General features: G+C 40.3%; 78 protein-coding genes and 3 pseudogenes (1 of these 81 only partly in view). 15 read left to right on the forward strand and 66 right to left on the reverse strand.

The window, feature by feature from the left end; genetic code table 11:
- Positions 1-101 precede the first annotated feature (101 nt).
- The 5 genes and pseudogenes from P343_RS26400 to P343_RS26420 form a co-directional block, all read right to left on the reverse strand.
- A complete protein-coding gene (locus P343_RS26400; RefSeq protein WP_023509783.1) occupies positions 102-902 on the reverse strand; it encodes an arsenite methyltransferase in 801 nt (266 codons plus the stop codon).
- 16 nt (positions 903-918) lie between these two features.
- Positions 919-1,347 carry an arsenate reductase (thioredoxin) gene (gene arsC, locus P343_RS26405; protein ID WP_023509784.1) on the reverse strand — a complete coding sequence of 143 codons (429 nt, stop codon included), beginning with the start codon at positions 1,345-1,347 and terminating at the stop codon, positions 919-921.
- Between the two features lies 1 nt (position 1,348).
- Positions 1,349-1,672 (reverse strand): annotated as a pseudogene (locus P343_RS26410) (arsenic resistance protein); the annotation flags it as partial.
- A gap of 18 nt (positions 1,673-1,690) precedes the next feature.
- Positions 1,691-2,032 carry an ArsR/SmtB family transcription factor gene (locus tag P343_RS26415; RefSeq protein ID WP_023509786.1) on the reverse strand — a complete coding sequence of 114 codons (342 nt, stop codon included), beginning with the start codon at positions 2,030-2,032 and terminating at the stop codon, positions 1,691-1,693.
- An 851-nt stretch (positions 2,033-2,883) separates the two neighbouring features.
- Positions 2,884-3,360, reverse strand: a complete 477-nt coding sequence (locus tag P343_RS26420) for an SRPBCC family protein (RefSeq protein WP_168371025.1) — start codon at positions 3,358-3,360, stop codon at positions 2,884-2,886.
- A gap of 170 nt (positions 3,361-3,530) precedes the next feature.
- Here P343_RS26420 and xerS point away from each other — a divergent pair, with 170 nt between their 5' ends.
- Positions 3,531-4,625 (forward strand): tyrosine recombinase XerS, encoded by a 1,095-nt coding sequence (gene xerS, locus P343_RS26425; RefSeq protein WP_023509788.1) that lies wholly within the window; start codon positions 3,531-3,533, stop codon positions 4,623-4,625.
- Between the two features lie 77 nt (positions 4,626-4,702).
- Here the strand turns inward: xerS and P343_RS26430 are convergent, their stop codons facing one another.
- Positions 4,703-5,401 carry a YjjG family noncanonical pyrimidine nucleotidase gene (locus tag P343_RS26430; protein WP_023509789.1) on the reverse strand — a complete coding sequence of 233 codons (699 nt, stop codon included), beginning with the start codon at positions 5,399-5,401 and terminating at the stop codon, positions 4,703-4,705.
- A 25-nt stretch (positions 5,402-5,426) separates the two neighbouring features.
- On the reverse strand, positions 5,427-6,002 hold the full coding sequence (locus tag P343_RS26435) for a xanthine phosphoribosyltransferase (RefSeq protein WP_023509790.1): 576 nt from the start codon (positions 6,000-6,002) through the stop codon (positions 5,427-5,429).
- 181 nt (positions 6,003-6,183) lie between these two features.
- Here P343_RS26435 and P343_RS26440 point away from each other — a divergent pair, with 181 nt between their 5' ends.
- On the forward strand, positions 6,184-7,494 hold the full coding sequence (locus P343_RS26440) for a hypothetical protein (RefSeq protein WP_023509791.1): 1,311 nt from the start codon (positions 6,184-6,186) through the stop codon (positions 7,492-7,494).
- Here the strand turns inward: P343_RS26440 and corA are convergent.
- Together corA and P343_RS26450 are read right to left on the reverse strand one after the other, a co-directional pair.
- Positions 7,451-8,407: a magnesium/cobalt transporter CorA gene (corA, locus tag P343_RS26445; RefSeq protein WP_023509792.1), complete on the reverse strand. Its 957-nt coding sequence runs from the start codon at positions 8,405-8,407 to the stop codon at positions 7,451-7,453. The genes P343_RS26440 and corA overlap by 44 nt on opposite strands.
- Positions 8,408-8,462: 55 nt before the next feature.
- Complete coding sequence (locus tag P343_RS26450; RefSeq protein WP_023509793.1) at positions 8,463-9,005, reverse strand: EXLDI protein; 543 nt, start codon at positions 9,003-9,005, stop codon at positions 8,463-8,465.
- 187 nt (positions 9,006-9,192) lie between these two features.
- Between P343_RS26450 and P343_RS0118680 the strand changes: the two genes are divergently transcribed.
- Together P343_RS0118680 and P343_RS26455 are read left to right on the forward strand one after the other, a co-directional pair.
- Positions 9,193-9,960: a Cof-type HAD-IIB family hydrolase gene (locus tag P343_RS0118680; RefSeq protein WP_031263820.1), complete on the forward strand. Its 768-nt coding sequence runs from the start codon at positions 9,193-9,195 to the stop codon at positions 9,958-9,960.
- Between the two features lie 223 nt (positions 9,961-10,183).
- On the forward strand, positions 10,184-10,447 hold the full coding sequence (locus tag P343_RS26455; protein ID WP_023509794.1) for a hypothetical protein: 264 nt from the start codon (positions 10,184-10,186) through the stop codon (positions 10,445-10,447).
- Positions 10,448-10,535: 88 nt separating this feature from the next.
- On the opposite strand, the gene P343_RS0118685 is transcribed toward P343_RS26455, so the two are convergent.
- Positions 10,536-11,330, reverse strand: coding sequence for a polysaccharide deacetylase family protein (locus P343_RS0118685; protein WP_023509795.1), 795 nt, complete (start codon positions 11,328-11,330; stop codon positions 10,536-10,538).
- 818 nt (positions 11,331-12,148) lie between these two features.
- On the opposite strand from P343_RS0118685, the gene P343_RS36695 reads away from it, so the two are divergent.
- From P343_RS36695 to P343_RS26460, 3 genes are all read left to right on the forward strand, one after another.
- On the forward strand, positions 12,149-12,274 hold the full coding sequence (locus tag P343_RS36695; protein ID WP_023509796.1) for a YjcZ family sporulation protein: 126 nt from the start codon (positions 12,149-12,151) through the stop codon (positions 12,272-12,274).
- Positions 12,275-12,528: 254 nt separating this feature from the next.
- Positions 12,529-12,600, forward strand: a complete 72-nt coding sequence (locus P343_RS37315) for a YjcZ family sporulation protein (protein WP_201767670.1) — start codon at positions 12,529-12,531, stop codon at positions 12,598-12,600.
- Positions 12,601-12,768: 168 nt separating this feature from the next.
- Positions 12,769-13,143, forward strand: coding sequence for a YmaF family protein (locus tag P343_RS26460; RefSeq protein WP_023509798.1), 375 nt, complete (start codon positions 12,769-12,771; stop codon positions 13,141-13,143).
- Positions 13,144-13,839: 696 nt separating this feature from the next.
- Here P343_RS26460 and P343_RS26465 read toward each other — a convergent pair.
- From P343_RS26465 to P343_RS26565, 22 genes and pseudogenes are all read right to left on the reverse strand, one after another.
- Positions 13,840-14,061 (reverse strand): phage holin family protein, encoded by a 222-nt coding sequence (locus P343_RS26465; protein WP_023509799.1) that lies wholly within the window; start codon positions 14,059-14,061, stop codon positions 13,840-13,842.
- A gap of 1,011 nt (positions 14,062-15,072) precedes the next feature.
- A complete protein-coding gene (locus tag P343_RS37115) occupies positions 15,073-15,216 on the reverse strand; it encodes a hypothetical protein (protein ID WP_023509802.1) in 144 nt (47 codons plus the stop codon).
- Positions 15,206-15,604 (reverse strand): hypothetical protein, encoded by a 399-nt coding sequence (locus tag P343_RS26475; RefSeq protein ID WP_152525270.1) that lies wholly within the window; start codon positions 15,602-15,604, stop codon positions 15,206-15,208. Before P343_RS26475 ends, P343_RS37115 begins: the two co-directional genes overlap by 11 nt.
- Positions 15,588-15,776 carry a hypothetical protein gene (locus P343_RS26480; RefSeq protein ID WP_023509804.1) on the reverse strand — a complete coding sequence of 63 codons (189 nt, stop codon included), beginning with the start codon at positions 15,774-15,776 and terminating at the stop codon, positions 15,588-15,590. Before P343_RS26480 ends, P343_RS26475 begins: the two co-directional genes overlap by 17 nt.
- Complete coding sequence (locus P343_RS26485) at positions 15,766-16,167, reverse strand: hypothetical protein (RefSeq protein ID WP_023509805.1); 402 nt, start codon at positions 16,165-16,167, stop codon at positions 15,766-15,768. Before P343_RS26485 ends, P343_RS26480 begins: the two co-directional genes overlap by 11 nt.
- Before the next feature lie 57 nt (positions 16,168-16,224).
- Positions 16,225-16,521, reverse strand: coding sequence for a hypothetical protein (locus P343_RS26490; protein ID WP_152525271.1), 297 nt, complete (start codon positions 16,519-16,521; stop codon positions 16,225-16,227).
- An 11-nt stretch (positions 16,522-16,532) separates the two neighbouring features.
- Positions 16,533-16,775 carry a hypothetical protein gene (locus tag P343_RS26495; RefSeq protein WP_023509807.1) on the reverse strand — a complete coding sequence of 81 codons (243 nt, stop codon included), beginning with the start codon at positions 16,773-16,775 and terminating at the stop codon, positions 16,533-16,535.
- Positions 16,756-18,140: pseudogene (locus P343_RS26500) on the reverse strand (phage portal protein). The gene P343_RS26495 and the pseudogene P343_RS26500 overlap by 20 nt, the downstream one beginning before the upstream one ends.
- A pseudogene (locus P343_RS37780) lies at positions 18,124-19,293 on the reverse strand (PBSX family phage terminase large subunit). Before P343_RS37780 ends, P343_RS26500 begins: the two co-directional pseudogenes overlap by 17 nt.
- Complete coding sequence (locus P343_RS37675; RefSeq protein ID WP_201767666.1) at positions 19,290-19,667, reverse strand: hypothetical protein; 378 nt, start codon at positions 19,665-19,667, stop codon at positions 19,290-19,292. Before P343_RS37675 ends, P343_RS37780 begins: the two are co-directional and overlap by 4 nt.
- Before the next feature lie 3 nt (positions 19,668-19,670).
- Positions 19,671-20,024 (reverse strand): phage terminase small subunit, encoded by a 354-nt coding sequence (terS, locus tag P343_RS37680; RefSeq protein WP_201767667.1) that lies wholly within the window; start codon positions 20,022-20,024, stop codon positions 19,671-19,673.
- 111 nt (positions 20,025-20,135) lie between these two features.
- Positions 20,136-20,333 carry a hypothetical protein gene (locus P343_RS26515; RefSeq protein WP_023509808.1) on the reverse strand — a complete coding sequence of 66 codons (198 nt, stop codon included), beginning with the start codon at positions 20,331-20,333 and terminating at the stop codon, positions 20,136-20,138.
- Positions 20,333-20,578, reverse strand: a complete 246-nt coding sequence (locus P343_RS26520; protein WP_023509809.1) for a hypothetical protein — start codon at positions 20,576-20,578, stop codon at positions 20,333-20,335. Before P343_RS26520 ends, P343_RS26515 begins: the two co-directional genes overlap by 1 nt.
- Before the next feature lie 55 nt (positions 20,579-20,633).
- Positions 20,634-21,116 (reverse strand): hypothetical protein, encoded by a 483-nt coding sequence (locus P343_RS26525; RefSeq protein WP_023509810.1) that lies wholly within the window; start codon positions 21,114-21,116, stop codon positions 20,634-20,636.
- A gap of 239 nt (positions 21,117-21,355) precedes the next feature.
- Positions 21,356-21,565: a hypothetical protein gene (locus P343_RS26530; RefSeq protein WP_023509811.1), complete on the reverse strand. Its 210-nt coding sequence runs from the start codon at positions 21,563-21,565 to the stop codon at positions 21,356-21,358.
- Positions 21,566-22,040: 475 nt separating this feature from the next.
- A complete protein-coding gene (locus tag P343_RS26535) occupies positions 22,041-22,220 on the reverse strand; it encodes a hypothetical protein (RefSeq protein ID WP_023509812.1) in 180 nt (59 codons plus the stop codon).
- Positions 22,221-22,292: 72 nt separating this feature from the next.
- Positions 22,293-22,610 (reverse strand): hypothetical protein, encoded by a 318-nt coding sequence (locus tag P343_RS26540; protein WP_023509813.1) that lies wholly within the window; start codon positions 22,608-22,610, stop codon positions 22,293-22,295.
- Positions 22,611-22,612: 2 nt separating this feature from the next.
- A complete protein-coding gene (locus P343_RS37120) occupies positions 22,613-22,783 on the reverse strand; it encodes a hypothetical protein (RefSeq protein ID WP_168371024.1) in 171 nt (56 codons plus the stop codon).
- Between the two features lie 91 nt (positions 22,784-22,874).
- Complete coding sequence (locus tag P343_RS26550) at positions 22,875-23,369, reverse strand: hypothetical protein (protein WP_023509815.1); 495 nt, start codon at positions 23,367-23,369, stop codon at positions 22,875-22,877.
- 7 nt (positions 23,370-23,376) lie between these two features.
- On the reverse strand, positions 23,377-23,574 hold the full coding sequence (locus P343_RS26555; protein ID WP_023509816.1) for an XtrA/YqaO family protein: 198 nt from the start codon (positions 23,572-23,574) through the stop codon (positions 23,377-23,379).
- Between the two features lie 273 nt (positions 23,575-23,847).
- On the reverse strand, positions 23,848-24,099 hold the full coding sequence (locus P343_RS26560; protein ID WP_023509818.1) for a hypothetical protein: 252 nt from the start codon (positions 24,097-24,099) through the stop codon (positions 23,848-23,850).
- Positions 24,100-24,145: 46 nt separating this feature from the next.
- Complete coding sequence (locus P343_RS26565) at positions 24,146-24,343, reverse strand: hypothetical protein (protein WP_023509819.1); 198 nt, start codon at positions 24,341-24,343, stop codon at positions 24,146-24,148.
- A gap of 341 nt (positions 24,344-24,684) precedes the next feature.
- Here P343_RS26565 and P343_RS26570 point away from each other — a divergent pair, with 341 nt between their 5' ends.
- Positions 24,685-24,912: a hypothetical protein gene (locus P343_RS26570; RefSeq protein WP_023509821.1), complete on the forward strand. Its 228-nt coding sequence runs from the start codon at positions 24,685-24,687 to the stop codon at positions 24,910-24,912.
- Between the two features lie 460 nt (positions 24,913-25,372).
- On the opposite strand, the gene P343_RS26575 is transcribed toward P343_RS26570, so the two are convergent.
- The 3 genes from P343_RS26575 to P343_RS37610 form a co-directional block, all read right to left on the reverse strand.
- Complete coding sequence (locus P343_RS26575; protein WP_152525272.1) at positions 25,373-25,630, reverse strand: hypothetical protein; 258 nt, start codon at positions 25,628-25,630, stop codon at positions 25,373-25,375.
- A gap of 696 nt (positions 25,631-26,326) precedes the next feature.
- Positions 26,327-26,482, reverse strand: a complete 156-nt coding sequence (locus tag P343_RS37125) for a hypothetical protein (protein WP_023509828.1) — start codon at positions 26,480-26,482, stop codon at positions 26,327-26,329.
- A gap of 134 nt (positions 26,483-26,616) precedes the next feature.
- Positions 26,617-26,748 (reverse strand): hypothetical protein, encoded by a 132-nt coding sequence (locus P343_RS37610; RefSeq protein ID WP_023509829.1) that lies wholly within the window; start codon positions 26,746-26,748, stop codon positions 26,617-26,619.
- Positions 26,749-27,059: 311 nt separating this feature from the next.
- Here P343_RS37610 and P343_RS26580 point away from each other — a divergent pair, with 311 nt between their 5' ends.
- The 3 genes from P343_RS26580 to P343_RS26590 all read left to right on the forward strand — a co-directional run bounded on the left by P343_RS26580 (position 27,060) and on the right by P343_RS26590 (position 28,767).
- Positions 27,060-27,386, forward strand: coding sequence for a hypothetical protein (locus tag P343_RS26580; RefSeq protein ID WP_023509830.1), 327 nt, complete (start codon positions 27,060-27,062; stop codon positions 27,384-27,386).
- A gap of 255 nt (positions 27,387-27,641) precedes the next feature.
- Positions 27,642-27,857, forward strand: a complete 216-nt coding sequence (locus P343_RS26585) for a hypothetical protein (RefSeq protein WP_152525273.1) — start codon at positions 27,642-27,644, stop codon at positions 27,855-27,857.
- 649 nt (positions 27,858-28,506) lie between these two features.
- Positions 28,507-28,767, forward strand: a complete 261-nt coding sequence (locus P343_RS26590) for a hypothetical protein (protein ID WP_023509832.1) — start codon at positions 28,507-28,509, stop codon at positions 28,765-28,767.
- 351 nt (positions 28,768-29,118) lie between these two features.
- Here P343_RS26590 and P343_RS26600 read toward each other — a convergent pair whose 3' ends face one another.
- Positions 29,119-29,319, reverse strand: a complete 201-nt coding sequence (locus P343_RS26600; protein WP_023509834.1) for a LexA family protein — start codon at positions 29,317-29,319, stop codon at positions 29,119-29,121.
- A gap of 95 nt (positions 29,320-29,414) precedes the next feature.
- On the opposite strand from P343_RS26600, the gene P343_RS26605 reads away from it, so the two are divergent.
- Complete coding sequence (locus P343_RS26605) at positions 29,415-29,789, forward strand: YhjD family protein (RefSeq protein ID WP_023509835.1); 375 nt, start codon at positions 29,415-29,417, stop codon at positions 29,787-29,789.
- 31 nt (positions 29,790-29,820) lie between these two features.
- On the opposite strand, the gene P343_RS36705 is transcribed toward P343_RS26605, so the two are convergent.
- A complete protein-coding gene (locus tag P343_RS36705; RefSeq protein ID WP_023509836.1) occupies positions 29,821-29,946 on the reverse strand; it encodes an FbpB family small basic protein in 126 nt (41 codons plus the stop codon).
- A 197-nt stretch (positions 29,947-30,143) separates the two neighbouring features.
- Complete coding sequence (locus tag P343_RS26610) at positions 30,144-31,106, reverse strand: ATP-dependent DNA ligase (protein ID WP_023509837.1); 963 nt, start codon at positions 31,104-31,106, stop codon at positions 30,144-30,146.
- Positions 31,107-31,638: 532 nt separating this feature from the next.
- Here P343_RS26610 and P343_RS26615 point away from each other — a divergent pair.
- The 3 genes from P343_RS26615 (at position 31,639) to P343_RS26625 (ending at position 34,584) form a co-directional block, all read left to right on the forward strand.
- Positions 31,639-33,501 (forward strand): T7SS effector LXG polymorphic toxin, encoded by a 1,863-nt coding sequence (locus tag P343_RS26615; protein ID WP_023509838.1) that lies wholly within the window; start codon positions 31,639-31,641, stop codon positions 33,499-33,501.
- Positions 33,502-33,519: 18 nt separating this feature from the next.
- Entirely contained in the window at positions 33,520-33,888 is a 369-nt protein-coding gene (cdiI, locus tag P343_RS26620; protein ID WP_023509839.1) for a ribonuclease toxin immunity protein CdiI, read from the forward strand.
- Positions 33,889-34,155: 267 nt separating this feature from the next.
- Positions 34,156-34,584: a YrhA family protein gene (locus P343_RS26625; protein WP_152525274.1), complete on the forward strand. Its 429-nt coding sequence runs from the start codon at positions 34,156-34,158 to the stop codon at positions 34,582-34,584.
- Between the two features lie 37 nt (positions 34,585-34,621).
- On the opposite strand, the gene P343_RS26630 is transcribed toward P343_RS26625, so the two are convergent.
- The 28 genes from P343_RS26630 to P343_RS26740 all read right to left on the reverse strand — a co-directional run.
- Positions 34,622-35,026: a hypothetical protein gene (locus P343_RS26630; RefSeq protein ID WP_023509841.1), complete on the reverse strand. Its 405-nt coding sequence runs from the start codon at positions 35,024-35,026 to the stop codon at positions 34,622-34,624.
- A gap of 13 nt (positions 35,027-35,039) precedes the next feature.
- Positions 35,040-36,131: a GH25 family lysozyme gene (locus P343_RS37685; protein ID WP_023509842.1), complete on the reverse strand. Its 1,092-nt coding sequence runs from the start codon at positions 36,129-36,131 to the stop codon at positions 35,040-35,042.
- Entirely contained in the window at positions 36,128-36,532 is a 405-nt protein-coding gene (locus P343_RS26635) for a phage holin family protein (protein WP_023509843.1), read from the reverse strand. Before P343_RS26635 ends, P343_RS37685 begins: the two co-directional genes overlap by 4 nt.
- A gap of 172 nt (positions 36,533-36,704) precedes the next feature.
- The gene (locus P343_RS26640; protein WP_023509844.1) at positions 36,705-37,202 is read right to left on the reverse strand and encodes a hypothetical protein; all 498 of its coding nucleotides are present in this window, start codon (positions 37,200-37,202) and stop codon (positions 36,705-36,707) included.
- Positions 37,203-37,248: 46 nt separating this feature from the next.
- Positions 37,249-37,386 (reverse strand): XkdX family protein, encoded by a 138-nt coding sequence (locus tag P343_RS36710; protein ID WP_023509845.1) that lies wholly within the window; start codon positions 37,384-37,386, stop codon positions 37,249-37,251.
- Positions 37,386-37,751, reverse strand: coding sequence for a hypothetical protein (locus P343_RS26645; RefSeq protein WP_023509846.1), 366 nt, complete (start codon positions 37,749-37,751; stop codon positions 37,386-37,388). The genes P343_RS36710 and P343_RS26645 overlap by 1 nt, the downstream gene beginning before the upstream one ends.
- Positions 37,752-37,793: 42 nt before the next feature.
- Positions 37,794-38,627: a gp53-like domain-containing protein gene (locus P343_RS26650; protein WP_023509847.1), complete on the reverse strand. Its 834-nt coding sequence runs from the start codon at positions 38,625-38,627 to the stop codon at positions 37,794-37,796.
- Positions 38,628-38,640: 13 nt separating this feature from the next.
- A complete protein-coding gene (locus tag P343_RS26655; protein ID WP_023509848.1) occupies positions 38,641-39,285 on the reverse strand; it encodes a hypothetical protein in 645 nt (214 codons plus the stop codon).
- Entirely contained in the window at positions 39,282-40,457 is a 1,176-nt protein-coding gene (locus P343_RS26660) for a baseplate J/gp47 family protein (RefSeq protein WP_023509849.1), read from the reverse strand. The genes P343_RS26655 and P343_RS26660 overlap by 4 nt, the downstream gene beginning before the upstream one ends.
- A gap of 11 nt (positions 40,458-40,468) precedes the next feature.
- Entirely contained in the window at positions 40,469-40,831 is a 363-nt protein-coding gene (locus P343_RS26665; RefSeq protein ID WP_023509850.1) for a DUF2634 domain-containing protein, read from the reverse strand.
- Positions 40,828-41,172: a Gp138 family membrane-puncturing spike protein gene (locus P343_RS26670; protein WP_023509851.1), complete on the reverse strand. Its 345-nt coding sequence runs from the start codon at positions 41,170-41,172 to the stop codon at positions 40,828-40,830. Before P343_RS26670 ends, P343_RS26665 begins: the two co-directional genes overlap by 4 nt.
- Positions 41,172-42,191: a phage protein gene (locus tag P343_RS26675; protein WP_031263826.1), complete on the reverse strand. Its 1,020-nt coding sequence runs from the start codon at positions 42,189-42,191 to the stop codon at positions 41,172-41,174. Before P343_RS26675 ends, P343_RS26670 begins: the two co-directional genes overlap by 1 nt.
- Complete coding sequence (locus tag P343_RS26680; protein WP_023509853.1) at positions 42,172-42,585, reverse strand: phage baseplate plug family protein; 414 nt, start codon at positions 42,583-42,585, stop codon at positions 42,172-42,174. The genes P343_RS26675 and P343_RS26680 overlap by 20 nt, the downstream gene beginning before the upstream one ends.
- Before the next feature lie 10 nt (positions 42,586-42,595).
- Positions 42,596-43,162, reverse strand: coding sequence for a LysM peptidoglycan-binding domain-containing protein (locus P343_RS26685; protein WP_023509854.1), 567 nt, complete (start codon positions 43,160-43,162; stop codon positions 42,596-42,598).
- On the reverse strand, positions 43,162-46,827 hold the full coding sequence (locus tag P343_RS36360) for a phage tail tape measure protein (protein ID WP_023509855.1): 3,666 nt from the start codon (positions 46,825-46,827) through the stop codon (positions 43,162-43,164). Before P343_RS36360 ends, P343_RS26685 begins: the two co-directional genes overlap by 1 nt.
- Before the next feature lie 242 nt (positions 46,828-47,069).
- Positions 47,070-47,324 (reverse strand): hypothetical protein, encoded by a 255-nt coding sequence (locus P343_RS0118720; RefSeq protein WP_031263830.1) that lies wholly within the window; start codon positions 47,322-47,324, stop codon positions 47,070-47,072.
- An 83-nt stretch (positions 47,325-47,407) separates the two neighbouring features.
- Positions 47,408-47,818 carry a phage structural protein gene (locus P343_RS26690; RefSeq protein WP_023509856.1) on the reverse strand — a complete coding sequence of 137 codons (411 nt, stop codon included), beginning with the start codon at positions 47,816-47,818 and terminating at the stop codon, positions 47,408-47,410.
- 16 nt (positions 47,819-47,834) lie between these two features.
- Positions 47,835-48,851 carry a DUF3383 family protein gene (locus P343_RS26695; RefSeq protein ID WP_023509857.1) on the reverse strand — a complete coding sequence of 339 codons (1,017 nt, stop codon included), beginning with the start codon at positions 48,849-48,851 and terminating at the stop codon, positions 47,835-47,837.
- A gap of 12 nt (positions 48,852-48,863) precedes the next feature.
- Positions 48,864-49,340 carry a phage neck terminator protein gene (locus P343_RS26700; RefSeq protein WP_023509858.1) on the reverse strand — a complete coding sequence of 159 codons (477 nt, stop codon included), beginning with the start codon at positions 49,338-49,340 and terminating at the stop codon, positions 48,864-48,866.
- On the reverse strand, positions 49,337-49,699 hold the full coding sequence (locus P343_RS26705) for a hypothetical protein (protein ID WP_023509859.1): 363 nt from the start codon (positions 49,697-49,699) through the stop codon (positions 49,337-49,339). Before P343_RS26705 ends, P343_RS26700 begins: the two co-directional genes overlap by 4 nt.
- 1 nt (position 49,700) lies before the next feature.
- Positions 49,701-50,225 (reverse strand): hypothetical protein, encoded by a 525-nt coding sequence (locus P343_RS26710; protein WP_023509860.1) that lies wholly within the window; start codon positions 50,223-50,225, stop codon positions 49,701-49,703.
- Entirely contained in the window at positions 50,225-50,578 is a 354-nt protein-coding gene (locus P343_RS26715) for a phage head-tail connector protein (RefSeq protein WP_023509861.1), read from the reverse strand. The genes P343_RS26710 and P343_RS26715 overlap by 1 nt, the downstream gene beginning before the upstream one ends.
- The gene (locus P343_RS36365) at positions 50,571-51,515 is read right to left on the reverse strand and encodes a minor head structural component GP7 (RefSeq protein WP_023509862.1); all 945 of its coding nucleotides are present in this window, start codon (positions 51,513-51,515) and stop codon (positions 50,571-50,573) included. Before P343_RS36365 ends, P343_RS26715 begins: the two co-directional genes overlap by 8 nt.
- 15 nt (positions 51,516-51,530) lie before the next feature.
- Positions 51,531-51,818, reverse strand: coding sequence for a hypothetical protein (locus P343_RS26720; RefSeq protein WP_023509863.1), 288 nt, complete (start codon positions 51,816-51,818; stop codon positions 51,531-51,533).
- A gap of 27 nt (positions 51,819-51,845) precedes the next feature.
- Positions 51,846-52,712: a phage major capsid protein gene (locus P343_RS26725; RefSeq protein WP_023509864.1), complete on the reverse strand. Its 867-nt coding sequence runs from the start codon at positions 52,710-52,712 to the stop codon at positions 51,846-51,848.
- Positions 52,713-52,728: 16 nt separating this feature from the next.
- A complete protein-coding gene (locus P343_RS36370) occupies positions 52,729-53,418 on the reverse strand; it encodes a DUF4355 domain-containing protein (RefSeq protein WP_023509865.1) in 690 nt (229 codons plus the stop codon).
- Between the two features lie 115 nt (positions 53,419-53,533).
- Entirely contained in the window at positions 53,534-53,713 is a 180-nt protein-coding gene (locus P343_RS26735; protein ID WP_023509866.1) for a hypothetical protein, read from the reverse strand.
- Positions 53,673-54,099: the final stretch of a phage portal protein gene (locus P343_RS26740; RefSeq protein WP_023509867.1), read on the reverse strand. It continues 1,031 nt past the right edge of the window; the window shows 427 of its 1,458 coding nt (coding positions 1,032-1,458); its start codon lies beyond the right edge, outside the window; the stop codon is at positions 53,673-53,675. The genes P343_RS26735 and P343_RS26740 overlap by 41 nt, the downstream gene beginning before the upstream one ends.

Here is a 54,099-nt window from a genome sequence, read left to right on the forward strand (position 1 = left end):
AGTGAAGGCCAGCGCCTTGAGACGCTGGTCGGTAGCAAAAGGCTTATAGCCTTAGAGCAAACCACCCTTTTGAAGGGTGGTTTTGATTTATTGCATTATGGTTACTTAACAGCCTGAATCGTTGATGAAACAATATACTTCTCAATATTTGCTCCAGGAATCCATTCTTTAATGAACGCTTTCGATTCATCTTTTGGTTTAATTTCAATTTGTGTAAATCCATTTTGTTCAAGCATATTTTGGAGATCAGCGATTGAAGAAGCTCCTGAAATACAGCCCGAATAGGAAACCTCCAAGTCATTCTTTATTTCAGCAGGCAATTCAGCAGTGAGCACAACATCTGAAATCGCAAGCCGTCCGCCTTCTTTTAGTACACGAAAAGCTTCTTTAAAAACTTGAGTTTTATCCGGTGAAAGATTAATCACGCAATTCGAGAGAATGACATCAGTGGACTGATCGGCCACTGGCAAATGTTCAATTTCTCCCAAACGAAAATCAACATTAGTGAAATTTCCTTTTTCAGCGTTTTGACGTGCTCTGCTGACCATTTCGGGAGTCATATCAACGCCAACAACCTGACCTGTTTCACCTACCTGACGAGCAGCAAGAAAACAGTCGAATCCTCCACCACTCCCAAGGTCCAATACACTTTCACCAGACTTTAAAGAGGCTATTGCCTGTGGGTTACCGCAACCTAAGCCTAAATTAGCTCCTTCAGGTACTGATTTTAATTCTTCAGCAGAATAGCCGAGTTGTTCCGAGACACTATTACGATCAGCTTGAGTATCACAGCAGCCCACTTCAGAGGAACAGCCACAGGACGAAGCTGAAACATCCTGAAGAGCGATCCTCTTGTACCGGTTCCGAACGTTTTGCCTGATTTTGTCATTCGAAATTGTCACTTTTACCGACTCCTTTTTATTTAATCAATTGTTCTTCCTCTGCAAACTGTTTAATTCGCTTTTTAATACCATCACGGACACGCTGAAACACAGCCCATTTTTCAGCTTCTGTACCTTGTGCTTTTGCCGGATCATCGAATCCCCAGTGTTCCCGTCTAACCTTTGGAGGTGTCATCGGGCACCGTTCTTCAGCATCCCCACAAAGAGTGACGACAAGGTAAGCCTGCTTCAACAGATCCATATCAATGAGTTTGGATTTTTGCTGTGAAATATCAATGCCAACTTCTTTCATGGCTTTAACTGCATTCGGGTTTAATCCATGAGCTTCAATACCGGCCGAACGCACATCAAATTTGTCCCCCAGATATTTTTTTCCAAAGCCTTCAGCCATTTGGCTGCGGCAGGAATTTCCTGTGCAGAGAAAGTAAACGATTTTTCTATCCATTTTAAATGTCGTCCTTTACGCTGGTATTTGATGTTTTATAGCTCAATCTTTTTCTAAAGAATAGTGCGACGTTGACCAAACCAATCATGACTGGAACTTCCACAAGCGGACCAATGACGGCGGCAAAAGCTTCTCCGGATTGAATTCCGAATATCCCTACAGCAGTTGCTATGGCAAGTTCAAAGTTATTACTTGCTGCCGTAAAGCTTAGAGCCGACGTTTTACCATAATCTGCTCCAACTCTCCGGGAGAGAAAAAAGGAGACGAAAAACATGATGATGAAATAAATCATGAGCGGTATGGCTACTCGGACCACATCAAGAGGCGAGAAAAGACAACTTATTCATTTCGATGACTCCAACTGAACTAAATTTTCGCTTGTTTGACAATTACAATTCTTAGTTTTTAATGTGGGGAGCGTCTTAATAAGATTTGAAATATAGACTGGAAGATCCGGACTTAAACGATAATATACCCACGTCCCCAGTTTACGTTCACAAATGACACCTGCAGTACGTAATTTCTTTAAATGCTGACTAATCGCTGGTTGAGACAGATCAAACACATCAACAAATTCACAAACACACATTTCACCATTCTTTAAATAAGCAAGCATTGTTAATCTTGTCTTGTCACTGATAATCTTCAACAAAAAGGACATGTCGTCTAGATTAATGCCATCCATATAATCACTCCCTTATATAATTGCAAATAAATATTAACATTAGATTATATATAGTTCAAATTTCAAGCTCAGTGGTTTTACATACTTTGATGTTATACAGAAGGAGAGGGGGGAATCAAAAAATGACTTTGCACCGCAAATGAAAAGTGGCCATTGTAAAAGAATTTGGGTATGTTTTGGATATTGTTTCTGGTGTACAAGCTCTGGAAGGTTATTGGGAATAAGAATACTATATAAAAAACTTAAAAATTTGTGTTCATTTGTGGTGATAATAGGTTTAATACAGTTGCAATAGAGGAAAATACTTTAGAGAAAATCTTACTTTTTGTTCAATCTGTATTGAAAAAGAATACCACAGTTTTTTTCATCAAATAAAGCTATTTAACAGATGTGGCTACCAGAGCATTAAAATAACGTGCTATTCAAAACCTTGATAAATTAAATCGGTCTCAGATTCACTGCACAAAATACCAAGTTTTAAATTAGTCCCAGGTTTTGCGTCGCTAGACAGATTTGCAATCGGGAGAGGACCAAAATCAACATCGTTTAATTACTACGTAAAATATAATTTTGACGAAGTAATATCAATATTTAATTTTAGATACATCTCTTTTTACAGTTTATTAGCTTTTTCGGTGACCTGTTTTTATCATTCTTTTTTTGGTTCTTTTTAAAACGTACTCATCAACAATTTACGATTTATTTATTGATATAAAATTACGGAGCTTCATTTGTCACTCCGCAATAGATTAGAGAAAAAAATATGGACAATGTCACATTTATTATCGAACAGATAATTTTAATTGGACAAGCCCACAGATATTTGGCAAAAATATATATTTTTGCCGTAATCAACTTTCTAGATGTTTTTTTACATTCACAAGCATAGCTGTTTCCAGCTGCATTTGTTTGTTTATCATTGGATCCATGAGCTTAGCCAATCCACTTGGTTTGTATGATAAGCTAAACGTTACTTGAGTTTCGTCTCCGTCATTTTCAAAAACGTAATTGCCTGACGGTCTCGCTGGTCCGGAGATGACTTTAAAAGAAATCTTTTTATCTGTTTCAGAGCTGCTAATCTCGTAATCTCCACTGATGCTTTTTCCGAAAGGTCCCTTCATGGTCTGTGAAAACTTTGTTCCGAAACCTATATCTCCTGCAGTTTCTTTTTTTACTGCAAAGACAGAGGGTCTCCAGATTTTATTGTTTTCTCCATTTAATATAAAGTTAAAAATCTCGTGAACCGGTTTTCGAATTGAAACGGAATATTCCGCGAATGCCATAGTCAATCCCCCATTTTTTACCATTAATAGCTCAATAATATCCATCATTTTGTTTCAAAGTCAATAATTAGAATTGAGAACATGACAAAATCGTGATCTTCTTAAATTCACGCTAGATTACTACGTAAAACATTGACTTCTTCCTATATGCATGATAAGATAAACTTGTGATATTCTATATATTTACATTTTATTATCACATTGGAGGGTTATTAATGGTTGACGAACGCGCTCCACATCTCTACGACCGTATTGATGAAAAAACGGCACAACTTCCATGGTATGTTGATGAGTATGTGAACAAAAAGATGCGTGTCATGTCACCGAGATCGCTGTTAAACTATTGTCACGATTATCTTATCTTCTTTGACTGGTTGCTTGCTGAGGGTTATTACCAGGGAAAACGAACCGACATTTCGCTTGAATGCTTGGAGAAGTTGACTCCTCAATCGATCGAAAATTTTCTTTCGTATCTCCAGTTTCGTCTACAGAACGACAAATTCACGATCAATCGCAAACTTTCCTCATTGAAATCTTTATTCAATTATTTGCAGAATGTAGCTGAAACGAACGATCTTAAACCCTACATTGTCCGAAATGTGATGGCGAAAATCGCTTTTAACAAAATTACAGAAGATCAGGAAACCGTTGCTCAAAAGATGGCCGGTAAAATACTATGGGATGATGAGTATGAGGCGTTCCGTCAATTTGTCGCCGATGGTTATCGGGAAATCGTCAAGGAGAATCAAAAGCTGCTCAATTTTCACGCGCAGAATGCTGAACGCGACACAGCTATTGTCTCATTAATCCTCGGATCAGGCTTGCGTCTTTCCGAAGTGGTCGGCTTGGATATTAACGATGTTGACTTTCAGAAACGAATGGTGCGCGTGATTCGCAAAGGAAACAAAGAGCAATATGTATTCTTCAGTGAGCAAGCTGGCCTCGACCTAGAGGACTATTTGACTGTACGCAGCAAAAAATATAAAATCCCAACAACAAACCAGGCACTTTTCGTATCTGCAGCCATGGGCCCCAAAGACACTACGCGCCGTCTGAGCGCGCGCGCCATCGAAAATTTGGTAAAAAAATATGCAAAAACATTTGGCAAACCCTCCCTCTCGGTTCACAAGTTACGCCACTCTTTTGCTACGCGCTATCAGGCTGAGAACAATGATATTCCAAAGCTGCGTCGCCAACTTGGCCACTCTGCAATACAAACGACCATGATCTATACACATCTCTCGAATGATGAACTCAAGCGAGCTGTCGATCATATGGATGATCATTTCAAGAAAACTGAAGATAATTAAAACAATTGGTTTACATAAATATTTTACTGTATATAAAATAACCTCATCACCTGTTCAACAAGTAATGAGGTTATTTGTTATTTAACAGCAACATTTAGGATTGAATATAATTGCTTGAGTTGATGAATTTCATAGGTTGGCTGCTCATTAAGTTTATTGATTTTGTTGCCAGCATTGAACCAGCATGTATCAAGTCCTGCCTGGTTTCCACCATGGATATCAGAGATCAATGAATCCCCAATAATTAAACTTTCACGTTTTTCAAAATGAGGAACCCGTGCAAATACATAGTCAAAGAATTCTTTATCCGGTTTATGATAACCGGTATCCTCCGACACAAAAACATCTCTGAAATAAGGAGCTAAACCAGCGTCATGGAGCCTTTTTCTTTGCGTCTCCGCTACCCCGTTGGTCACAATATAGAGATCAAATTTATTACTTAATGCATCAATCAATGGATAAGCACCATGAACAAGCTGATGCCCTTCACGTAGGAAGCGGCGATAATTTCTCTCCATCGCAACGCCGTCCACCTCTTTGCCAAATGCTTTGAATAGTTTTGAAAAACGTGTGTTCACGAGTTCATCACGTGCTATTTTTCCATTTTCAAAGTCATTCCATAATCCTTTATTCATCTTTTTATAGTAACTTTCTATTTCTGTTGTTAAAGGCAGATTTTGATCTTCAAAAAGCAAATTGAGTGCCAGATCCTCGGCTGCACCGAAATCCAACAACGTATCATCGACATCAAAAAATAGAGATTTGTATTGGCTCATATGCTCTCCTCTCCAATGTTCTTGCTCATTCATCAAGAAAGCTGACCCGATTGTTCGCTAATGATGAAATCCTAGCTAATGAGAATACAGAATACCCTGCCTGATCAAGTTTTGAACGCCCATCCTGGAAGGACTTCTCGATTACAATACCGATTCCGGCGACCGTTGCTCCAGCCATTTCGATTAATCGCGTAAGTCCTAATGACGCTTCGCCATTGGCCAGAAAGTCATCAATAATTAAGACACGATCTTGATCAAGAATCATGTTCTCTTCCAAGTAAACCGGATTATGTATTTCCTTTGTATAGGAATAGATTTTCGTCGTTAAGGTACCTTTGTTAAGAGTTAAAGGTTTTTTCTTTCGAGCAAAAATAACCGGCACATTCAATTGTAATCCTGTCATTAGTGCAGGCGCGATCCCGGAGGATTCAAGTGTTAGTACCTTAGTGACACCTGCTTCGGCAAATGCCATCGCAAATTGTTCTCCAACCTGTTTCATCAATTGCGGATCAATTTGATGATTCAAGAACCGGTCAACTTTTAAAATATCAGAATTGATAACAATACCATCTTCAACGATTCGTCTTTTTAACTCCTCCATTACGATCCAGCTCGTCCCCTCTTATTCATTTATTTCAAAACTTATCATGTTAAAAAGTATACACTGGAATAACCATCAGGACTAGTGATTGAATAATTTTCAAGTCTGAAATAGGATGTTTCACTTCGAAAAAAAGCTATAATAAAGAGTAATTGTTGAGATCGGGTTTGGAGGTATTGGTGTGAAAACGTCAGTCTTAGAATGTATTGCAAAGGATTATATACAAGATTCGGAGTCCGTCTATCATACATGGTTTTTGAATAATGATGATCGGCTGAAGGCTTTCCGGACAATCAAGAAAGGTTTAAATGATGTCATCGACGACATTGAAAGTCGAACCTTTGGTAATGATTTTAAAGGGTCAAGTCTTGAGGCAGTTGTCACAGCGATATCTGAACAGAAACAAGTTTTCGAAGGTGCGGCACATGCATTTTTCTGGAAACCGAAACTGAGAATACCAGATATCTATGAAAATCCTGAAAATCAACTTGCTTTTGGCAGATTTCTTGCAGATTGCCTGCAAGCTAAGAATGAAGAACAGATATTCAATGCAATTGTTAACCTTGATCACCTGAAAATTAAAGGTCTAGGACCGGCTGTTGCGAATATCATTTACTTTCTGCATCCTACACTTTATCCTCCCTTCAACACAGCGATTGTAAAAGGATACAATACACTTTTCAAGCAAAAGATTAAACTAGGGTCCTGGTCCTCGTATCTTGAAATGCGTGAAGGCATCCTTGCAGCAAATGAGTGCTTGCACCTTTCTAAAGATCTCGGCGCAATTGCAGGACTTCTGTTTGAAATCGGAAGCAACCGGCTTGTCATACCGGAGAATGCAGATGAAGCGTTGATCGATGAACAGCAAAAAAGAAAAAAATTGATGGAGAAAAGGCATAATCAAGTGCTTCAAGATCAGTTAGAGGATAAAACACACAGTGAAATTCAATCTCATCTGGCCCGGCTTGGTCAAGCGCTTGGTTACAAAGTATGGATTGCACAGAACGATCACCAAAGAGATTGGCAAGGAAAGAAACTTGGTGATTATTCACTGAAACGACAGGACTTACACTTGCCGGATTCACCTGTTGCCACAACAATTGCGCTCATTGACGTTTTATGGCTCGATGATAACGGCATGATTATCAGTGGTTTTGAAGTCGAGAAAAGCACATCCATTTATTCTGGCATTCTAAGGCTTCAAGATTTGGCTTTATCCATTAAATCACAAAACTGCCGGCTTTATCTTGTCGCTCCGGATAGCCGCGAAAAAGAAATTAAAGCACAATTACTTCGTCCATCGTTTCAAAAAGAGAAAACACTTGGATCCGCAATGTCCTATATCCTGTTCTCCGATTTAACCTGTGACTGTGATGCGATGTGTAAATTCGGGACAGATGTACGTGTTTTGAATCCGATTTCACGAACCGTTTCGGCAAATGATTTATCTACTTATCAAACCAGCCCTTTTTCCGGAACCAGTAATACATAATAATCGCGATCAAAAACATTACGCCAAGAACGATAAAATACCCGTAGCGCCAGGTTAGTTCCGGCATATAGGCGAAATTCATGCCGTAAATGCCGACGATAAACGTCAAAGGCATAAAAATCGTCGTAATGACCGTTAGTGTCTGCATAATACGATTCGTCCGATAGGTTGTCAGTGACAGATAACTATCACGGATATCCGATGTAATTTCCAGGTTAGACTCAATCATATGCGTCAAGCGGTTGAGATTTTCATTGAGATTACGCAAAAATAGTTCATGTTCTTCAGTCGTCTCAATATAAGCAGAACCAATCATCCGGTTAAAAATATCCATCAGCGGTGTAATCACTCGGCGAAAACTCAGTAATTCACTGCGCAATTGGAAGACACGTCGGTTTAACTTGTGTATCGGCTCGCGTTTGGCGTTCAAATCCAAGTCTTCAATTTTATCTTCAAGATCGTTCGCAACCATCATATACTGATCAATCATCCGGTTAAGCAGCCTGCGAAGCACTTCATCAGGCCCAACTTCCCTGGAAAGTTTCTCATCCGTACGGCACTCATGCCAAATATCATTGACCGCCTTCAGATTCTGATCATGAAATGAAATAATCGATCGTTTTCCTACATATAAATACAATTCATGAGTTTTCAGCGTATTTGGACTGATCACCTGAAGTAACACATAGTAGTAATCTTTAAAAAGCTTGAGCTGCGGCCGATGCGAATGGTGATGGGTATCTTTAGTTTGGCGGTGAAACAATGGGAAGAATTGTTTTAATTGTTTCACCTCTTCATCATTAGGCTCGCTTAAATCAGCCCAGTACCAACGTGAATTCAGTACTTGAAGCGTTTGAAAATTCAAATCAGACGAGATGCTTCCTTCAGGATTTTTTGCGAGAATACGTATCATTTAATACTCCTTTATTTGAGCAGCTTTACAAATTAATAACCAACCGCTGAAATGGTTATATATCCAGAAATTCTCCATCCTTGATTTCATGGAGCGCCCTATATAAATCACCAGGTATATGGCCGGCGAGCGCATCAATGGAATTGTAAACTTCCAGTTTGCGTGTATCCGCTGTCTCTTCTTCAACCTCTTTTGGGAATGGAATCCGGTTTATATTTTCTCCCGCGATCTTCTCCATAATCCTCTTTTTAAGTTCATGTTCAATGGATTGTTCTAACGGTATTCTTTTCTGCTCACGGATGAAAACCGCATAACGCCCATGTGTGGTTTCATAAACGACATAAGTAGTCAATAGCGCATGATCCTCATCATGGACACTTGCTGAGGCAAGTTCTCGTCCGATAAATCGTTTCCTTTTGTAAAAACCATCTTCACCTTCGGAAACCTCAATATGTTCGAACCCTTTTCCTTCACCTATCTTGGTAAAAAAACGAAGTGCCTGGACAATTGTAGCTGACAAGTTCTTGCCTGAAACTTCCTGGGCCTGATCAAACACCTGCAAATCAGCATCGGGAACATAAATGGTTTTATTCGGCATGATGATCTCCTTTTCTAATTATTGACTACATACTTTATACATACAAATATACACGCTTTCTACGTAGAATAAAAGCAATATACATGTGATTTATACATATATCTATTCATTTTGTATGCGTATATCTCACATACGTTGATTGGTGCTATAATGCCGTATAACAAACAACTCTAGGGAGAGTAAATGAATGAATAATATATCGATGGTTAAGATGGTCGTCCTCGATCTTGATGGAACACTTTTAAATCAGCATCAATTAATCTCACAAAGAAACCAGTCTGCGATCCTTACTTGCCTTCAGCAAGGAATAAAAGTGGTGATTGCTACTGCCCGACTACCGCGCTCTGTTCGCCGTTTTGTTCCCGTACAGTTACTGCAGCACATGACGGTCATTTTTTATAACGGCGCACTCGTCATTGATCAATACGGAATCACAAAAAGTTTTACCCTCCCCCTTTCACTTTCAGAAAACATGATTACTTATGTACATACTCATTTCCCGAATGCATCTTGCTCTGTTGAATCACAAGATGTCTTGTATACCGAATCAGCTGATCTCTCACCTTGGATAAGTTCAAACGTAATACCGGCAAACGAAATGAAAAAGATACGTGCGAACAAATTACTAATATACGGTGATATTGACTTCTCGAACTTCAACAAAGAATACCGAGAAAAAGCATCAATTGTTTTAACTGATTCCGGAAAAATAGTACAGGTTATGAAAAAAGGAACAAATAAAGCCAAAGCCGTACGTTCGCTTTGTGACGCAATGCTGATACCGATAAGTCAAGTGATGGCTTTCGGCGATGATCGCAACGATCTCGAACTTTTGCAACAATGCGGATATCCGGTTGCAATGGAGAATGCGATTGATGAACTGAAACAACATGCATGGAAAATTACAGAGACCAACGCTAAAGATGGGGTAGCTGTTATCTTAGAAGAAGTATAAATCAACAGGTCTGCTTATATAATTTATGTTTCTTCTTAATACCATGCTGCCAAATATGCGAACATTTGTATTAATCATATGTTTGTTTAACTCTTCACCGGAATTTATTATTGACTCACAAATGGATAAGCTCATTCCTTTTAATATTAGAGCTCCTGATGTTAATGCCATACAAGCATGCTCAGCATAACATGTAACAGTGACTTAGAAAGAAGGGAATACAATGAATTGTTTTAATGGAAATGGCGGAAATAAATATAACTTTGCTGATCTTGTACAATATTTTGGGCAATTGTTAAGCACAACGGGTGATACAATTACTCTTATTGGGCAAGCGATTGCTCTAGAAAATGATCGACAACAACAGATTTCGGATCAAAAGGACAAAGATCAACAATCATTAGAGCAGCAGCAAACACAACAACAAATAGCGGAAATGCAAGCACAAATTAAACAGTTACAAAAGCAAATGGAAAACAGAGCTTAATAACAGAATAACAAGATCACCTATTTTATTGCATTGGGGGTACGTACAACCTTTTAATTAGTGTCAACAAAAACGAGAGAGTAATTCCTTAAAATTTGCCAAATTCAACCGGGAACTGTAGAGGATGTAATGTGGCATCTATTCCATTCATTTTATAATGATTCAACTCTAAGTATTTAAGAAGCGGCTCGATGTTTTGAACTGTACTGAATCGATCATGCAATAAAATGACTGGAATTTGGTTGGTAGCATTCAACTTTTTAATTTGATTAATTGTTACCTGATTAAATCGCCAATTTCTATATTTCCAGTCGTGGCTATCAACGTTCCAATCCCACATAATAAAACCTTTTTCATTTATAGCTTGGCGGTAGTTATTTTTCATAAAAGGATAGCTACCATAAGGGGTTCTTATAAATGGAGTTTTAATTTTTACAATATTCATTAACGTTTTTTGATCCTCGCTCATTTCTCGAACAACAGTTTGTTTTGACCGATATAGTTTTCGATGATCATGAGTGACACCATGTAGTCCTAATGAAAACCCCTCTAGATTCATTCGTTCTACTTCTTTCGGATGTTTAAGAATATTTGATTGAAGTAGAAAAAATGTCGCCTTGGCGTGATATTTATCCAATAGATCCATCAATTTATCTGAAGATGAAGACGGTCCATCATCGAAAGTTAAATAGACAATTTTCTCGGAATTATTGCTTACCATCAGTTTATGAACAGGTGCTGGAATATAACCAGAAGTCACATACTGATTTTGCGTTTTGCCTAAGCAATTACCTGAACTTTGCCCAATGACAAAGTTCACAAAGACCATGAACAGGACTACATATTTACCAATCGTTTTATTTTTTGGAACATTAAAATGCAAAGTTTTCGACCTCCCACAATGAAATAATACGCATTAGATTAATGTTCCCATCTGTTTAAAAAAAATTTATGATGGTCTAAATATTTTACTAAAGCTAATTTGGACAACCTCACATTTGACCTGGTTATCTATTCTGAACTGTCTGGAATCTCATCAACCATGTTCTATTCGACGGTCTAATTTGCTTTAATTCCACAATGGCCCTCATAATGTTGTTACATAAATGTTGATTGAAATTTATATACAATAAAAGAGCCCGCAAATTAGCAGGCTCCAAATCACTTCATTTTGATTTCCACAAACGATAAAAGACTGCATTCCTATTTTTAAAAAATACGCCTTCTGTTTCTTAAGAGGAAAATAGCTGCGATTAGAAAAAACGGGATGAATATCCGTCTAGAAAAGCGATCTCGTAGAAATATCCCCCCTCGTGGATCCATACCATCTATTACTCCCCAATAAGATCTGCCGTCACGACCACAAACTTCAACCGGTTGTCCACGATAGCACATCAAATCTTCCATCTAATTTTTTCATTCCCTTTTGTTTTAATATCACCTCAATCTAAGTTATGTAATCTAAAAGGACTTTGAGTAGACCAACTCACCAAAGAGAGAACAAATCCACGGTTATCATTATGTCATGCGTCTAAAATGGTTAACCTATGGTCTCTTTCTTTGCTAATACGAAGAGCATCTTCGTTTTCTAATCTATGATATACCCTTCAAAACAGGCTCTTTCCCTCGTCTTCATGTCCATTTCACTCCTGCATGCCCACACATATTATGCAGTATCACTTAATGAGGAGGTGCAGCATCTTGAGTGAAGGAAATGATAACGATCAAGGTAATTCTAATTATCCCAAATCGGATTTTAGTTTTGCTCTGATCGTCGTTTTGTTTATCCTATTGATTATCGTCGGCGTATCTTTTGTAAAATGGTAAATTGCTGAATCCGTCAAGACTCATGAAAGAACACTCCTAATCAAGAGCACTTTCCACCATGTGCTCTTTTTAGCATTCACACTCTCGACACAGGTTCTCAAATAGGCTTTTCTCCTCATACATCTAACCCTTACATTCTCTTGTTTGAACTCATATAATGTTGTATCCACATGATAAGGAGGTGTTCGCTCATGAGTTGTGATAATGGTAACACTGGCGGCGGTTACGGTGGTGGCTACGACTGTGGGTTCAAGATTAATAACTTTGCTCTGATCGTTGTCCTGTTTATTCTGTTGATTATCGTTGGAACGGCGTTCTGCTATTAAAAAATAGGCGTGTCAGTACTGGCGCCTATTCATCACCTTCTGTATAAAGGACACCTAGCACCCGGGTGGCCTTTTTCATTTTCAATTAAAAATTTTTACCGTTCTAGATCGAATGCATATGAATATGAATTATTGATCAAAAATCTTATGTAAAAAGAGGCGTAATAAATGGGAGTTCCTGTTACTGGTTTCGTGTTCCATTCTGATGATTCAGACCCGCTTCACTCACATCAACTTTTTATTACGAGTTGGGACGGTGTGCCTGTGCATGTCCATCAATTTAGGGGCACTACCTCTTTTGATGATGGACACAGACATCAATATGCCGGAACTACTGAACCCGCTCCTAGTGATGTTCCGCATTCTCACAGGTATTTCACCATGACTTCTGTTAATGATGGACATAGACATCAGATATCAGGCATTACAGGGCCTGCAATTCCACTGCCTAATGGAGGACACTATCACGAATTCAGAGGAACGACCTCAGTGAGTGGGGTTAATCCTCATACTCACCAATACTCTGGTCAAACAAGCCAATAAGCACATCCTAATTATTACACTGCTCCTCACCTACACATCGCTAACGCGCGCGCTCACAAAACTACTGATAAGGAATCTATACTCATCCATCGTATACCGCGTCCTTCTATCACTGAGAGGCTGCAGGGGCGATAACGTTTATAAGAATCGAACTTAGAACAATGTGTGTCCTTCAATTTTCCAGTATTTCTCCAAAGCTATTCATTAAAAAACAATGTATTCATATGACCCCAGGATAGAAAAAGACGTTGGCCAACTTCTTCTGTATGATTAGTACATCTGATCCTATAAGTTTTCCCTAAATTTATTCCATAGTTAATTAATTTGCCAACCTCCAAGAAAACAAAAAAATGTTAATAACGATAAAATAAACAAAATACTCGGTATCCATGCAAAACCTGTCCGGTCGCAGAACTCCGATAGCGATTTATATTTATCTCTAAACAATAATTGGTAAATAATTTGCAGGGCAAAAAGCATCATTGCGCAACATAAAAATAATAGAACACTGATCAATAACAACATACTTATTAATTCCCTCCCTGCTTATTTTTCTATCTATTTCTATTAATATCGCCGTTCCTGATATGGGAACCTTTATTACTTGTTAATTTATTGCCAATCTAAAAAATTCCCTTCATCATACTTAATTTTAGCACCTTTCTCTTTTACTGGTAATTCGTAAGCCTAGGGTTTTCAGTACACGAAAAAGAGCATCACCTTTTTGGCGATGCCCCTAAATCCAACTTTACTAGATAATGTACCGGTGTAAGATGCGGCGAGCATGCCAGTCACATAATCGATAATCACAAATGTAATTAAGATCCTGATCATTGGTGACCACCCTTGATACAGATAGCCGGTCACCGCTCCAAGAATTGCAGCTGCAGCTCGATAGACAAATTCGTATTTGTTCATTTGTTCGCCTCCATGTTTATAAAAAATAGGACTCCGAAGAGTCCATGAATAGGAAAAAATAAAATTAACAGCCTTAGAGAATGAACAAGTAAACTTCATTCATAATAATAATTAGACAATGTGAATACCATATGAATTTATTAAGCGTTTGACTACGTAAATTCAATTTGTTATCACATGTAATGCATAAAAAAAACGGACCCGGGGGGATCCGTGAGGGGAGTTAAATTTTTTGATCACTATATATATCGGTTTGAATCCTATCAATTTAAGCCATTGATGATCGCCACCTTTAGTGAGATAGGCAAAATAAAAAGACCTTTTCAGGTCTCCTTAGTTTGCTGATTCAACTTTAGCAATTCAAGATATTCATCGATCGTTTCAGCAAGCAAACAATTAATTTCATAGTACCAATATAATTCTTTTTTGTCTGTTTAAATATGATCCGATCCAATATACCGATATAATCATTACCAAGATAATTAATAGATATAATGGCCATGAATAAGCACCAAGAATAAGTTCCGTTATTTGTGAAGGTTTACTATTAAAATGATTTGAAATGTAGTTAGATAATGTACCAATCATACTGACAGCAATACTTATAAAGCTACCTATGGATGCAATCAAGATTGCAGTTCCTTGTTGTCCTACTCCATCCATCCCTTTGTGAACTAATATCGATCCTTCAATTCGTTTTAACATTTTTTTAATTCATTAGTATTAAACCTATTAGCAAACTCCTTTTTAATCATTTCTTCTCTGCTAAAAGTTAGCCTTTTAACTCTTGTGCTTTTTTGGAATATCAGACAATACATCTGAAATTACTTTTTTCGATAATTTCAGTACTGATTTTGAATCTGCTAAATCTTTATTCATTATGATCACCTCATTATTATATCGATCATTATAAGGTGATAATTAACAATTTTTAACGACTTACGGCAGGTCCAAGAAGGCATAAAAAATAAGCCTTACGCAGGCTCAAGCGAGATGAATGATCACCTCCTCTCAAACAGAATCATTTCTTTTTATTCCAAAGGTTTCCTTGACTAGCTTGTTACCGTCAAAAAATCGACGGAGAATGAAAAATGCTTTTTCTTCTGGAATTTCAGTTTTCCGGTCAATCGATAGATAGAATGTTTTAACTTCCAATGTCACGACCTTCTTTCACACCGTACTTTTGCAATACCGCATACCGTTCCGGAAAGAAAAATTGAATGGTTCTCCGCTCGATACTGCCTGGGCTCCAGTGGTACATAATTGTTTCCGCAATATCCTCATAGATGTCTGTCTTAGCATAGTCCGTAATATGCGCGGCGTCTTTCTTGGCTGCCTTCTTCCAGTCTTTCAAGAATTGATCACCAAGAGTTTCTTGCAAGGCATGTGCCGTATCGTGCCGGCTCGTACCCGCAAGTAGTGTATTTCGCTGATCATTATCCAGCCAATCATTTCGGTACAGTTCAATGTTTTTGCTTTTGAGATCAAAACCACCAATGGCCGAATCGAAAATCTCACCTTCAAGTTCATCGTAAGGTATCAAGTACATGGATTTCTTTAATCACACTCCGATGTTCCTTCGGAATCTGATTGATGAAGTTTTTTACATCATCAATGGAGAGCTTCTGCATATCAGTATCAAGATCAACCAGCTGCACAATAGGGACACCAGATGAAATGTCCACCCTTGCCGCGCGCTCTGATTCATCTAGCATCTTTGGTTATCACATCTGGATTACTCTTTGGCATCCTTTTATCACCGATCCACTCATCATATGACTGAAAAGGAATGGTTACACTCGGCGCGCTGGTTTCCTTTTTAGCCTGTTTCTCCGCCTGTTTTTCGGTCATTCCGTCTGCCATAAGCTGGATTCCGATTCGATTTGCCAGCTTCTGCTGATAGGCAGCGTCCTGATAGTCTCTCGCTCGGCGTGTGTCCGGGAGCTGACCATTCACCTTGAATATTTTCACACATCGGCATTGACAATCTTCATTCGTCACGCCGAACAGGTGCGGCCACTTTGCTTTTAATCCATGGATATGAAAGTATCCATCTTTATCAGCTTCCTGCCCGTCCAGCTTACGATGATTCGGTCGTGTACTCATGTCCGGAGAACGTTATGCCAAGTTGGCAAACAGAGTTCAAAAAGCTGTTGGGTTTAGTCATGCAAAAGCATGCAATGTGGTGAGAACAGAAGCTGGCCGGGTGCGGTCCGTTGCCCGTAACGAAAGTGCCGATATCGCAAGCAAACAAGCTGATCTTGTTGGCGTATGGAATGCAACGCTGGACATGAGCGATTGGCTGATCTCAAGATCATTTTTTCTCACAATCTCATTCCGATGTGTTTCCATCAAGGACGGAAGTGTCAGTTTTGGTATTGGATTCTTGACCGCCGCTTGGATCACAGAGAGCGGTGGAATCGTCACACCTAGTGGCGTTTGTGCCGCAAGCTCAAACAAATATGATGACTTCATAAAGTTTTGCAAATACACATTTCAAGCAATCCCTGTATGTTCGTGAGCAGCTGCTGATATCGATTAAAGTGATTCAGGTCCGTCCATGACAATTCACCTTCTCCGTTGGAATATTTCTGATACATTGTTGCAATTTGATTCAAGATCGTTTTTAAACGCACGGCGAACAGCTTGTCCATGTCACTTACAGCGTTCTCAGTCATCCGATCTAGTGATTGGTCAATTTCCTGTTGGTTCACCGCCATCACCACCTTGACCGCTGTCTATCGGTGGTAGATTGCGTGCGTATTCATCCTGATCCTTTTGCATTTCTTCGAGTTCATAATCAACATCATCAACAAACGAGAGCAGTGAAAGTCGTGTTTTCTCGCTCACGTTCCCTTTTGATGCGGCTGTCGCTTGTGCTTCCTCAAGGATGTTTGCCGGTAAGTTACGCTTGAACCCGAACCAAACATTCAAATATGCTCTTTCTTGCAGATACCTTTCTTCTCCCATGCTGAGCAGAGTACCTTGAATTGATATCGAAGTGCAACCGTCATCTTACCTTCCATCGTCACGCATTTGTTTTCCAAGGCAAGCAGTTTAAATTTCATTGCCACGCCGCTGACATTCCCCGCGAATTCCTCATCACCAAAGTTAACCGACTTGGCATACCTCAAGATATTCTGTTCTAATCTGTCTAAGTGATGCTCAATCAGCTCGTCATTAACCTCTTTGTTTAGGTACTTGATGTCGTCACTGTCGTCCATGAGTTCAAAAACCCCTGTTTTTTTCAGGTGCTCTGTATCTTCTTCATCCAGTGAAGCACCTTTAAGTACTAAATAAGCTAATCGATACTGTTCAATTTCATTGCTGGCATCACTTAATGTCCGATCATACGCATCAATGAGAGAAATGACTTTTTCGGCATCACCCATGAGTTCTTTGTTGTTCGGAATGCCTAATAATGGATTGTAATCAAAGAGATGCGCTTTTTCTCCATCTAATCGATACTCTCCACTTTCATCGGAGAAGAAATAGACAGTCTGATCATCATAAAATTCAGCGTAATTATGGCCATCCAACCGGTAATAGTACAGCGAATAATCCGGACAGGTGATATCTTTACCGATGAGTACAACATGCCAAGGCTCAATACATTCTGAATTTGGTTCACCGTCTGGATCAATAAAAACAAGCCGTGCACCATAGCCACAAATTGCAGCGAATTTACCACACTCAGCATCTTGATCCGATGCATTGCTTCGCAGAAGAAAGGATTGTATCTCGTCGTTCCAAGGTTTGTTTGCCTTATCAGCTTCATAAGTAATCGGATGACCGAAAATATAACCAATCTTCGTGTCCACAATATCGGAATCAAAACTGTTATTGAGCATATTGTTAACCTTGTCATCAAGCCGAAACACATTCTTTGATTCGCCGGTTCCATAATTGATCGGGCTACGATTGAATATTTTGGGGCCGTTAGGCTTCACACAGTAACGATCATAGAGTTGCTTCAGGTGATCATGTCCTTTCTGGTGATCACCGATGATTTCTTGCACTAATTCAGCTGTAATTCCTGTCTGTTCGATTTTCTTGATGTACTTAATAAACTGATTCATCAGGTTCCCTCCTTCCTGTTCTGCGCCTCATTGGACGGTTATTCGTATAAATTGCATAACGGATAGCATCTAGCACGTCATCCCAAAGCTTTACTTGTTCTCCGGTTGTCTCGTTCCAGACGTACATATAAGTCTCTTTTTTGAAGCGTTGGACACGTTCTTTCACGATAAATAGCTTCTTTCGTTTAAACAGTCGAGCCACCTCTTCAATCCCTGCAATAACTGCCTTATCTGCGTTATAAGCTTTGAAGTTCTCTATTCTCAGCCGAATGATGTGTTCCGGACGCGCTGTGTAGCAATAAAAATGGATGTTTCCATAACGACTTTTAATGCCGCTGGCCACATCCACCCAATAATCGATTTCTTCAAATTGTTTTGCGTGTTCCTCAATCGACTCCGGCGAAGTATCTTACAAAATTGATCTCGCTCAACTTAGATTACTGATGTAGTGAATATCCTTGTTGAAATCCTTGTATACAACGCCTTCAGCAGCGCACCACAGACCATTAATGTCTCGGTCATAGAACATGCCACTCGGCGTTGTCGCCTTTATATTCTCCCGGTACCTCTTATTTAGGAACGTGTTATCATCCAAAACAAAGTGAAAGTCCACAATACTTTTATCCGGATTGTCGATGTAATCTCGCTTTAGCCAACGCTCCGGTTGATCCGGGCTCGTATCGATCAGAATTCGTGCTCCGTTGGCAGAGCACCGGGATTTGATTTCATTAAAAACTTCCTCATTGGCAAGCGAATCTTCATTAATGTATGCGCCGTAAGCAGTCATGCCTCGAATTCTGCTCAAGTCGTTGATCTTGCTGTGACCCGTGCACACCACAAGCACACCGAACAATTTGAATCGGTTGTACTTATCCATGTGGAAGTTAATGCCGTATTTGTTGGTCAACTCAATTAAGACGTTTTTTGCTAGGTTTCCTAGGTTCGCGCCAGCAAGAATGTACTGCGGATTCTCCACGCCTTCATTCGTCGCAATGCGTTTGACACATTTCAATTCATACAGGAACAAGTCATTGTCGATAACCGTCTTACCGGTTCGCTTCGCCCCGTGATTAATCAGCATGAAATAATCATGGTTGAAGGCATATCGAAGAACTTCCTGCTGCTTCGGCGTATAGAGTTCACTCAGAGTCATCGCTGAACGCCTCCTCCAGCTTGTCTAGGAGATTGCCAACTTTGTCCTCTGTATTTTCCCCCAGTATCGGTTGATGCCCGTATCTGGTCAATACGAGCCTGCATGAGTTCCAGCTTCTTCTTACGCTCATCTTCTTCGTTTGCGATAGCCAAGAATTGTTTTATCAGCGCTCTCAATTCGCCCATAGCCCGACTCTGAGCATTTAAAAAGATCGCCTGTTTATCCCAAGCGAACTGTAATTCATATTCTTCTTCGGAACTGCTGCCACTTTGAGAATAGGATTCTTTCGTACGTTTAAGTTCTTTTGTTAAGTCGTCTTTATCTGTAACAAACTTAATTCTTTGTGCTCTGATAATAGCTGTGTACTGAATCATGATCTAATCCCCTAACATATCTTCAGGGGGACGATCCTGAATTTCATTCATGATGTCGAGTGATTCTTCAGGTAGATACTTAGAGAAGAACCCGAACTTTAAAGCATTTGTGTTCCTCTTAGGTGGCCCTTGTCCCTTTGCATTTTGGTTTCCAGGTTGCCCTCCAGGATGCCCACGAGTATGTTTAGGAGCGCTCCCTTTTAATTCGTTATCCCATTTATCCTGTGCTTTCCACTTGCGGATGGTGCTGGGTGTGACGTTCATTTGTTCAGCAAGATCAACTAATTTCAATTCGCCTTTGCTATTCAGCCATACGGATTTCGCTTCATCTCGTCTTGGATCTCTTGGTCGTGGCACTGCATTTCACCCACCTCCGGATTAAATGTCGTTTGTTTTGGGTAAAAGAAAAAGCACTCTAAATGAGCGCTTTTATTACATCCATTTTTTCAATTCTTCTTCATCAATATATTACATTAAATTATATTCAATCAGCTTGCTTCTTGCTTTTATAAGGAGCTTCACACTTTTTTTCTTATCACTTTTTATATCTGAATCATAGAAGTTTTTAATTAACGCAATCAGAATTTCTTCAGGACCAGCTATCGATGTGTTCATTTTGATTTGATTATATCTATTTGCCAACTCATCAAGTTTTGTTTTATTCATCAACGGTCCTCTCCATTATTAACTTTTTCTTTCATTATTTCATTTCTATCAATCTGGACAGCATATATTTCAGAGCACATTTGATTTGAAAATGGAGTATGAACTACTAATTCTACCCTATACCAATCACCCTCTGAAGATAAACAAACATATTCACCTTCAACTGGGATTCTCTCAAACTGATAATATTGATTAGCCCAATCATGTTTTTCTTTACTGTGTAAATGAAATAATACAGGTTTCATCGCTATCATCTCCTGCATTATAGTTTACTACAATAGGAAACAGTTTCCAATAAAACTAGAGTGTCCCACATTGTCTGCTTTTAATATACATGTCTAGCAATTCATTACCAGAAAACTCCTTGATTAGACTTAACTGTTTTAAATTAAACCACCATGTGCTTTCCGTATACCATGATAAAAAATGTGAAGATGCTCCACTACTTTTTACTGTTTTAAGATAATCAAAACATAGGTGTATACCATCAAATTCCTTTTTTAACTTTGCATAATCTCCACAGTAATCAATCATGAATATTTCTTCTTTTTCAAAACTATTTATATGAAATAATCTTGAATCCTCATTTACCTCAAATAAATACCCTTTGTCGTATATCAGAAATTCTTCTGGTATCCATCCTTCAATAATCCAGTGAGAGCCTTTTCCCTTAATGAATGATGACGTCCAAAATCCTCCCCTGCGTCTATCTGATTCTCTGATGGTAGAATCTATTTTTTGAGATTTGAACTCTGATAGTGATACAAACAACTGATCTTTCATTTTACCTGTCCCCTTTAACCAATTATCGGATAAAGAGAGAATAAATCAATATAAAATTAAAACACCCCCAAAGGAGTGCATTGCAAATAAATTAATCTTTTAACAGTAATTCTTTAAGTGCAGTATCAAAACAAAGGAATAATGTTTCAAAACTACCTGGTATTGTATCAATTGAACAATGATCAACGAAGTAACGAGTAACAATATAGCTTGTTCTCTTCAAGCCAACTTTGCTCGTTTTAGTAAATTTTATCTGGTTGCCAATTATGTCTACTTTTATAGTACAAATCAGGAAATTTTATGAGAGTTTCTTCTTCGTCATACTGAATTTCCGTATTACTTGTGTGTTCTTTAATTGGTTTTAATACACTATTAATTGCGTCAGTAACTTTTTTTGGATCGGCATTTACCTTCCCTATTTTACCTAGATATTCAAAATACCAGCTCATATCTAACATCCCCATTCTGCAGATTAACAATATATTCCACAAAATAGGACAATGTTCCTGCACATTCGCAAAATAAAAAGGTGGAAAAATTCCGACATAATCAAGTTATTCCATAAATATAATCACTCTAAGAGCCAACCACTCTATCACCACAACAAGAAGAGGAGCGATTTATTTATGAAAAAATTGTTCAAGATTAGACTGGTATTTTTTCACTTCTATTTAGAACTATACGTTCTGTTCCTATTAAGTCTCATGATTACTTGTATCACAGCCATTTTTTTACATCTCTTTTAATGATGATCAAACACATGGTTGTAATACATCAAGAAAGTAGGGATCTTGTTTCCCTGCTTTTTTGTTTTATTTAATTTATTTGTATTCATGAAAGTTAAAAAAATGATATTTATATATTATTTAATAAAAAACCAGCACCGCAAGGTGCACAACGTCTTCGCTTGTTGTTCAGTGGGCTTTACCTCTCCAACCCACCTGCCATATTACCATTATAATACAGATTTTCAATGAAAAAGTTCCTTTTTGGTTCCTTAATTAATATATTATCTTTAATCATTTGGTTTTGGATAAAGTATGCAGCGAGCGTGATCAACAGCCTTTTTTCCATTCCGCATACTGATTTTCTTAATCCAACCATAACTGTACCCCAGTTTGTCCGATATCTCAGCAAGTGTCAATCCTTGAAGGCGCCAGTATGCAACTAGATAATCTAGTCCTTCAAACTCATCAAGCTTTTCTCCATTTTCGCTTTAACTCGTTCTTTATCATCCATAACTTTTCTTAGTATAATTAGTTTATTATCTAGACTCGTGATGTGATCTAGTGCACGATTAAATGGCATCAGCGTGAAATTATGGCTTACACGGTCTTCATCGTAGTTCGCGGCCCTAATCATTCCCCTATGCTGTGTTGACATCTTCCAGTAATACTTGCGCTCACTTTCCAGTTGGCTAATGCGCATATCTAAGAGATCAATTTCACGGCACAAGTCGCGGTACTCGGTAATTGGTAACAGATCAGCAGTCATCCTTATCGCCCCTTCCTACGTACAGCATGGTTATGTCGTTCATATCTCGGTTGGTCAACACCCATCAAATTTTCGATCGTCCGTCTGGACAGCTTTTCAGAACGATACCCTTGTTTTTGCGAACGATTAACCTCTGTATTGATTCGTTTTCTTCTTTTTTCGGAACGATTCACGAATAAGCCCCCTTTTGAGCAAATAAAAAAGAGGACGCAGAAACAACGGCGTTTAACCGTCATTCCAACGTCCTCCAGCTGACTGGTAGAACTAAAACTTTATAAATTTATAATCCTCAACTGTTAAATCTGTATCTTGGAACCCTATATCCTTTCTCATTTCCAATACGCACTTAGCAAATAGTTTTTGTTCTTCTAATTTTTTTTGATTTTTTTCTTCATCAGATAATTTCTCTATTTGCTCATTATAAGTAATTTTGAACTGCATGTATTCAGACAATGAATGTTGAACTCTGTCGCTCGACCATAACCAAGATTGATCATAAGCTTTTAAAAACTTTCTTTGATTATCTCTACTTTCATGTGCATTAAAACCGTCATCCTTAATAAATATTCTCATTGAATTTACTAACTCAATATATACATCTCTTTTTTGGACTAATTTATCTTGATTTTTATATTTTTTAAAATCGGCTAAAGCTCCAATGCCACCAGATAAACTGTCATTTATCCCTTTTTTAAAGAAAATCATAATCAACAATAATCCCAACAAGATGATTTCAACAATTTGCAATAATATATTCATGATTAGTTTAGAACTCCTCCCCCTCGTCCCACTTAACACGCTTCACCTTGCCCTGGTGCGTGACAATCGTTGTCTCTCCATGCTCAGGCAAGTCTGTAAATTTCACTTTCCCGTTCCCAATCACAATCACTTTGTTATTTATTCCCATTATATCAACATTCAGCTGCATTGTGGCTGGATCTGTCTTCATTTCTTTTAATCTCACGGTAATCCATCCTAATGTGGTAAAATTAGGTATCGGTTGATCGGGAGGGATCATGATTTTTTTATAAGGAGATGCAGTCCTTGTGAGTTATAAACACTATCTGTTCATGGCAATTCCATTTGTAACTGCCTTTATCTTAGTAACTTTATATGCTCCTGATTCTTTTAAACGGTTGGCATTTATTCTTATCCTGATTCCTATTGTCACTCGTGGAGTAGTTAACTTCGTGCTCAAAAGGAAAGAGAGAAATAAACAGTAGTGTCGGAATGTGAATTATTCGTCATCAAAATCTTCTTCTATTTCTTCAACGGCAATAAACTCTTTTCTGCACTTTGGGCATTTTGCAATATGGTTAGGTGCGTCATCATATAGCCTGAATTGGTTGCCTTCACCGCAATGAGTGCATCTCCAATAACCTTGAACATAACCAGATCGTTTTTCTGGCTGATCTTCGTTTACTGCAAACACGGTATATTCTTTATGCGCATATATATCTTTGTATTGAAACGGAACAATAAATGACATAGATTTTTCTCCTTCGCTTTATTTGTCAACAGCGTCGAACTGCGAATTACTTTTTTATCAACCGAACATGATTTTTGATATGAACGGCTGCTAACCGTGCTAACCCATCACCGAATCTCTCAAGGTCTTTCCATTCGTCGATGGTTATTGAATCACACAGACTATTAAACTCTTCTTGGCCACCATACTGCTTGGCTTCAACCATCTTACTGATTATTTCATGTACTGGTGTATTCATTACCATCATTATCCCTCCTCGACGCAGTGTCGAAATGTGCATTAAGGTAACTTGATAAAATTGATAATTACAATCGAACCTTCTTGATAATTAAGATCTTTTTCTAAACCTTTGCTAATTTCTTGAATGTCGTTAATATCTTTGATCTCGTTTGTTCTGTGATGTTCTAAATTTCCAAATCCAGCGTGTGTTCTAAGATTGTCCACTGTAAACAACTTGATAAGAAATGAAATATTTAATCATGAATTCTTCTCCCTCGCTTTAGTTGTCTAATTTGCAACATTCAGATCATTCCCGCCGCATTCCGGAGTATAATAAAACAAAAGTAAGTGTTTGGAGCTGATCGAATGTTTCAGAGTGTTTTAGCTAAGTTCAAACGTCATTTTAAGACAAAACGCTTTTTATATTTGGAACTCCCTTATCTGGTGATTGGGGCTTTGTTTCTAATCTTTGCTCCATACAAATATCACCATTGGATCACCTATTTTATTTTGGTTTATGCACTCATCGCATTAATTGTTGACTTTATCGATTTTGATGCCATAAAAAAACATGATCAAAACAGCAATTCCTGAAATATCCCCTGACCATCACATCTTGAAAGGACTGCATAAATTTGAACTGGAGTCTCTATACCATTCTAATTATTCCTGCCCTTATCAGTTTCATAATTATAGGGATCTTTTTCCGATCTAATTATTTCTTAATCCCCATTGTTGTAGCAGTTTTTTGGACCCTGTACTATTCTATCAATTACGTTCAACACAGAAAGAAAAATCGCAACCAAAACAACGATTCCTGATAAAACCCATCCGCGCTTATCTCAACGTCCCATCAAGAAGCAGTACGATTTCTCGATCTTCAAATTCTTTAATAATGCTCTCATCTGTAACGATCTTTCCCTCTTCTTTCAGAACACCGATCTTTCTCATTGGCGTGGCAACCTTTTGAATGATTGCGATCCTTTCAGTTGATATGAAAGATTACTAGATTCAATCTCATGTTCAAGTTGCATGCCACTGTTTGGGTATGTGGTCATCCACACCACGCTCCTCTAAGCGCTATCGGTGCTTTCTGCTGACCGTAATCTTTAATCAATTGCCCTGGTCTGCCGTACTTCTTGTGTAATTCTGTAAGCTCTTTGTCCGAAAGAAAGTAACTAGTAACCGGCCCATTCGCAGGGTTAACCAGTGGCTTATGTGGCTTTGGTGGTCTTGGAGGCCGCTTTTCGCCTTTCTTGGTGCTGACCACTTCATCGGGCGTCCACTTTTGATAGTGGATCCGGTGCTGCACATTTGCTTTGCTTATCCCATTTTTCTTCATCTGCTCCAGTATTTCACCATCAAAAACGGATGACCGTCAACATAGAATGGCTTTAACATCTTTTCCACCTCATTTTTAATAAGAACTCATTTTTCCTTAATCCAAATTTAATAACTTTTTGGTAGAATTAACTTTAGAGAGGGTGACACAAGTGGTCACCATCAGTATTGGCGATGGAGGGGCCAATGCTTATTTCCTTTACATAAGAGTGGGAGAGTTCAGTCTCCCTAATATGATGCATATTTTTTTGCCGGCCGGATTACTTGCAGTTATGTTTATTACTTTCTATTAAAATCGACAAACACAATTTTGTCGTTATTTTTCATCTCTTCAGGTTGCCAACTTATCCAGCTATTAAGAGCTGACCAGACAAGAAACACCATAATCAGAATAAGAATGATAGTCATGGATTTACACCTTCAACCATTATTTTTCACTCAGGATTCCCAAAGCTGACCTTTTTCATGCTCTCGCCTCAGCCAGCTTATGGTCAATCTACAAGTTATTCATCATCTTCCTCCTCGTCATCGTTCAGGCTAGCTTTCATCCACTGTGCATCTTTTCTTGAAATAGCGAGTTGAACAGGTTTGGATTCAAAGTCATCGTTGGTCATACCATGCACTAGCTTTTTTCACTGTAAATCCAGTTACTGCCTTTTCCCCTCCATCATTGCTCACGCCGCTGCGCCTTCTTTCCCTGCTTTTTGCGTGGGCGATTCTCCTTCTCGCAGTCCTCACACAGCCGTGGATAGCCTGGTTCTTCACCATCGATCAAGCTGCCGCATCGTTCGCAGTAAAAGCCGTTTAGCTTTGGTTCAGGCATTCAACTGAGCTCCTCTCTTCAAGTTCACTTTCAGCTTTGCCAATTCACCGATGAAAAAGCACTGCTTGCCTAGACCATCACGTTTGGAAGTTTTTACATGTTTTCCAGTTCAGCAATTCGTTCCTGGATCTCGTTCAACTTGTCTTCACCTCGTTTTCTTTTTTTAGCTGTTCATAGGTTGCAACGAATCGTTCAAAGCGTTCCGGGGACAACCTTTTTTCATGGCCTCCATGAGCTTGGACATTTTCTGACTCTCGGTCATCCATAAACCATCGCTTTCTCAATTCCGATCATAAATGAAATAGGAGCAGTCAAAAGAAAAGTCGTAAAAATGCATCAAGGTTTTAAAGACAAACCAGAATTGTTATCTTTCTACCTTCCCTCTACCTAGGAACTATTACATGGTTTAAGTGATCATTTAAACGAATTAATAAAAAAAACTGGTGAAATTGATGAATTCTTAATTGATGATTTAGATATTTGGTGAGAATTAAAGGAAAAGATTTTACTCGAGGAAAAAGAAGTAATTAAGCTTAACTATTTTGCTAAAGAACTAGCCCTGAGCAATAGATCCGGAATGGATGAAGTCATTTTTGAGAGTTCAATCATTGATAAACCAATAATTACAGCTGATAGAAATACAAGAAAATTACTGACAGAAAGAGCGAAAATTCTTATTCAAAGTACAGACTTCATAGAAGGTAAAGCAGCAATTAGAGAAATCGATTTAGATAATAAAACTGTTACTGCCCGACCGCTGAGTTTCAAAGATGCGGAGATCGAAGATATTACTCTTAAGATACCTAGCGATATTTCAACGGATACACTAATGGCATTTGCTGCAAAAATTGTTTATATCAGTGGATATTTAATTTTAAATTTAAAGGTGAACCGATTGATGTAACAGTTGAAGATATCAGATTAAACCAATCTGAAGAAAATAATTCTGAGTAAATTAATTGTTTCATCTGAGACGCAACGTATCATGAATCAATTAGTTGCTCAACTTGCTGAGAATGGTGAATCTCATGAGATCAAAAGTTTACTATGAGGGGAGCGACCATGAAGGAAATTTATACCCGTTTGGTACACAATCGAAGGATTACTCAATTGGGAAAAACCTACATTTTATTTTTTGGTCACGACCCCATTTGAGCGAATGGATAGTATCCAATTTGACGACGAGCTCATAGGATGTTCTGTATTTGCTCAAGAACTCCTTCCGAACGAGAACAAATCCAATCAATTAGGCATTAACCTCGGTGCCGTCAGAAGCCGAATTGGTGAACTTGTTGAACCGTATAATGTCGAACGGTTGATAATTCAAATCACGGACATCGAAGAAATGCTTCATGCAGGAAGCGAATTATTCTAGTGGCACTAAATGTTCGCTATAACGTTCCTCTGTACATGCTTTGCCACATTACTTACAGTGCCATAGAAAGGAATATATGTGGCCAGATATGAATCGTACAAAACTAAAAAAGGTGAGCGATAGAAATTTACCATTGAGAATGGTATTGATCCCCGAACTGGAAAAAGGGACAGAGTTGTTCACCGTCACACAATTACACCTTTTTTCGCTAAGCTGGAGTCGATCTTCCTCGCATTATGAACCAATTGGGGCACATTGACGACATGATAACCAAAAAATTTTATCTCCACGTGACAAAAACTAGAAAAAAAGAAGCTTCTCACAAGTTCGGAGAACACATGAGAAGCGGTAATTTATAAATTGTGGCACACGGATGGCACATATTCTTGCACCATCTCTCATAATCCCTTATAGCACAAGGGATTACTTCATCTTGCTCATCATGTCCATCATTTTACTCATACATTGCCCTTAAAATATGTATGAAAATGCGTTAAATAAAGTACTTCATATATAGATAAAATAAGGAAATAGTCATTTTAGATATAAATGCGTATTTATTCATGAAAATAAAAATGAGAAGTTTTTGCTACTTTTTTATCACCATTTTACGGATGATTCCCCTACTTAATCTGTAGGAGGCGATAAAATGAAAAATAAATATACTTACACGGTAAAAGAAATCTTTGAACAAGGATTATTTACTGATTGGGAGCTCGAATCGGTTGTTTATGAATCGAACGAAATGTGGCATTTAACTTTTGAATGGGTTGGTTTTCTTAGAGAGAGCAACTGGTCCATTTATCTTGTCCATGACCCTGAGATAAAACAGAAATTGCTCTTATCATTGAAGAGATCCGAGCTGCGTAAAAAAATCGCGAATGATAGTAAAATGACAAAAATCCATTGATTGATGAATAGTACAATGTAAAAATGCTGTTTTTGGACGCTTTTAATCGTTTACATTTGCAAAAATATGATTTGCAGCGCTTGAATGGACTATGGATAATAGTTATGGGGATAAGTTGCTGGGGGCATCGACATAAGAAAATACCCGTCCATTTGGAGGTGGATGGGTATTTTTATGCGCTTCTTATTCTTCGCTGTGCAAGTATGCCGTCTTTGGAAAAGATACGAACCGTTTTACGTGAGTAGCAATATGCTTTTACGTACGTTTCCCCTACCAAGATCACACGAACTTGACGCTTGTAAAACTCACTTTTTTTTGACTGATATATGATTTCTAAAATATCGCCCCGCTTCATGATACTATCCTCACAGTACGCGGGCAACCTTCTTCAAAATCAACACGGCCATCTCTTTTTAAGCGTTCTAAATGTCCCTGCACCGTACTTGTAGATTTGAGATTCACTGCATCTGCCAACTCACGTACAGATGGTGCATAGCCATGTTCTTCTGTTAGTTTATTTACTGCATCTACGATCAATTCTCTTCTGTTCATTCTTCATCACCTCATATTTATTATAACGAACATATGTACTTATTTCCAGTATTAAAAGAACGTTTGTTCGTGTATAATATTGGCAGGTGATGCACATGCAAGGTTATTTTCCAGAATCTGAGCTGACCGATGATGAACGAATCATCATAGCCAATTACATGCTCCTACCTTATATTAAACGTGCGCTTGAGGTTGACCGTAAAGCCATATTTGCATCCGGGCTTAAATTTAAAACCTACTACGTTGAGCAGCTTACCGGCGCAATTGACAAAGTGGCGAATGACATACGCATAAACAAGAAACAGGTATTCGACAACCATATCAGGCTTACCCGTAAGAGTTGGTTAGAGTACGACGTCTACACACGTGGTCGGTTGTTTAATTTTGTGTATCATAAGAGTATCGCTGTAGACTGGATCAATCAGCATGTTAAAGACTATTTTCCACAAGAATTAGATGTAATTATTTAATATGTATCCCGGCAAAGCCAGGTATTAATCATTATTTTGAATTTTTAACATGTCGAGCATCAATCTTCAATTCAATTCTTTTGAGTTGATCATGATCGTTCAGAATTTCATCTTTATTATTTTTAATCAATTGAGTAAATGTTAATGTTTTCTTCATCAGGGTTCTCCCTCTCTCCTAATTTGTCTATCCTCAATATAAGTTCGCAATGAAATGTTCATTTGTGAGCGTTTTCATAAATTATGTATCCCCGGTCAACGCCGGGGGTTATTATGTATCCCGGCGAAGCCGGGTGTTGTGCTCCCCACAACTTTGTGTCTGATACATCATCATTATACAACTTTTGCTCTAGTCACTTATCCCAGACCGGTGCTTATACTACATTTTTCCGCAGGATAATCTACAAATGCCTGAATGCTTGGCTGCCTGAGACTATGTCCTTCCGGCCATTCGATGTATTGAACCTTGACCGTTAGTGTAGGCTTAATCCACTGGGCACTCTTCGCTTTTTCCGGAGCATTTATGAATGGTCTTTCTTTAATTTTCAGGGGATCAATCAACCGTGTGAACGCCTCCCATTCAGTATTTGACAGCTTACCGGTACCGGCATGACCGATATAGACAAGTTCGTTTTCTTCATTATATAAGCCAAGGAGTATTGAGTTCACGATACCCTGACGATAAGTTACTCCCCCGATAACCGCAATCAGATCCTTGTAATTTTTTATTTTACGCCAGCGTGAATCTTTTCCTGAAAGTACGTATGTGCTATCCATACGTTTAGAAACGATACCCTCCATGTTTTGATCTTCCATAACCTCAAATAGCTTCTTTCCATCAGGTTGAGATGATACAATCTGAACATTTTGGGTTGGCAATATAATACTGGAAAGCAAGATTTGTCTTTCCTTAAGTGGACGGTCGTTAACCCACTTTCCGTTAAAATAAATCACATCGAAAATCATGTAAAAGATAGGCACCGTCTCCATCATTGTCGTTACCCGACCATATTTCCGGATCCCATCGCGCCGCATAACTTCATGAAAGGAAGGTTTACCATCGCTACCCAGTGCGATTACCTCTCCATCAAGGACAACGGTTTGAGCAGTGCAGTACTTACTAATGTCAGTGATCTCCGGATAATTTTGGGTTCGTTCGTTCATTTTCCGGTTATATAAGAGAACTTCTTTTCCGTCATAATAAGTAAGAATCCGAACACCATCCCATTTGACTTGATGAATCCATTTCGGACTGTCTGGTATTTCATCAACAGTCACGGGTTCAAAGGGCACTATTGGTTTTAGGTTTAGGGCATCCATAAAATAAGCACTCCCAAATTTTGTACATCATAACAAACTTATAATGTGCTATTCCCTGTTTTTGCATCACATTTTTTATAGAAACAAACCAAAATAATTCTGTACTTAAAATTTTTAGGCAGCGGATGCAAAAACCTGCACACAACAAATGGATAAAACAGCACAGCAGATAGCAGGAACTTTCAATCCACAAGGTTAATTATTTGGAAACCTATAAATAAGTCCTCCGATTTAAGAATGGCTGGGGGTTTATTAGTTGTACAATTTATATTTTCAGTATTAAGTTGACATAATACAATTGTTTCCCCAAACTCAACTGCCCTCACGCTTCGGCGTGGGGATTTTTATTAGTTAATAAGTCCTTACTTTTTCGATTGAACTTGTCGAATATCATCGAATGAAGTCACATTTACAAGATTCAATAGGTCATCCTCCGCATTAACATAATCAGTCCGTTCGTCTAGTATTTTAGATAAGTTTATGAACGAAAATTGATCTGTAATTTGAATGAGGTGATTTAATGAGGATAAATATGGGCGGAGCAGGTTCTGCAGGCGACACAAAAACCTATGATGCTGAATCGCTCATCGCTGCGGCAAATGCTCAGGCGAAACACTACCAAACACTTCGCGGTCAATTCCATACGTTGCGCTCAGCGTTTAATCAGATTGTGGGTTTAGGTTCTGATTTTCAAGGGCATGGCGCCGATGCGATCAAAGGCTTCTACGCAGCACAAGTGAATGTTGTTGACGCCTGGCTGCGGCTAATTGATAAAGAGATCGCTTATTTTCGTGGAGTTGCTGGCTCTATTGATGATAAGAATTTAGGTGGAAACACGCAGGTTCAAGTGCCTTTTCTGGACGAGGATCTGTCCGTCGGCTACATCCGATCGAAGGAAATGATTGCCGATCAACGGGAAGATATTTCGAAAATCTTGGACAGCATCTCTGATCTTGTTCCAATCAACGTCTTTTCTACTCAAGACGTTGATCACGCGCTTGACGTAGCTGAAGAAAAGCGAGCCAAAATGGTACTCGATGTTCAAGATCTTGATCAAAGTCTGACGAATGAATACCGGCAAGTCACCGAAGATCTACCATCCATTAAGGCTTTATACGAAGAACTGATAAACTCTACCCGGCAAGGTGTCGATGTTCAACCCATGCATTTTAACACTGAGGCTTATTATCACAGTAATATCTACCAAGTCCAAGATGAGATGGAGCAGAATACGCTAAACTATCTTCATGAGAAACAAAAACAGGAACAAGCTCGGGAAGTAAATGAGCAACAAGAGCAAACGAAAAAGATTTACAAGGATGCGCCAGATGGCATAAAATCACTATACAAGCTCTTTTCTTTTGGTATGCAGGTAGGTATCGGAATTGATATAGCCAGTCGGCGATTTATAAATGATAATGTAGATGGAATCAACGAATTAAGGCATCATCCAATAAAATCAGCAATAGCAATCTATTCAGCAGTAACAAATTATAAACAAACGGCAAAACTAATCAAAAAGGCAATTGAATCATCGTTTAACCGATACGTGATTCATGGAAATACAGTCACCCGAGCCATGTGGATCACCTATGCGACAGAAACAGTTGCCAGTTTCTTCATCGGGACAAAAGGAATCGATAAAGCAGACAAAATAGTGGAAGTAAGCAGCGGCATGAAAAGTGCTGCAAAAGTAAAGGCTATCGAGACCGCAAAACGATTAAAAAAAATAAAGGAAGCATCATTAAAAGAGCCCATCCTCGCCTATGCTGGAGGGAGCCGCATTCCGTTCAATACCATTGATACTTCTAATTTAAAAAACCACTTAATGAAAATCACGGATGGTACTGAAGAAAACAGTTTCATCAATCGTATCAATAATGCCAGAAATTTGATTCAGCAAGCATCGGTTAAAAAAGTTAATAGTTTATCGAAGGGAATTGGTAAAAATATTACTTTTAAGGCAGGATACGATACACATTTATTCAAGGTACAAGATATAGTTAGAAAGAAAAACAAAGGAATTGTCGGTGGACATAATTTAGATAACTTTGAAAAAGCATTTAGGGATCGTGGTTGGGATGTGGAGGATTGTATTATTTCTAAAAAAGCGCATCCTTCTGTACTGGGAGTATATGAGGTGCAATATCGATTACCAGCACTTGATAGAGAGGGGAACATTATTGCTGGTCAGTATAAAAATATACCTAATCCTAAAACTGTCTATGACCCAAAAGTTATTTCTAATGCACAAATGCTAGCATGGGGCAGAGAAGCAATGAGAAATGGCATTATAGATGGTAGAGAGATTACAGGATACGCTTCAAATGGGTTGAAATTTAAAGGCTATATCGAAAATGGTAAAATTATAAACTTTTTCCCTACGCTAAAATAATTTTTAGGAGGATTTGAAATGCAAGAGAGTAAAAAAGAAAAATTGTTAAAACTTTATTATTCCCATATTGGAGATGGATATTTTTTAGATGCTTTAAATAAGTTTAGTAACCGACAGGGTTTTGGTATAGAGGACATTTGGTGTGTATTTGCAAATGAATATAAATCGTGGGAAGAAGACTATTTTGGTGAAACAGGTGTGGCTTATTATTTTGATTATCCTGCTGTAGAAAATGACGAAGTTATAACTTTAGATGAGAAGTCGTTCTATATATATTTGTTAGATGCTAGTGAAGATTATTTAACGCGAAATCCAACTGATGAACAAGAGGTTAAAAAATACTTAAAAATAATCAAAAGTAAATTGAACATTACGCAGATTAAATAGAGTTGTAGGGTAAAAGAGAAAGAACGATAATTAGGCAATATGACATTCTAAACTAATGAAGTATTGTTACAGGTAACATCCAGAAGATGTAAATTTAAAAGAACATCTATTGCTGTTTCACGAAGAATGAACCATACCGTAAAGTCATTACTCATTATCAAAGATTTAAAACAGGTCACTTAAAAGAAGGCGAATCCATTGATTTTCAATGGCCTATTCCTCAAGAATATATATATTCATTTGAAAAAACCGAAAAGAGGAATGATTTTGTCTGAAGTAATGGTGAAGCTTGAAGAACTGCAATCTAATTTTTGTTATACAATCGCTACTCCCGCTAAGAAAGAAAACATAATGATCATAAAAAAATGGGTTTCTGATAATGTAGCTCTGGATTTGTGGTTCCCTGAATATGAAGAATTTCTAAAGCAAAGAGACGGAATAGAATTTGATGGTTTAGTGATTTTTAATTCAGATCCTAATGATGCCACAAAAGGTTTTATTACTGCAAACGAAATTTGGAGAGCAGACTCAAATTATTCTCATTATGTTTACTTCGGAGACACCGATATATCTTGGTTTGCATATGATCTTAACAAAAAAAAATATGTTGAACTAGATAAAGCAAGTTCAGATTTTATCGAGTCATTTGATAGTTTTAATCAAATGTTAGAAAACGTTATCAATAATCTACTATAAATTATGTATCCCGGCATAGCCGGGTATGAATCATATGTTATTTCTGTGCGGTTGGCGACTGAACAGCTTGACATCCAGGTATTGTGGATTGTACTGCATTGACCACTTCTTTAAGTTCTTCATCACCAACTGTTTCCGCTTCGCTCAATAGTTTGGCCACTGTTTCCTTGTCTACCTTAAAACCCTGCTTTTGTGCTGCCGCGGCAATAATCTCCGCACCTTTGTCGATCGTCTCCGGCGATGTCAGTACCTCTTTAGCAGAGTCCTTTACGTCCTGCACTAGCTTCTCGAGTGCTGGCTTACTCTGTACAAAAGCTTCCGCCTTTTTGAGTTTCGCTAGATCAATATGATGTTTAATGTAAATAATAAAAAAGCCACCTGCTACGGTGACAATTGCTTTTACTGTATCTGTTAGACCACTTGAAATGATTGATTGGAACATGTAAATCTCTCCCTTATTTTAATTTAAGTTTCTGACCAGGATAAATGGTGTCGTTATGCAGGTGGTTCATATTCATAAGTTGCTGTACTGTTGTATGATTGTGTTGAGCAATGTCCCAGAGTGTATCGCCTTTCTCGACAACATGAATTGGATGAGATGCTTTCTTTTTAACAACCGGATTTTTCTTCAGGTCTGCGATCGCTTTTTCAAGAGCTGTAGCTGTCTTAGGCCCAAAGATGCCATCAGCTGTAAGCCCATGTGTCAGCTGGAAGCGACGTACCGCATCTTCTGTTTTCGGACCATAAACACTGTCACATCCATGGTTAGATGCTTTCTTGTCTGGGTAGAAAAAGACACTGGCCAGATTCTTTTGCATGGACAGCACTGCTAATCCTTTGTCACCTTTTTTCAGAACGGATTCGGAGGACTTAGGCTTTGACTTTTTGGATGGCTCCGGTTTAGCTGCAGCTGGTTTGCTTTCATTTTTCGATGTATCATCAGTGGATAAGATCGCGTCTGTATAAGCAATGTTCACATCCACATTTCCAGAAATCCCAGGCACCTGAGCGCTGGATGTATGCTGCCATATGTCAGCATTGCGACCGAGTACATCATTATAGCGGGCAATCCATTTGAGGATGCCTGGTCGAAGATCTTGCTCATTCAATCTGTTCTCGAAGAATGATTTTCCGGAATAGATACCATGCTTCGTATAACCATTTTTGGCCAGTTCATCTAAGAACTTATTTACATAGCTTGTTAGTTTTCCTTTATCTGAGGTCAATTTTGCATACTCGACATCAACAAAAAGATAGCCCTTCACAGCAACACCCTGCAGGTTTTTTAGAAACCATTGTGCTTCTGCTCTAGCATCACTTTCTGACACGCCACGAAAGAAATGATAAGCATGTGTTGTTAGTCCAGACGCATTCGCTGCAGTGACATTCTGCGCGAAATACGGATCCAGGTACCGTGATCCCGCTTCATTCCCTTCAGTAGCTTTAACGATTACGAATTTGTTGCCTGAATCCTTAACTTTTGCAAAGTCGATCGGACCACGATCATTTTGATAATGAGAAACATCAATACCTTTGATTTCTGTCATTTCTGATCACCTTTCCGTTTTAAAATTTGTACTGCGTTTTTAATCTGATCCGGTACCGGCAAACCAGTACGACCAGCGTTCTCAAGAATCGAAAGCAACTCATTTGCAATATAGAAATAAATAGCCGCTGACATTATAACCTGGTCAACGCCTATCGCCAGGTCACATAAATGTGCGCCTGCAACCACAAAAAAGAGCATCACCTTTTTGGCGATACCCTTGAATCCTACTTTGCTTGATAATGCACCTGTGTAAGATGCGGCAAGCAAGCCGGTCACATAATCAATTATCACGAACGTAATTAACACTTTAAGCAACGGTGACCACCCTCCATATAGATAGCCGGTCACCGCTCCGAGAAGTGCAGCTGCAGCCCGATAGACAAATTCGTATTTGTTCATTTGTTCGCCTCCTGATTTTGGACGTAAAAAAACGGACCCATAGGGGGATCCGGAGAGGGAGTTAAAATTTTGATCACTTTATATATCGGTTTTAATCCTATCAATTTAAGTCATGATCGTTCGCCACCTTTAGTGAGATAGGCAAAATAAAAAGACCTTTGCAGGTCTCTTTTCAGAATGAACTTTTTCGTAGAGCCTTCTGAATTTTAATTTTTTCTCTTATTTTCTTTTCTTTGGTTTTCAATTCTTCACCTTTGATTTTCTCTACTTGCTCTATTTCTTCGATGCATTCCTTAACGATTATTTTATAACCATATTTTGCTCTTGAATCCTTAAAATAGAAATGGATTATAAGGATAAGAGCAAGAAGCATCAATATTCCAACAAATATACTAAACCTAAGATTTAGCTTGGAAAATATTGATGCAAATGTTCCTATAGATGCAAAATATATTGATAATGCTGTTAAACTTCTGTAAAGGTGTTCATTCGATACATCCAATCTGCAGAACATTCTTATCAAAATTTTTTTGCTAAATTTCTCCTTAAGAACCTTTTTGAATTCATTTTGTTTTTTCAAACATTGATTGTATGGTTTTTTAATGCCATTGTCTTTTCCGATGTCATTTAAATAATTTATGAGATTATTAATTTCATCGTAATTTTCCATCGCGAATTATCCCCCTCTTTAACTATCGGTAGATAATCGCCATCAATTAAGCGACAGAATAATCTTGACCAGTGATCATTTTGTAATCATCTGCCGTGATCCACCCGGCTATGACAAACACCTTCATTTGATCGTTTGTATAGTAGCCTTTCTGGTAATAATTAGTAATCCATGATTTCCACATTATGAAGCACCTCCTTGTGATTGTGCAAGCTGTAGCATAATCGCAGCGTTCTGATTTTGCATATCCTTAATCGTCTGCTCTTGCTGAGCGAGTTGCAAAAGCAACTGCGCGTTCTGCTGCTGTGAGATTTCGACATCGGTTGGACCTCTTTTCACTGGATCAGGCGTATATTCCTCGAAGATTTCTTCAAAGGTCGTTCCTGACACGTTTTTAACCTTGTATTGTTTCCCCTGTGCTCGCTGTTCGAAGAATTGATCGTAGATATCGTCAGAAATCGCAATATCCGTATCTATAATTTGATTAATTTCATCGTCCTTAAATGCTGGTAACTGATTATCATTCACAGATAAATATTTGTTGGACAACTAGATCCACCCCTTATGTTATAAATGCTTGACTTAATAGACTTAGCTCCCGATAGCTATCCAAAAAACAAGACTCCCTCCAGAAATATCATTGACTAGCTCTGCATTTACTTTCGTGAAGGAAGCAACATATACTCTTCCGGGTGTAGTGCTTCTGGGAGTTGCTACAAGAGTATATAATTGGTGGGGAAAAGAAACGGGAAATGTTACATAGGTGCCACTATCGGATACCTGCTCTAAATTCCATTGCATAATCAGCCCTCCGGGTAATTTTTGATACCCTTTATAACCACTCTCACCAAAGTTATTTTCTAAATCACTCAGCGCCACGGCATCGGTAATCCCATATTCCGACAGTGTCGTCGGATTCGTGCCGGCAGTTACACGTCCATTCTCATCAATTGTTACCGATCGATAGGTTCCGGCAGTGGCACCGGACTTTGCAAGTACTAGAGAAAGAGCGAGGTTTGCCGAACCGTCGAACGACCCACTGGCTGTTCCGTCACCAGTGATGGACAATGTACGAGCAGACGCCAATTTAGATGCCGTCGCCGCGTTTCCGTCAGCATTGCCGGTGATCGAAGTGGGAAGTTTTCCGTTAGTGTCTAATTTGAGTAACTTATTTGCTGTAGCAGAAGTGACTACATCACTACTTTCAACATAAGATTTCATAGCTGTTGATATTGCCTGTGTAATTTCATCCTGCGTATAACCGTTTTGCTGTAATTCTTGGATTGCTTCGCTTATCGTATAAAAGAGCCAATCAAAATGACCGGCAGCCGGACTACTTCCAGCCACAAAACCGCTATCCTTTAATGATTGAGGAGGCTCAACCCCCGGTTTGTTCCACTCTGGTGTTGGTTTTGTAAAAGGCATTTATCTCATCTCCTTATATCGGAAGTTCATTGTTTTCATTGTCATCGAACAGTTCACCGAGTAGTCCACCTGACTGATCTACCTGATCATAGATCGTGCCAAATCCATAAGTAACGCTAATGTCAGGGGAATCATAGGCATTTGCGAACCGAAAGGTTCCTGATAAATTAACACGTGACACACGAATCCCAGCCCCGACGATTTTCTGCACAATCTGTACAAATTGGTTACCACTAAGACCGATTGCGCTTAAACGAGCCAGTGGTGCCTTCTCAATCGATACTGCCGCTGGTTCATCATCGCCAGTTTCAACTAGGCTCCGAATAGAGACGTCTGTCTTAGTGCAACCAAGCGTCAATGCTATTGCTTCAATCATTTTGTCATAGGTACCGTCAGATTGATTCTGCACAATCTTTGCGATAATGAGAGATCGGTAAATTTCGTCACTTGTTTGTCCACGAGGTTGCGAAAAGTCCGCCCCGATTAGATCAAGCGTGGCTCCCTTGGCATTACTCAGATCTTTCCAATGCTCGACTGTGTTCAGGGTATCAGATAGGTCATCTACTTCGTCCGAAATCAAGTGCAACACTTTTCCAATGTTGGAATCTTGATCTTTGGTGTATCGATCGGTAATTTTGGATAACCAATCTTTAATCATTGATGTGTCACCTCGATCAAAGAGGTGCTCGTCTGTGCCGCTTCATTCGGACCGATTTCAACATTAGAAGCGCCAAGAGTTTCGCTATTTCGACCGACAGTAATGGTCACGTCTTCCACTCCATCCACAGCATAGACACAAGAAAAAAGCCGAGAATAAATAACATCCTCACCCATTAACAAACCAGAGTAGAAGATCCCGTCAGCACCTGTTCCTCCTATATAATCAAGTATGTTTTGCTTAATCTGGTCATCCCCGTCAGTTCCATACTTAGCGTTTGATTTTACTTCTATATTGATCTTGATATCCGTTTCAGTTGCATAATCAAACTTAATCGTATGCGTTGTTTCACTGCTATCTACCACATCAACCGATTGAGTACCAACCGTTTCAATTCCAGCGGAAACGGAATTTAGCAACGTATCCGCAACGTCCGCCGCTGTACCACCAAGAACATACGCATGAACTGACTTCGGAGGGTTGCCTGCACTATCCGTCGCCATGGTGTTATTGACAATGACGTTCGCTGATCGGACACCGCTTGTCTCGAGTAATTTTGCTACAATCGACGGGAAAGTCGCATTGCCGGTGCTACTACTTCCAGCGACAAGGCGCTGTCGGAATTCATTGTCGGTTTCTTGGTCACGGCCGCCAGTCGCAGCTGCTGCATTGGTCACTGAAGTGACGTTGGAATCTGGATTGGCTTGTACTGTGATGGATCCGGCCGCGACATTAGTATCGATACCAGTATCCGTTGAAACAGCGTCAACCGTACCGTTCCCATTCGCGTCGAGTGTTAGTTCAGCAATCGTCTCAAATTGGATGCCGTTAGTTGTTGCAAAGACAGTTCCTTCCTCTACCACATAACTCGGTTCTCCGGTAATCGTCAGCGGGGCGTAGCTACTCGCCGCCGGAATTCGGCTCGTACCCATGAGCGTACTCAGTCGGTCTAGCTGCACCCCTTCGGACTTGGTCACAAACCCGGCATTATAAACACTCTCCGCAAGCTCCCACGCAATGGATAAAAACCAGGCAAAAAGAATAATCAGAATCCCGAGAAAAGACTTCTGTGACACGTTCACATCTTCTCCCCACAGTTCCCGAGCTTTGTCCTGCATATCAGTTACCAGGTCCGCATAACTCTTTTTCTGGAATCCGTTTGAATCTAACATTTGCTCGCCTCCTAGCTCTCAACCGCTACATCTTCAAGGCTGATTGTCTCGCCGTCATCCGCCTTGGTCATGGACAGTGAAATTGATCGAGATCGAGTACTTCGATCATCAGCAAAACTTATATTGTCCATGGTTGCAATGCGTTCTTCCTGCGCGATCGCTTCAACAATATCGTCGTGCGCTCCGTCTTGGTCCGCTTGCTTCCCAAGTAGATTGTCGCGGTTCAAGCCAAACTCTGTGTCCATAAAAAACTCGCCCTGCCTGGTCTTTAAAATGCTCTCAACCGACTGAGCGAGTTCTTCATCGCCTTCAACCATTTGGATCTCTCCATTTTTCATGACGAGATCGCCATCTATTATCAGTGGCGCTTTCATTCAATCACCCCTACTACAAACGCATCTGTCAGATCATGCGTCCGCGTTGAATCAGGATCAAACTTCTCTGATCCGTTCATTTCATCCAGGGCACGATCGGCAAAATTAAGCAGGACCACATCCCCAACATTTAGATCACCTACATGTTTTAATACATTGGCGTCCTCGATCAGCGGCCATTCATCTAAGTTTCCGTCGCTGTCTGCGGACATAAAAAGAGGCTCTACATCAGCTGTGTGAGCCCCTGAATCATATTTTTTTACCACCGCCGGTGCCGCAACGTGCAATGACAGTTTAATGTTACGGATTAAAGCTTCAGTAAATTGTGTTCCTTTTGACATTAGATGACGTTCACCTCCGTCATGAAGTCCGTCCCATCTGAGTAGTGCTTGCCGCTCTTTGCTCTGTATTTTCCATTTGCGGTTTCGGACTTTACCGTGATAATGCTCGCCGTCGTGATGCGATGTTGCAGCAAGCATTTGACCGTGTACCCTTTGCCATCTGTGTCATCGTCAAAAGGCTGCGGAGATTCGATTAACCCAGTATCGTTATTGAGTATAAAATGCTCATCGTCGCCTTCCTCAATAGATCGGATAACCACTTTTCCACGGCGATAATACATTGATGCTTTGCAATCGTTCACGACTTCCTCCAGATTATTTTCGATCAAACCAGTAACACGATAGCCTTTTTTATAAACCTTGTCGTAAGGAATTGAGCACGCTGCTAATTTAATTCCCAAGTCCTTACACAACCGCTTGATGATCGTCGAACCATGTGTCCCTTTAGCAAATGTGATGACATTCGTACGTTTCTTGTATTTGGCTTCTTTGACGGTCTTATAACTGGTCGTAGCCACATACTTTTTAAGCTTCGTGGTGGTCTTGATCTTACCCTTGACAATCTTGTTGGTCGTAACCTTGTGTGTCTTAATGACTTTGATGGGTTTGGCTAGCTTCATACGCTTTTTGACGTAATACTTTTTCGCCGGATCCGCCTGAGCAAGCGTCACCTTTTTATGGCTGTAGTCCTCGCCCTCTAAAAAAGTGATCGTCGTGATCTTATCGACGCCATCTTTCTTGGTCAGTACCGTCGAGATTCGTCCACTGGCAATAACCCCGTGATCACCACGGTACCCAGCTTGTACTGTGCAGATATCGCCTTGATGTAGTCGATCAATCGTTGCTTTAGACAGATTATAAATATCTACTGTTGATGTGTTCGGTTTGGCATCGTCGTCAAACGGACATTCGAAATGGATCTCAAGCTCGCTACCATCAAACGTAGTTGAATAATCGCCGCTCACATGGATCTTCGTTATCCGGCCGTAAAGTTGTGCGTTAGTCGCCACCGCTACCATCTCCATTGTCTAAGTTAAAGCCATCTGTCTCCTTGTCGTCATCAGTAGGACCGCTGTCGTCCTCAGAGTCATCCGGTAAATCATCAATGCACAAGAACACTGTCATACCAAAGTTATCCCATGTGATGCGCTGTGCTTGTCCAGATTCGTCCAGTGGGATCAAGTCCTCAGCAGGCATGCTCTCAGGATCAATGATCTCGTTAAACAATGGCATATTGAGCACAAGTTTCTCACCGGCGACAAGCAAGTTCCCCATGGCATCGTAAAGTGTGGCTGTAAAAAAGTCATGAGATTCATTGTATTCGATGTCAATAAAAAAACTGTCATTCTCGGAATCCCACTCGAACCGAAACGGCAGTTGTGTTTTATCAATATCAATGTAATCATGCTTCATAAAATCACCTTCATGCGACACGAATCTTCTTTCCGATAGGTAAAGCCTTATCCGGATATTTATTCCATGATCTTAGCTGTGATACGGATGTACCATACTTTCGTGATATCAAGTAATACGTCCATCCTTTTTTGATCGTTTTGTATTGAGCAGATGACTTCTTGTTTACCGTCTTTTTCTTCTTGCCTACCGTTTTCTTGGCTGTCTTTGCCCTAGCGCTTGTACTCGTCCATTTTTCTTTTACAATCCGGATAAACTGTAGCTGAGCGCTTACCGCGGCTCCGTTCGAGACATCACCTGTTCGAGTATCATCAAGGCTTGTGATGATCACATTTCGTGCAACCGTTCGACCTGTATAGGTGAGCAAGGTTCCTTTTCGCATGCTATCGCGTAAATACTGTAATTCAGCTTTGTAACTGTTTCCTGATAAGATCCACCCATCAAGGGATAGTGTTTCGGGTTGTCTTTGTACGTGATCTGTGATTGGCTCCCCTTGTTCAACAGGATAACTTGTGGCAGTTACAGAATTGCTCAGCTTTTCTGTTTCGATATACAGCTTCACTTTTCCGAGTTTCATTAATAATCCACCCCCGGATCATAAAGGCCTGTCAGCTCTTTGTAATGGTCTTCAAGCACTTCTTTAACTGCTTTCTTCACGTTGCTCTCCGTGTTTCCGTCACCTTTTACAGTCACATGAATCTCCGGATGATATTCCATAGAACGTGATGATCGATTGTATGTGGCTGTCTGTGACGTTTCCGGTGTATAGGCTGCTGATTGTGCCTGGGCATTCATTGCATCAGGTGTTTGAGATATGCCAAGTACTTGTCCTAATCGATTGAACAGTCCTAAAGAGCGTTTGCGCATAGATGGTTGAGTCGATATTATATATTCCGGCCAGCTGTTTTCAGCAAGCGAAGCCACCTGCGGTGTATTTGCTACACCACCATTTGCATATCCCTTATATGCGCCGCCGGCAGCCATAGACTTGATACCAGGAACATTGAATACCGAACCGTACCTCGACTTGATATAACCTATTGCCGCAATAATGTTATCGACCGGATTAAGGATACTGTTATATCCTTTTTTTGCATGGGCATTAAACGTACTCTGAATAGTCTGCATCAAGCCTATTGATGGATGCCCGGCCTTGGCATTACTATCCCAACCGTTTACGGCCTTCGGATTACCACCGGATTCCTTCATGGCAATCGTCTCAAGCGCACTGGCCCAGCTGGACGGTGCACCAGATATTTTCAACGCCTGCTGTACCCATGCTTTTACCGCTTTTGATCCACCGGAACCGGTAAAGTTATCACCAAATGAGCCTAAGAAATCTCCTACGCTGGATGAAATCTTATGAATCATGCCCTCTACAATTCCAGATGATAGTCCAGTTAATCCCTTATTAGGCGTAAACTTAGACACAATCAAGTCCATGAGTTTGCTTGGATCACTCATATAGCTCCATACATCTACGGCCGCATCTTTAATCTTTGTTCCGACTGTTTTTGCTCCGTTAATAACCGTTCCCGCGGCATTCTTAATCCAGTTTCCAGTTCCATTTGCAAAATGAGGGAGCGATTCTAGTAGTTTTGCTGTTTTATCTCCACTCAAGACCTGCGTACCAGCTGGAAGATTATAAAGAGTGTCTGTTGCTGGGCTTAATCCTACATGGCCCTGTGGAGTCCTAAATAATTCTTGCTTACCACCATCTCCAAGTACGGATGGTCCTCCTGGAGCTCCGTCTGTACCTTTCGCGAATTTTGGTGGTGTCCAATATGGAATACGCATCTTTTTAGGAGCATCCACCTTAGAAAGAATCCAGTTGATTCCTTTGCTAACGCCATTTATTCCAGTTGCGAGACCACTCAAAAGAGCATTTCCAATTGCCTTTGTGCCATTTATTGCAAGGCTTTGAAGGTCACCCATTATGTCCTTGAATCCAGTTTTCAAATCTCCCCAGATATTTTTGGTCATCTTTCCGAGATCTTTCCAAGCTTTTCCCCATTTCCCAGTGAGCAAGTCCAAACCAACAGTAATAATGCCACTTACCAAGTGCCAAGCTACTTTGACCGTTGTCTTGAGCACATCCCAAGTCAACTTAAGGATACTGGCTATACTTGCCCAGCTATTTCGCCAAGACGCTCTTAATGCGGATAACCCCATTCGGATCAGCAGAAAAGACGGCATTAGTTCGATGGCTATGACTTTTCTGACTACACCAATAACAAAACTTAAAACTGTACTTAACTGCGGCCATATTGATTTCCACCATTTTTGAACGTCTCTGATGCCAGCGATAAGACTAGAAAAGACGGTTGAACCAGCTTTCCCTAACGAATTTCGAATAACGGATGCTGCAGCTTCTGTAATACTTTTTATTGTATTGAAAGTATCACGTACGATGGATAATTTCATAGCTGCTGCGCTAATTGACGCAAATGTATTTCGGAAAAATTCACTTACTGGACGCCAATTCTTAATGATTAAGTATGCAGCTACAGCAATTGCTGTCACTCCACCAATGATAAGAGTAATTGGCCAGAAAACTGCAGCTAGAGAAACTCCCATCGCGGTTGCAGCCATACTTAAAGCCCCAAAAGTCATTGTGAGACCAATGCCGACCCCTGTAAGAATTAAAATAGCAGCAGTCATGGATACAAAAGCAATCAGAGCTATTTTTATTGGTGTTGGCAATTTAGTCAGAAACGCAGCAACTTTTGAAACACCAAGCGCGAGTCTTCCAAGCGATGGAATAATTAAACTACCAAATGCAATCCCCATCGTTTGTAAAGTTCCGCGCATCTGTTCAACTGATCCTTGGAAGGTTTTCATCTTCTGAGCAGCCACATCTGCTGCTTTTATTTTTGACATGGCCCGAGCCATATCATTAACACCCTTGGCACCTTCTCGATACAATATGTTGGATCCGCGAATCGCATCCGAACCAAACATGGTTTCGAGGGCTGCTGAACGTTGTTCACCATTCAAACCGTGCAAGTGCGTTTTTAATAGCTGTGCGATACTTGCAAAACTTTTGACTTGACCGTTTGCTTTGAAAAAGGCACTGTGCACCGCTCCGGTTCCATTTGCTAAGGCTGTGAACTCTTTTGTTGCTTTTGTTGAGCCCACTTTACTGTCTGTTATTTTTGCAGCCAATTGTTGAATTTGCTGAGTAAGCTGTGTGCTATTACTAGACAGCGGTTTGACACCGTGATCTCTTAAAAGCTGCATGGCTTTTGACGTCTCAACAGTAATTAATCCTAACTGATTAAACTGATCCCATTGCTGATTCGTCATCGGGTGTAGTCGCATCATCATTGTTTTAAGTGATGTTCCTGCATCCGATCCTTTTAATCCGTTTTGAGCAAACACGGCAAGCGCTGTGCTTGTCCCTTTTAGAGATGCGCCAAGTCCTGCAGCCACTGTAGCAGACATACTGAGTGAATACTTTAATTCCCCAACATCCGTGGCTGATGCATTGGCCGCTCCTGCTAGGATATCCGCTGCTTTTGCCACGGTCATCCCTTTGTCTCGGAAGGTATTCAGTGCCGTACTTGCTATTTCTGCTGAGTCCTTTAGATTGAGGTCTCCAGCTGTAGCCAAGTTCAGTGATCCAGCAAGGGCACCATGTAAGATTTGCGAAGTTTTAACCCCGGCTTTAGCCAACTCACCTTCTGCCTCTGCAACCTGAGTCGCGCTGTATTTGGTTTTTATTCCTTGCTGAATAGCGAGATCATTTAGCGCACCGCTATATTTTTTGACATCAGATGGATCCATAACAGACTTCGCATTGGCCATAGCTTGACTAAAGTCTCCAGCCGACTTAACCGTGTAACCTACGGCCTTTGCTGCCCCATACCCCGCTGCAGAAAGCGAAGCACTGGCCATCATGAGATCACCCATATTAGAGTGAAGACGCTGTGACAATGATGCTGATACATTACTTGCACCATGCATTGAGTGAGACATGTGGTCCATTTTTGTTTGAGCGGTAGCAGCTGATGAACCTAGATCAGAGACTTTACTTGATGCCGTACTCGCTGCCTTTTGAACTGCATTCATCGCTCCGGATGCGCCCCCGGCGGAGGTACTCACCCCACCCATTGCCTTATCCAAGATAGCACCCATCTTCTCGGCGGCTTTCATCACGTTGTCCATCATTTCGTTAATCCTTTTAAGTGGCTCAACATTCCCCAGAATATTAACTTCAACGCTTGTCTCTCTTAGTGCCACTGAATCACCTCCTCTCTACTAACCGCTAACAAATAAAAAGAGCTCCGGCTTAAGCCGAAACTCATTTTTTTGATTGATCATTCATTTGTTTAATAGCTATATCCAATGCGGCATTGCACTCCATTAGGTCATCAAGCGACATCCGACACGCTTCTTCATAAGTTAATTTCTCACTCATTATTGGTCGCCAGAAGTACCAACGTTCTCGCGCTTTCCTCTTATAAAAGCCTTTATCTTTTGGATTAGGAGTTAAGAAACGTGGCAGCTTCAACCATCACATCGTTAAAGCCATCATGTTCATCCCAATACGGCCAATTCGTTTTAGGTGAGACAATAACGTGTTCCATAAGTGCACTGTAATATTTTTCTTCGTTCATTTGTCCATTTGCATCTTTACAACGATCTCGCAGCTTTACCGCTTCCCTAATACCAGGATGTTGCAAAGTGTATTCCGTACCCTCAACTTCAACGATCTTCTGTTCTCCAAATTTAGCCATGATTTTCCGCTCCCTCTGTTTGTTTTCAATATGATTAAAAACGGCCGTTTCTGGCCGCCTCCTCTTCTTTCTCCTTCGTGACATTAGCCAGGTACAACCGTGTAGTCAAAAACTTTCAGATCAAATTCACGGTCCTCAATATTGTTGGAAAACTTGGCATCTGCTGGTTTTGTTACCTTTGCTTTTGTTCCGCCGATTTTTTCTTTCATTTCATTATTTGAAGTGACCCAAATCGGTACTGTGGCTTTTGAATTCGCCAACTGATTCAGGTATGAAAGAGAAGGTGAGGTTTGTGTCAGCATGATTTTAATCGTTCCAAGTGGGTTGTTACTGTTTGCTACACCAACATCCCCCTGCGCAGATACCTTTGTTGTAAAGTTATCGTTGTCCTGAGAGCATTCAACCAATGATCCGTCTGAATAGCCGGTAATAACAATGCCACCAACAGTTGTGGTGACATTCATGGCATCGTATTCATGCACTTCATTGCTCATTTATGTTCATCCTCCCTTATGCGGCAATTTCGCCGGTAATAGTTGCCGTATGAATGGCACCAGCAAGTTCAAAGCTGAATGAAAGCCCATTATATGTGCGATTCGCTCGATCAGAATCAGAGACTTCGTCACGTGTCTTTGCTTTGATCGTATAAATTGGTTGACCATCTTTATCGGCTGCAATTATTCCATTTGCAAAAGCTTGCTGCAATGTATTGGTTACCTGGCCTTCAAGTACCCCGATACCTGTGTTGTCAAATGAAATTTTCTTCGCGTTGGACAGCGCCAGTTGAATGCTATTCTCCATGTTAACCTTGATCCAGTCTTTTCCGTGAATGACGTCAATGTATTCTCCGGATCCGGTAATGCCTTCACTTGTCTGGTCAATTCCCGCCTTTGTTACATAACAAATGGCTCCATCCGTGTGGATAGCCGTTACATCGGTCGCTGAGAAGTTCTGTGCAGTAATTCCCACTAATTTTTTAAACTTCCATGTGATGCTACCAACCGTTTGAGAACCACAAGCACCGACCAATGCAGCATCGGGCTCCTCAGCGGTAACAGGGTGGAAAAATACGATCGTCCGATCATAAGTCTTAAATGCAGCGCGGTTTGCCTCATCATCAATTTTGATGACCAAGAACTTAATCCCAAGCGCTTCAACCAATGGCGCAACAGCAACTTTGTCAGCCTGTAGCGCATCCGCTAACAGTAAGAACTCCCAGTCTTTTTCCGCATAAGTAGAAACTGCCTGTGTCAATGTTAATCCCGGTGTCGTCCCACCATCAGCTGCAGGGTCATAATTTGCAATATAAATCAGATCTGGACGATTGCTTCCCTGTGCAAAAATCGCTGCTGCCTTTTTGTAAGCATTGGTCGTATCCGGATAATCAGCTTTGACACTGTCCAGATCTGCATAGGCTTTAAATGATGGTTGACCCGCTTTATCAGCCAAAATTAACGGCCGCCCCAATCCGATCAGGGCAGCCGGTTTCACAAGATTGATGTTTACTGTAACATCTTGAAGTGGCATGTTATAGCCTCCTTATTGATTTGTATTTGTTGGTGTCGAAACTCGCTCAATAATTTCAGTACCTGAATCTTCATAAACATTGGCAACTCGAATTCGGAGATCAAATCCTGCTGAGCGTTCCGTATCAACCGTGAGAAAAGTATCTCGTACTGTTGCGTTACTTATCGACACAATTACAATTCCTTGATCACTGAGTATTTGCCTTGACGAAACCAGCTTAAGCAGTGAAGCTGTCTGAATGGATAGATTAAGGACTTCATTATGCCGTTTGGCGTGCCAGGTAAATGAAATGACAGCTTCCACGTGTTCTGTTAATTGATCCGGATCCTGTTCACCACGCCCGATCGGCAAATATGGAGTAATTACAGAAAATGTGCAGAATGGATAGTCTGGCTGTGGTCCCGTTCCATTCGCGACAATTACTGGATGTCCAATTCTCGATTGAATGACACTAATCAATGTGCTGTTAATCATCGTGTAGTCAATCATGCTGATCCACCGCCTGTCTGCGTATCATCTGATTTGAGAATGTACCGATCAAAGTCAGCATATTCGCTATATGGAATCTTCGACGTGACTGTGTAATGTGCCCCGTTATAATCAAGATGGCTCTGCAAGGGAATGACCATATCGGTGTAAATAATTCGATCAAATGCCGTCAAGGTTCCGCCGCTTTGATAAATCAGTGACTGAGGCATAGGAACTATCGAACCATGCCCTGGAATGGGTTCAGGGCTACCAGGTACCCACTCACCTGCTTCCCAATGACCAGCTTTCGGATCATCGACTATGAGATTGAAATTGACATTGTACTTATCCATGAGCCTTTTAAACTTATAGAGAACCATATCAATCCACCTCGTAATCCATAGCACCAATCATTTCGCCCGTGTCTACCAAAGGATTGCTTGATCCTTTTTGATCTACGGTAAACGGATGGTTTGGTGGATTACCAACATCACGAGCATATTGCTGAAGCTTACCTTTTGCTTCCAAACCGATCATGTCGAGAAGGATATTAATTGGTATTCTTTTCTGCACAAGTTCACCAATCAACTCCTCCAATTTATCCATCACTTCATCTTCGGAATTATCCCAACCCGAGCGGATGAACGAGCGTTCAGGAATATTGATGTATTGTGTGCTTGCCTTCAAGTAAAGTCCCTGTGATGCAAGATATTTTCTCATCTTGTCAGAAACAGGTATTTTGCAACCAAATTCATGAATTTCTGCAAGGTCCGCAATAGAAATATCTGTTCCACTGTGCGTCTGATCTGATTTAGAACCAACATATCCGACTTTAATCTTATGATCCTTATCGAATGCCCTGATCAAGTCCTTTATTTTCCCTTGGTCTTTGATTTTCACACCCATCAGACAAACCTCACTTTCCGATAAGGCTTCCACAGTGCGTGAACACGCCCATACCGTGCAGTAGGATCCGCTGAAAAGGTTTGGCTCATGCCCCCGATCGATTCGGAGATAACCGCTGCATCCGCAGGATCTGCTGACTGATCAATTTTAATCAAGAGGGTGATACCCTTTTTGATCGGTTCCGGCATTGCAGGATTGCCGTCAGAATCATAAAAATCTCGGTGACACCAGTCGCAAGCTTCCGCTACTGCATCGTCTAGATCGATTTGGAGTTTATCATTTTGGCTATCATCTGTAATTCCTAAACGAGTTTTTAACTCATCCAATGTCATCAATTCATTCGGCTCACTCAACGGTTATCCCCCCTCTTTTACCCTGTTTCAGCGACGGATCAATGCCGACGATTTTATAACGAGCAATGCAACGGCAGCGGATATCATTTGCCGCGTCTCCGGACATTCCCGGATACTGTGCTTGAATACCCCAACCGAGATCAAATGGCTCATTTACATCACGTGTTTGTCCTTCCATACTCACATGGTTAGCCCCCGGTCGGTGCCGCACTCGCTCATCACCCATGTTCATCCAAAATTTTTGCATCTTAATCCCTTGAAAATCAGCATTCATGGCACTGTCGTAGGATGCTGTTTCCCGTACACGGTGTCCTTCGGTCCGCGCGATCGCCGTCGCACGGTTCAGACCCATATCAAACGCTCCCTGAATGCCCTTAGCCATCGACGTGTAACCCTTTTTCTCGATAAACCCGCGTTCTATGGCTTGTTTTATATCCTGGATGATCATGCGCCTGTTTCTTTCAAGCGCAGGCGTCAACTTCAGTCCTTCGATATCGTTCTTTTCCAGGGCCATGAGAAGCCTTTTAATCTGTTTATCTGACTTACCCTGCATGATATGGATAATCTCCGCATCATGGCTATTTTTCAGCCAAAAATCAAAGCCAAGCGCTTTCTTAACCTCGGTTTCAATCGCACTTTTCTGAGTGTCAAAGGAATAGATATAAATTGAAACGAGCAATCCAAGGATTGACCGTCTATTTTCCGTCTGCAGCTTGTCCGCTTGTTGTAAAACAAAGTTTTCAAGCTTTGCAATGTCATTGGTCCGAGCGACATCAGAAAAGTTCAGCTGATCTTTGCCACCTTTGACATAGATTTGCGACAAACGAGATATGAGCGCATCCAGTGACTTCTTGTACTGCCTGCCAATGTCTTTAATGATCCGGTTTTCATTCCTGTTCAGGTAATCGACAAGCTTTTTAATTTCATCATCCGTCATCGATCACCACTCCAATCATTTTGCCGGCGTCTCTGAAGTCGGTTGCTGTTTGCCCTGTGGTACTTCCAGCACTTGTTCACCACTGAGTGCCTTAATCAGCGCTTCTTTGTCCATAGACTGATAGTTTTCAATTTCCTTATCAGCTGCCCTCTTTTTAAGCCCTGCCACAGTCAGATCATTTAGATCTACTTCCGCATTGCTAGATGAATCAAGAGTTTCATAGTCATCATCTTTCAAGAGCTTCTTACCGTGTTCATCTGTAACGAACCATTTCTTACCGGTCCGTTTATTTTTCACCCACATAGGAAAACCACCTTTCGATTATTTAAATTAAGATGCTGGACGAGCTGCGCTCAGGACAGCAAGTGCTTCAGGACGAACCGTCTTGGCACCATAGAGATGTAAACCTTTAACCGCATCAGCAAATCGTTTCTCGGGGCGATAAGGTTCGACGCTCGCAATCTGTTCTGCATAAGACCATGCGATGTTATGACCAGCGATAATTTTGTAGTTATCGACCACTCCAGAACCAGTCGGCACATGTGGTGCATTGTTCGATTTCAGCACATTAAACCCGGCAGCCTGACCGATCTGACCATTCAACAGTCGGATAGCAGAGTTCATATCTCCTGATTTTACGAATCTATCATCTTTAAGCAGGAGTCCTTCATACCAAGGCGGAATAACAACAAATCGTCCCTGCTCTGGGACATCCTTTTCATCAAGCTTTGTTGACAAGTCCACAAGAAGTTCATAAGCTCCCTGAATGGTTGGCGTTTCAGGCGTGGCATCAGAACCGATTGTGCTTGCTGCGTCAACGTAATGACTGGCGATAAATTTGTCAGCGACGTTTCTTAGACCATAACCTGAATTTTGCATTGCTTGATTCATGACCTTTGGATTCTGCTGTGCTTTGTCAATGTCATCAACCTGAAAGTTAAAATACTTCGACTCCGTGATAGTCAGCGAACGAGTGTCATCATCCAGTGTTTCAGGATCACCAATATTCGTGTTTTTGGTATAATCACCAATTGTCACATCACCGACCGAATTGATTTTAACAGTATCACCTGCAGCTTGAATCTCGCCTTCATAATCTCGGTTAATAATATTTGGTTGTCCGTAAACGAGAGATGTTTGAAGCGCCTGCAACAGCCGTGCGCTCCAAATAGTCGGAATAAAATTGTTAAGAGTCAATCAAATCACGCTCCTGTTATTGTTTTAGTAATTTCTCAACTTCTTCCCACCGCTTATTGATTTCGGTAGGGGACATTTTCTTCACATCTTCTAATGTCAGTGGCGTTCCAATTCCACCACTTGCCGGCGGAGTTCCACCGTTTTGCTTGAATTTCTCATTCACGATCTTTTGCTCATACGCTTTAAACGCCGCTTCCAGTTTTCCGAGGTTACCCGTGGTCGTCTCTTCATCGTTCCCGATAAAGAAGTCAACAAGGTCAGTCGGTAAACCCTTTGCACTCGCCGCAGTCAGAGCCTTGCTCTTGAGTGTTTCCCGATCTCGTTGCTTCTCTGAATCCTCAAACTTCTGCTTGAGTTCGCGGAGTGCTTTTTGTTCCGGAGTCTCCGCCGGATACCGCTTGGCAATCTCCTTTTCAAGAATCTCCGGCAGGGATTTCTCTTTAAAGGTATTAATTCCCTGCGTTACCCGGCTGTCAGCGAATGAATTCAACCACTTCTTACCACCATCGTCTTCGTTTAGGAACTTCTGCACCGATTCAAGTGTCAGTTGAGACCCTTGGCCGTTACCTGCTCCTGCCGGTGGTGCTGGTGGATCTGCAGGTGGATCGCCTGCTGCCAGGGGAGTTGGCCCCGGCGGTGTTGGATCACCGTTCCCTTCTGCAAAATATTGCAAGCTCAGTGGGTATCTGAGTAGCGTTGTATTCATGATTGTTCCTCCTTGTCCTCAATCAGTTCCGAAGCCCTGATGAGTTCAATGATTTATGCAGCTTTTAACGTCATCAGCAATCTTGGACATGAAAAAAGCACCCCCGGAGAGATGCTCACTTAAACCCATGCATTTTGTTGGAAAATTCGCCGGCAATATACAACGCTTGATTCGGTTCAAATCCTTGTTTGATCAGCTCATCGTAGTATTTCTTTACCATCTGAGCGATCAGATAAAAATTCTCTTTGACTTCATCAACTTGCATTTCCTGCTGCAGCTGTTCGTGTGCTTTCATCTGCGCCATCTCCTGTGTTTTGATTGTTTGGCAGTGTTTCAGGACCGTAGACACTCTCGGCGGCAATCGCTGCATCTTCATGCATACGGTCCATTTCATCCTTAACATTTGTAACAAACGGAAGCAGACTTAATCTTGTTTGCTCGCTAACCACACCTTTAAGTGCAACCGATGCCTGAGCATCTGAAAGAATATCATCCGGAAGGTTCCGTTTGAATTGGAAGTCAATTTGCAAATAATCATCCGGATTTGCAAGGCGTTTTTTTGACCACGCCGAACACAAAACTTTGAACTGATACCGCAAACCCGCCGTCATCTTCCGTTCCATGGTGATTGCCTTATGCTCAAGTGCCATCAGCTTGTAGCGCATGGCCACACCAGTGACC

The sequence above is a fragment of the Sporolactobacillus laevolacticus DSM 442 genome, assembly GCF_000497245.1.
Lineage (GTDB): Bacteria > Bacillota > Bacilli > Bacillales > Sporolactobacillaceae > Sporolactobacillus > Sporolactobacillus laevolacticus.

What these genes read in the sequence shown, in the direction of transcription:
- P343_RS26525 (WP_023509810.1), bottom strand. Translation starts at nt 21,116, where the DNA reads ATGAAAGATCAGTTGTTTGTATCACTATCAGAGTTCAAATCTCAAAAA.
- P343_RS37685 (WP_023509842.1), bottom strand. Translation starts at nt 36,131, where the DNA reads ATGACAGAAATCAAAGGTATTGATGTTTCTCATTATCAAAATGATCGT.
- P343_RS26615 (WP_023509838.1), top strand. Translation starts at nt 31,639, where the DNA reads ATGGGCGGAGCAGGTTCTGCAGGCGACACAAAAACCTATGATGCTGAA.
- P343_RS0118680 (WP_031263820.1), top strand. Translation starts at nt 9,193, where the DNA reads ATGAATAATATATCGATGGTTAAGATGGTCGTCCTCGATCTTGATGGA.
- cdiI (WP_023509839.1), top strand. Translation starts at nt 33,520, where the DNA reads ATGCAAGAGAGTAAAAAAGAAAAATTGTTAAAACTTTATTATTCCCAT.
- P343_RS36705 (WP_023509836.1), bottom strand. Translation starts at nt 29,946, where the DNA reads ATGAAGAAAACATTAACATTTACTCAATTGATTAAAAATAATAAAGAT.
- P343_RS26560 (WP_023509818.1), bottom strand. Translation starts at nt 24,099, where the DNA reads ATGTCATTTATTGTTCCGTTTCAATACAAAGATATATATGCGCATAAA.
- P343_RS36710 (WP_023509845.1), bottom strand. Translation starts at nt 37,386, where the DNA reads ATGTGGAAATCATGGATTACTAATTATTACCAGAAAGGCTACTATACA.
- P343_RS26540 (WP_023509813.1), bottom strand. Translation starts at nt 22,610, where the DNA reads ATGACTGCTGATCTGTTACCAATTACCGAGTACCGCGACTTGTGCCGT.
- P343_RS26635 (WP_023509843.1), bottom strand. Translation starts at nt 36,532, where the DNA reads ATGAACAAATACGAATTTGTCTATCGGGCTGCAGCTGCACTTCTCGGA.
- P343_RS26670 (WP_023509851.1), bottom strand. Translation starts at nt 41,172, where the DNA reads ATGTCAAAAGGAACACAATTTACTGAAGCTTTAATCCGTAACATTAAA.
- P343_RS26605 (WP_023509835.1), top strand. Translation starts at nt 29,415, where the DNA reads ATGCAAGGTTATTTTCCAGAATCTGAGCTGACCGATGATGAACGAATC.
- P343_RS26535 (WP_023509812.1), bottom strand. Translation starts at nt 22,220, where the DNA reads ATGGTTGGATTAAGAAAATCAGTATGCGGAATGGAAAAAAGGCTGTTG.
- P343_RS26600 (WP_023509834.1), bottom strand. Translation starts at nt 29,319, where the DNA reads ATGAACAGAAGAGAATTGATCGTAGATGCAGTAAATAAACTAACAGAA.
- P343_RS26420 (WP_168371025.1), bottom strand. Translation starts at nt 3,360, where the DNA reads ATGGATATTATTGAGCTATTAATGGTAAAAAATGGGGGATTGACTATG.
- P343_RS26655 (WP_023509848.1), bottom strand. Translation starts at nt 39,285, where the DNA reads ATGATTAAAGATTGGTTATCCAAAATTACCGATCGATACACCAAAGAT.
- P343_RS26570 (WP_023509821.1), top strand. Translation starts at nt 24,685, where the DNA reads ATGTTTCAGAGTGTTTTAGCTAAGTTCAAACGTCATTTTAAGACAAAA.
- P343_RS26460 (WP_023509798.1), top strand. Translation starts at nt 12,769, where the DNA reads ATGGGAGTTCCTGTTACTGGTTTCGTGTTCCATTCTGATGATTCAGAC.
- P343_RS26640 (WP_023509844.1), bottom strand. Translation starts at nt 37,202, where the DNA reads ATGGAAAATTACGATGAAATTAATAATCTCATAAATTATTTAAATGAC.
- P343_RS26720 (WP_023509863.1), bottom strand. Translation starts at nt 51,818, where the DNA reads ATGTGGGTGAAAAATAAACGGACCGGTAAGAAATGGTTCGTTACAGAT.
- P343_RS26705 (WP_023509859.1), bottom strand. Translation starts at nt 49,699, where the DNA reads ATGGTTCTCTATAAGTTTAAAAGGCTCATGGATAAGTACAATGTCAAT.
- P343_RS26580 (WP_023509830.1), top strand. Translation starts at nt 27,060, where the DNA reads ATGGATGAAGTCATTTTTGAGAGTTCAATCATTGATAAACCAATAATT.
- P343_RS26585 (WP_152525273.1), top strand. Translation starts at nt 27,642, where the DNA reads ATGGATAGTATCCAATTTGACGACGAGCTCATAGGATGTTCTGTATTT.
- P343_RS26695 (WP_023509857.1), bottom strand. Translation starts at nt 48,851, where the DNA reads ATGCCACTTCAAGATGTTACAGTAAACATCAATCTTGTGAAACCGGCT.
- P343_RS26675 (WP_031263826.1), bottom strand. Translation starts at nt 42,191, where the DNA reads ATGGTAGCGGTGGCGACTAACGCACAACTTTACGGCCGGATAACGAAG.
- P343_RS37610 (WP_023509829.1), bottom strand. Translation starts at nt 26,748, where the DNA reads ATGGATGACCGAGAGTCAGAAAATGTCCAAGCTCATGGAGGCCATGAA.
- P343_RS26550 (WP_023509815.1), bottom strand. Translation starts at nt 23,369, where the DNA reads ATGAATATATTATTGCAAATTGTTGAAATCATCTTGTTGGGATTATTG.
- P343_RS26485 (WP_023509805.1), bottom strand. Translation starts at nt 16,167, where the DNA reads ATGAGTACACGACCGAATCATCGTAAGCTGGACGGGCAGGAAGCTGAT.
- P343_RS26565 (WP_023509819.1), bottom strand. Translation starts at nt 24,343, where the DNA reads ATGGTAATGAATACACCAGTACATGAAATAATCAGTAAGATGGTTGAA.
- corA (WP_023509792.1), bottom strand. Translation starts at nt 8,407, where the DNA reads ATGATACGTATTCTCGCAAAAAATCCTGAAGGAAGCATCTCGTCTGAT.
- P343_RS26530 (WP_023509811.1), bottom strand. Translation starts at nt 21,565, where the DNA reads ATGAGCTGGTATTTTGAATATCTAGGTAAAATAGGGAAGGTAAATGCC.
- P343_RS26610 (WP_023509837.1), bottom strand. Translation starts at nt 31,106, where the DNA reads ATGGATGCCCTAAACCTAAAACCAATAGTGCCCTTTGAACCCGTGACT.
- P343_RS26590 (WP_023509832.1), top strand. Translation starts at nt 28,507, where the DNA reads ATGAAAAATAAATATACTTACACGGTAAAAGAAATCTTTGAACAAGGA.
- P343_RS0118720 (WP_031263830.1), bottom strand. Translation starts at nt 47,324, where the DNA reads ATGGCTAAATTTGGAGAACAGAAGATCGTTGAAGTTGAGGGTACGGAA.
- P343_RS36370 (WP_023509865.1), bottom strand. Translation starts at nt 53,418, where the DNA reads ATGAATACAACGCTACTCAGATACCCACTGAGCTTGCAATATTTTGCA.
- P343_RS26685 (WP_023509854.1), bottom strand. Translation starts at nt 43,162, where the DNA reads ATGAAACTCGGAAAAGTGAAGCTGTATATCGAAACAGAAAAGCTGAGC.
- P343_RS26700 (WP_023509858.1), bottom strand. Translation starts at nt 49,340, where the DNA reads ATGATTGACTACACGATGATTAACAGCACATTGATTAGTGTCATTCAA.
- P343_RS26650 (WP_023509847.1), bottom strand. Translation starts at nt 38,627, where the DNA reads ATGCCTTTTACAAAACCAACACCAGAGTGGAACAAACCGGGGGTTGAG.
- P343_RS26660 (WP_023509849.1), bottom strand. Translation starts at nt 40,457, where the DNA reads ATGTTAGATTCAAACGGATTCCAGAAAAAGAGTTATGCGGACCTGGTA.
- P343_RS26520 (WP_023509809.1), bottom strand. Translation starts at nt 20,578, where the DNA reads ATGAAACCTGTATTATTTCATTTACACAGTAAAGAAAAACATGATTGG.
- P343_RS26630 (WP_023509841.1), bottom strand. Translation starts at nt 35,026, where the DNA reads ATGTTCCAATCAATCATTTCAAGTGGTCTAACAGATACAGTAAAAGCA.
- P343_RS26665 (WP_023509850.1), bottom strand. Translation starts at nt 40,831, where the DNA reads ATGAAAGCGCCACTGATAATAGATGGCGATCTCGTCATGAAAAATGGA.
- P343_RS26415 (WP_023509786.1), bottom strand. Translation starts at nt 2,032, where the DNA reads ATGGATGGCATTAATCTAGACGACATGTCCTTTTTGTTGAAGATTATC.
- P343_RS37675 (WP_201767666.1), bottom strand. Translation starts at nt 19,667, where the DNA reads ATGATTCAGTACACAGCTATTATCAGAGCACAAAGAATTAAGTTTGTT.
- P343_RS26515 (WP_023509808.1), bottom strand. Translation starts at nt 20,333, where the DNA reads ATGAATAAAACAAAACTTGATGAGTTGGCAAATAGATATAATCAAATC.
- P343_RS36365 (WP_023509862.1), bottom strand. Translation starts at nt 51,515, where the DNA reads ATGACGGATGATGAAATTAAAAAGCTTGTCGATTACCTGAACAGGAAT.
- P343_RS26430 (WP_023509789.1), bottom strand. Translation starts at nt 5,401, where the DNA reads ATGAGCCAATACAAATCTCTATTTTTTGATGTCGATGATACGTTGTTG.
- P343_RS26710 (WP_023509860.1), bottom strand. Translation starts at nt 50,225, where the DNA reads ATGGGTGTGAAAATCAAAGACCAAGGGAAAATAAAGGACTTGATCAGG.
- P343_RS37125 (WP_023509828.1), bottom strand. Translation starts at nt 26,482, where the DNA reads ATGCCTGAACCAAAGCTAAACGGCTTTTACTGCGAACGATGCGGCAGC.
- P343_RS26480 (WP_023509804.1), bottom strand. Translation starts at nt 15,776, where the DNA reads ATGCTAGATGAATCAGAGCGCGCGGCAAGGGTGGACATTTCATCTGGT.
- P343_RS26450 (WP_023509793.1), bottom strand. Translation starts at nt 9,005, where the DNA reads ATGCCGAATAAAACCATTTATGTTCCCGATGCTGATTTGCAGGTGTTT.
- arsC (WP_023509784.1), bottom strand. Translation starts at nt 1,347, where the DNA reads ATGGATAGAAAAATCGTTTACTTTCTCTGCACAGGAAATTCCTGCCGC.
- xerS (WP_023509788.1), top strand. Translation starts at nt 3,531, where the DNA reads ATGGTTGACGAACGCGCTCCACATCTCTACGACCGTATTGATGAAAAA.
- P343_RS26435 (WP_023509790.1), bottom strand. Translation starts at nt 6,002, where the DNA reads ATGGAGGAGTTAAAAAGACGAATCGTTGAAGATGGTATTGTTATCAAT.
- P343_RS26465 (WP_023509799.1), bottom strand. Translation starts at nt 14,061, where the DNA reads ATGAACAAATACGAATTTGTCTATCGAGCTGCAGCTGCAATTCTTGGA.
- P343_RS26735 (WP_023509866.1), bottom strand. Translation starts at nt 53,713, where the DNA reads ATGAAAGCACACGAACAGCTGCAGCAGGAAATGCAAGTTGATGAAGTC.
- P343_RS26690 (WP_023509856.1), bottom strand. Translation starts at nt 47,818, where the DNA reads ATGAGCAATGAAGTGCATGAATACGATGCCATGAATGTCACCACAACT.
- P343_RS26680 (WP_023509853.1), bottom strand. Translation starts at nt 42,585, where the DNA reads ATGAAGCATGATTACATTGATATTGATAAAACACAACTGCCGTTTCGG.
- P343_RS26455 (WP_023509794.1), top strand. Translation starts at nt 10,184, where the DNA reads ATGAATTGTTTTAATGGAAATGGCGGAAATAAATATAACTTTGCTGAT.